Below are 57,671 nucleotides of genomic sequence, written 5' to 3'. Positions count from 1 at the left end.
GCAAAACTTGATCTTCTTGCCGCTACCACAAGGGCATATCGAGTAGGTGTCGATGGACATAAACAGTCGCAATAAATGGGGGCGTGCGGGCAGCTTGGCTGCCGTGTGAGCGAGTGAAGCTGGCAACTTACCACGCGGAACGATGTGTCCCAAGATGCGATCCGCCGTCGGAGAACTCGGCATCGCGATTTCGTGAAATTCCTCCGCCGCTGAATCCAATCCGGCGGAGTCACGCACTTTGCCGCCGGGATCGCAATCGGAACTAGTCCGATTGCGGCTCGCCGTCTCGTTCGGCCGAGGAATGATCGAGCCACTGTCGAAGGGGGCTGTCTGTCGGAACCGCGAACGAACCATGGGCGGTTTGTCGGTCCAGCTCACGGTAGCGAATTTCGATCAACTGGAAGGTTTGGTCGAAGTGCTCGCGAACTCGCTCGTTGATCAGCTTCCGAACTTGTTCTGGGGTCAGACGCGGTGAGCGACGGTTCGACGTTCTCGAGTTGGCTTGCTCGCCGAGGATCGACTCGACTTCTGAAAAGCTGAAACGCAAACTCTCTTCACTGCGAACGGCCGTCTCAAATCGCTTGAGCACGCGCGGGTCGGTGGAGAGTCGGATGTGGTCGAGTTCATGCTGGACCAAGCTCAAGGACCAAAACTGGCGGAGGTCATTGGGGCGTTGGCGGAACCAAACCTCGTGAAAGACCTTGAGATTCAGTTCCGGGTATCGAACTCGGATCACGATTCCATCTTCGTCCCACCACCAGCGGCAGCGACTGGAGAAGTGGTAGGACAAGCTGAACCGGGTCTCGGCGTCAAAGTCTCGGTTGATAAACCCAGGGGATCGTAGGCCACGGGTTTCGGAGGGGCGCGGCCCGCCGGAGATGAATTCAACCTGTCCGACCTTCAGCAGTTCCGTCACTTCATCACTCGGGGCGGGCAGCGACGACATTTCGATCGGCTCGGCGACCAACTTGTCTTCGTCGATCAGGCCTTCCGCCACGAGCGGGGCCCGCGGCGCGTCTTGCCCGAAAACTGGATCCTGCCAGCAACCGACATGCAGAATCAGACCGACAAGCGAAGTCATGAAGACTCGCCATCGAGAATCGGTCCGTTTCGTTGCAATCAATCTCGTGACCCGGGGGTGATGGAGAGCGTCACGTCCTGGCCTTCGCGATGGACAACCATCTCGACCGTCTCGCCGATCTTCAACGCTTCAATGGCATAAGTGTAGTCGTAGATGTCCTCGATGGTTTGCTTGGCCAACTTCACGATCACGTCGCCGCCGCGAACCCCCGCGGTTTCAGCGGGCCCCCCGGATGCGACTCCACTCAGCTTCAGGCCTTTGATTTCGCCGGCACCGTAGTCTGGGATCGTTCCCAGGTAGGCGGTCAAGCGAGCCCGTGGGACTTCTTCGGTCGATTGACCTTCGTCCAGTTTGAACTCGGGCACCTCGCCGGACATCAGAAAACCGCGGGTCAGCAATCCAAACAAATTCGCGATGTCGGCGTTGCCTTCGTAGTTCAGTTTGTCGGGGGTGTCTCGAGGTGTGTGGTAATCCTCGTGAGCTCCCGTGAATCCAGACAAAATCGGCACCTTGCGAGCCACAAAGGCAGACGCATCGGTTGGCAAACGTGTGCTGGTTCGATCGAGTTTCAAGGCAACACCCACCGGCACGTTGCGGCGTTGGACTTCCCCTTCAAAACCAGGCGATGACCCGATGCCCTGCACGATCAGTTTGTCTCGCAAGCGACCGACCATGTCGAGGTTCAGGTAAACCGCGACCGCATCGCCAAGCGAAGCTGCGTCGGGGGTCATCCCATGAGCGTGTGCAATCGCAATGTCATCTTCGCTGGGTTCTTGGATCGGAGCAGCTGGGTAGAGTTTTCCAATGTCATCGACGTAGGCTTGCGATCCAAACAGCCCCAACTCTTCACCGCTCCAGGCGGCGATCATCAAGTCTCGTTTCATTTGCAAACGGCCGGAGTTTCTTTGGTCGACGAGGTACTGAGCGATTTCCAGCATCGCCGCGACCCCGCTGGCATTGTCATCGGCTCCGACGTGGACTTGGTTTTCTTCGTCCGATCGGGCCAGTGAGTTGCTGCCTCCGCCGCGTCCCAGGTGATCGATGTGGGCACCCACCATCACGACCGGGAACTGAACGGGGGTGGATGCGTTGGCTTTGGAGTCAGCCGGCAAGCGGGCGATCACGTTTCGACCTGTGCCGGTTTGGCGGTTGATTTCGATCGATGCTTTGACCGTGATACCCGACATTGGAATCCCCATCGCCATCTTTCCGTCATCGAGATGCGTTTGCAGCTCTTTCAAGTCGCGACCGCCTGCGCGAACCAACTTGGATGCGACTTCGTTGCTGATGGAGACAGCAGCCAAGCTGACCTGTGCTTGGGACGCGTTGCTATCAAAGCGGATCACGTCTCGCTTCACTTGGCTGTTGGGACCAGCAGCGAAGATGATTCCGCGAGCTCCCATGTCGCGAGCGATGGTGGCTTTGCGACGTGGATCGCCGTAGCGTGCCATCCGTTGGCGTTGTTCGGCAGAGATGTTTTGCGGCAGGTCTCGCAGAACCAAGACCCAACGGTCGGCAACATTCAAGTGAACGTAACTGTCGTACTCATCGTTCTCTTCATCGCCGGGAACTTGCAGGCCGTAACCTGCGAAAACGACTTCAGCTGATTCGATGTCGCCTGTTTGTGAGAACGAAAGCGGGGCCCACGATTCCGTCAATTCGGCGTCGATTGTCGCGGAATTGCCACCAGGCGATGAGGTGGTGATTGTCAGTTGGTTGGCCGGCCCCAGGGACGAACCCGCTGGGAATTCAAAGTCATGAAAGAACGTTCCGTCCTGCCCGGCGGGAACCAACCCCAAGCTTTCCAAGTAAGCCGCCACGTAGGCGGTCGCTCGCTTTTCGCCCGGCGTTCCCGTCAATCGACCGCCGAGTTCAGGACGAGTCAGGTAGTCGACGTGACGCATCACATCGCTCGGGCGAAACTCCGGTGCCGTGGCGGTCAAGTTCGTTCGGGCCAGCGACGCATCTTCGTCTGTTTGGCTGTTGCTGTTTGGGTCAGCCAACCCCAGGCGTTGACGAGCGGTCTCGACATCAAAGTCCGCCACGTAGATCTGCGAGGTGCTTTGCTTGGGCTGGCCATCTTCCATCACGACGTTGCCGTTGCTGTCCACAACACGTGTGGTCGTCCAAGACAACTGGTCGCCAGTGGGAAGAAAGACCGGCAGACCATCGAAACCCTCCGTGGTGGTCAATCGAACGGGCTCGCCTTCGCCGTCGGCTCGAACCAAGTACAGTTCAAAGTTTGCGAACCCGTGTTTGTTGGTGGTGAAAACCAGGAACTCACCGCTGGGGTGATAGAACGGTGCCCAACTCATCGCGTTGATTTCAGTCAATCGTTTGACGTCGGAGCCATCGGTCTTCATCGTGAAGATTTCCGCGGTGGCTCCGTTGGGAGCGAAGCGTCGCCAGCAGATTCGTTGTCCATCGGGCGAAAAGAATGGTCCGCCGTCGTAACCGGGTTCACTGGTCAGTCGTTTCACGTTCGAACCGTCCGCGTCCATGATGTAGAGGTCGTTCATGAAGGCCGGGTCACGCTCGAATTGTTCTTGTTCGCGTTCGGACAACTCTTGCGAGTAAGCGGCGCGGTTGGACGCGAAAACGATTTGCGTTCCATCCGGGCTGTAGCTGGCTTCCGCGTCGTAACCCTTGGCGTCCGTCAGGGCGGTCAAACCTTTCGTGGTGCCTGGTTCGATTTGGTCCAGGTCAGCGGCGTAAAGTTCGTAGCTTGGGTCGTAATCCCATGAGTAGCGACGGGATTCGCCGGATGCCCGGAAGTCGAGTTCTTCCTGTTGCAAACGCTTTGACTCTGGATCGGCGTGCGTGCTGGCAAACAAAACCTGTTTGCCGTTCGGGTGGATCCAACCGCAAGTCGTTTTGCCAAAGCCAGGCGAAACGCGTTGGATATCACCGGTTTCCAAGTCGGAAACATAGATTTGATAGAACGGGTTGGATGGATCGCGTTCGCTTTGGAAGACCATCCGGGTGCCATCGGCACTGAAGTAGCCTTCGCCGGCGCGCCGTCCTTCGAACGTCAGCTTGCGAACGTTGGTGAGGAAATCCGATTCATCCTGGGCAATCGCCGTGGCGTTCCCCCCGAACAAAGTGCTGATTCCCAACAGAAGCCAACAGGGCAAGAACGGGGTCGAAAGCGAGTTGAGAACCAAAGAATCGCGGCGATCAAACATGGCGGCTATCGAGTCTGCGATGGAAAGGTGTGAGTGCAGCAAAGGAAGCAGGGCGAACCGAGTTCTCCCTCGAATCAACTTAGCAGTCCTTTCGCACCCCGCAAACAGATCAACCCTTCACTCCAGTCGCGGAACAGCTCGACGCGTTGTTCCGGCGTGTCAAACACACGCACCTGGCTGCGGTTGTGGCGAATGTCTTCGTGAACCAAACCGTACAGTTCGTGATAGACCGGATCGGGATCTGGTTCATCGTCGGGCGTTTGGAAATCCACGCGTGCGCGAACATCAAACCGAAACAGTTGTTGCCAACCGGGGCGTTGGACCGCGACCAGTCGCACGCCGCTCAATTTGGCGGTCGCGCCGAAGTACCCATTTTGACGCAGGTGCCGACGAATGGATTGCTCCATTTCGTGATCACCACACCACTCATCCCACTTGGATTGAAGTCGTTGCCACCAAGAGGTCATAGCAGTCTCATCGGGGAGGGATCAGTTTCCGTCGAACAATTTGAGTTGGGGTGGATCAGCGTCGGTGCCATTGTTCTGACCGGGCAAGTTCTGGCCGTGCAGGTCGGAGTTTGGCAGACCGGAGTCGGGCAGGCTTGGGCTGATGGCTGGTTGCGAATTTGCTTGCAGAGCTTGTTCGCGTTCTTCCGCACAGGCGGTGATGACTTGAGTGACCGCATCCAAGGATCGGCGTTCCGAGTCGGGATTGCGACGGTCGATCCCGCCGATGACCAAGATCATGTCGTTGTGACTTGCTTCGCCATGCGCCCACTGGATTGCGCGGTTGGGATCGGCGACCAATCGCATGGCGGCGACATCTTGGATCCCGTCCAAAACACCGTGGCTCATCGATAGAAAGTGCGCTTTGTCCGATCCGACGCAGGTCAGCACACAGTGATCGGGCATGGTTTCCAGCAAGCGACCGTACTGCATCAGCGTGTCAGCATCATCTTTTTCGCTGACCGCCAAGACGCACCAAAGTTTGGGACGTTTGGCCCTGCTTGCTTTGGAGGAAGCGTGCATGGGCAACGTCATTGGGGCGGAGCTGGCGGGGGTTTGCAGCAGTTCTTTGCGAGCCGCTTGCAAAGCAAACTTGACTCGTTCAGGCGTTCCACCAATGTCCAAACGCACGGCGGGATTGTTTTGATCGGTTTCCCAGTCGTCGGTCGTGATGGCTTCGAACCGGCCTGGCAAATCGCGAAGTTTGCAGAGGGATTCGGCGATTTGTGGCAAGGGGTTTTCGGTCACCACGCCAACGGCGGCAGCGGCGGCCAAGCATTCGGCAAAGTGTCCCCGGCCGAGGAACGATTCCATCACAGCGGCTCGGGATTCATGTCGCAGCATGGCGGTCAAGGTGCCGTCTTCGTGCGAGATCGTGCGGATCGAAACATCGGCGGCGTTGTCGACTCCGTAGGTCACCAGTTCGATGTTCTGTGTCTGTGCCGTCGCGTGTGCTGCGGAAAGGATGTGTTGGTTTGATTCTGGCACAATCAACACCCCGCCCTGCGTCACCAATTCGAAAGCACATTCGATCGGTGAAGGCCCAAAGTCGTTGCTGCCTGCATCACGCCCGGTCACGACGACGATGTCCAATTCAATCTGGTCGTAGGCTCCCAGACGCAGTTGAGTGGAATCCATTTCGGTGATGCTGACGGCTGCGCCCGCATCCACGGCATCGGACAAGGCGTCAATCAGCGACGCGCCGTTGGTGGCCTTGGCGGGCCCTGCTTCGGTGACCACCGAATCGCTGGATCCAAGGTCCGTTTGGTAGGCGACTCGGCAGGGGATGTCGCGCAGAACGGAGGCGGTGAGGAATGCGGTGACCGTTTTTCCGGCCGAGCCAACGATGCCGATCGTGATGAGTTTTTGGTCGGGGCGATCGGTTTGCTTGGATCGAATTTCCGCGAGGGCTCGGTCGGTGTCCGCCACAATGGCTTGAGGAACCGGAGCTGGCAAAATTTGCTCCGTCAGAATGCCGGCGGCACCACGGGCGAGAGCTTGCGAGATCAATTCAACCGGGCAGTCATCGCCCAAGCGATAGACCACCAATTGACCGGGTTCGCAGGTCTCGGCTGATTGGGCGATCGAGGTGAACTCGATGTCGGATCCCGAGAAGAAGCGAACTTTCTTCAGCAAACCTGACAGACGCGTCGTGGAAGCATCACGCCGGGAGGTGGAAGGGCTGGGCGAATTGGATTCCGTGGCGCCAGCAAGCTTGGTCGCTCGCGATTGGATCTGCTCGGAGGCAGTCGATTGGTCAACGCGGCGAACCGTTTGAACGTTGCTGCCTGAGGGATCGTTCCACTTCACCGCTTCGTGAGGCGGCATTGTCGAGGAGCCGAATGAAGACCGGAAGGTTCCACCCGGTTTGGTTTGGCTCAACCATTGATCGATTGCGTGACGCATCTCGTCGCCTCCTTGCTGACGTGAATGGATCGTCGTGGTGCTTCGTTGTTCACGTGAATCCAGTTTCACGCGAACCCAATTCCTGGGAAGCACACTTCTTGAGAACTCCTTTCTCAAGATTTCTGCGGCCGAAACGAATCATCTCGACCACGGAGTCAAATTGTTCCCATCCTAGAAAATCAGTCAAGGTCGAAAATCATTTTGTTGATCCGGGCCATTTCGTCGTTGGAAGCATCCCAGCCCGATTCACTGGAAGGCTACAATGAAGGCAGTCAATTCACTGCAATGGAAGGTAGCAACATGGCCGAGCAAGCGAACAATTCACGCCGTTTGAGTGTCAACGCGGCGTTTATGCAGGACATCAAGAATGACAATCGCGACCTGAAAATATTGACGGACCGCTTGGCTGTTCTGACGCAGCCGCGGGAGGCAGCGGCCAACCATTGGCCTGAATTAATTCAGTTATTTAGTGACTTGAACGACCAGTTGGCTCTGCATTTTGGCTTGGAAGAAGCTTACGGCTACTTCGATCAGGCCTTGGATGCGGACCCGGAAATGTCTTTGGCGGCGGAAAATTTGCGGAACCAACACGCCGTCTTGTTCGAAGATTCGAGACACTTGGCGGAAGCGGCCGCGCAGGCTTGCACCGGCGACACGCCGATTGAGGGCGTGACCCCCGAAGTCACCACCGCCCAAGAAAAGGTTCTGGTCCGTTACGACGCGTTTGTGAAGCAGTTTCACGAGCACGAAGAGGCCGAATTGAAGCTGATTTTGGACGCGTTGGATGACGACTTGGGTGTTGGCGACTGACCGGCGGTCGAAGACTGAAGGAGGTTGCACCGAATTTCTACCCTTCGATGAGGGACAGGCATGTTGATTCGAGGTTGGCTTCTCCCGTGTTGGTACGGACTGGCGGTCGCGGTCTGTTTCCTAGGAGTGACGCAGACATCGGCCCAGCAACCAGGTGAGGATGCGGCCCGAGAGGCGTTGGAAGCCGCAGGGCTCGCTGACCGCTTTGAGAACAACCTTCCGCAACCGAACCAAGACCTTGCGTTTCAAGATGTTGCCCCTCCACTCGCCTATCGAGTGGCGCAACAGGCTTTCTTTCGTGGTGAAATCACTCGGGCGATCGCGATTCTGAACCAGTTGGAACGCGACGCGGCGTCGACCAGCACCATGCGGCATTTGCTCGGTCGAATCTCCATTCGAACCTTGCTGGGCGAATGTCATCTTCAGGCTGGGGATCTGGCCGCGGCCGCGGAACACTACGACACCGCGATCCAGGTCATCGTCGCCAACCCAACGTTTCTATCAGGGATTCAGTGGCGAGTCTTAACGTCTCCGCCAAGCGATATTCCGAGGCGAAGAAGCGTCGGAACGTCCAGGCAAATCGAGGATGATTTCAATCGCTTGATGGAAGCTCCGAACGAACTGGTACGCACGAATCTGGATTTGTGGCCATCGGCAGAGCGTGTGCCGTTGGTGCGTCTTCGACGCTACTTGATGGCGGGAGTCCCAGCTGGCAACTGGTTCATCTCGGAGGATTTGCCAGAGAATATTGATCAATTGCGAGGACTGGATATCGCAGAAGTTCTCCGTCAGCTTTCGCTCGCTGCCTATCGAATGCGATGGTTGCGAGGTCGAGCGTTCGTGCTGCAGAATCCGGTCGGTCAACAATTGCTTGCGGCGACGGTGCCGCCTGGCGTTCTCGGTTCTGACCAACGATTTCATGCTGCCGGAACCTTGGTCGCTGCTTCTCGGGTGGCGGTGCGTTATCACGCTGGCGACGACTCTGACATCCAGTTGGTCGAACCGCTCGATCAAATCTCCGGGGGCTTTCATGTGCTGACGCCGATCGCCCGCTTGACCCGTTTGAGATCCTTGTCGAACCGATGGATGACCCATCGACAGATCGCGAATCAGGAGATGCGATTGAGAGAGGGCCAGCCGGCGGTGGTTTTGCCTTCTCGACAAGACTTGGTTGAATTTGTTGAAACCGCCGTCTCGACATCCGAGGTGTCTTTCGCGTTGGGGCAGTTCCAGTTGGCCGTCGAATGTTTCGAACTCGCATTGGATGAACTGGATCGTTGGGAAGACATCGAGAGCCTGGCACTTGCTTTGGAACGGGACTTGGTCACTCGATCGGAGATTTTGCGTCGTCAAACCCCTGCGATCGCGTATCAATTGAGAGTGTTTGCGGCGAGAGCGGCGCTCCTGGCAAACCGACCTGCGGCCGCAGGCAATCATCTGTCGATGTCAGAACGGTTTCGCAGGGCTCGTCGATTGGATTTGCCTCACTCGGCGGCCGTTGCGAATTGGTTGCAGCTTCAAGTCGATGTTCAACGAACGGTCGGTTTGGCCCGGTTGGATCCGGAAGGAGACGACGCGAAGAATCTTCAGACGCTGAAGGAACTCCAACGCCGTCGAATTGTCCGAGAAGAGTTGCTCGAGCAGACGCGTCGGTTTGCAAGCGGGATGCAAACGAGCGATCCATCGGCTGAGGTTCGTTCGATCACCCATCCCTTGGCGTTTCGGTTTTGGGAACTTCAACTGCCCAATCAGAACCGCGTGCCAGCCGCCACTCGAAGTCAGCGTTATCAATCGCATTGGCGCGAATCGCTGGCGGGGCAGGACCTCACCGCATTTGATCAGTTTTGTTTTGAGCTGGACCGGCAATCGTGGACCGGGTTGGGCGTTCGACTTGCAGTGGCGGCCGGCGAAGCGGAACGCGTTGCCGTTCGAATGGATGAACAGCAATCCGCCAGTGCGAGAAACACGCTGGGCGAACTGCCCGGAACAACGGATCTGCGTTGTGCACTGCGTCAGGTCTTGAGAAACAAAGAGCTTTCGCTGGAGGACTTCTTTCCAAATCAAGCGGATCTGAACAAGGAATTGCAAGCTCTTGCCCCGGCCATGCAGCTCAACCCCAGGGTGCTCGGTTTGGACGCGGCGATTTTGCATGAGCGGTTGCAGGGGCAGTTGTCGTCGCTGGCTTCCAACCAAGCCTTGCTGCCTCGTGTTGAGCCGCCGCCAATCCCGGAACGAAACGAGCGACCGGATTGGAGCGTCTTGCCAGCCAACATGGCGATCGTTTCGTTTCAAGTGGATGATGACAATGTGGTTGGAACCTTGGTGCATCGAAATCAAGCCAGTCATTGGCAGGTGCAAACACCACTCGAACTGCGTCAGCAGTGCGAACGTTGGCTGGCAACGATCTTGAGTTTGCCGACCACGGTGGACGAGATCGAGAACCAGGCACAACGTCTGCGAACTCAGCAGATGGAGTTGGAGTTGACCCAGCGTTTGTTCCCTCCGTTGTGCGGCATCGATCACCCGGGGATCCAGCACGTGATCGTTGTACCGAGTGGCTTTTTATGGCAACTGCCATTCGAAGAGTTGGTGATTCGGCACGATGCGAACGACCAAACTCAGCGTTGGAAAGACCGGGGAACGGTTGCCTACGCACACACGCTCGGCACCGCGATGAGTGTCGCGACCTCTCACAGCCAGGACTTTGTTCCAGAGGATTCGGACCCGGTGGCGCGGTGGGATGCCTCTCAATCCGGAGTTTCCCCGTCACTCAACGACCCACCTTCGGAGACGGTTTCGGCTGGTCCGATTGCAACCTGGGGTGACTCTGTTTGGTGGGGCAGCATCAGCCAAAATTCATTGGTGCCACCGGAAGCATCCGTCCCGCTTGCATCGCAGGGCGAAAGAACGACGTCTCGCGGAGTCCACGCCTGGGACCAACGCCTTGGGCAGGTTGGGCAAGTTGGCCTCCATGGTTGGGTTGATCTCAGCTCGAAATACCCTCCCTTTGAAAAAGTGTCCCAGATCCTTCGACCCGAAATTCAGAATCATTTGTTTGTCCAGGCGAGCCGCCTGCACGCGGCAGGTCTGGAGGACCTTGTGATGCCGCGTCTGCCTGCAATGCAGGAAGCCAGTGATTTGTTGGTCGAGGAGCTTTCGATGGAACTGGGGCAGGTTCGCTTCCGGGAGGCCTGGGAACGTTCGCTGGAAATCCTGCGGGTGTCGGAATTTACTTTCCCCGAGGGGGTGAATCTTGTACCCTTAACGAATGCTGCGGGGGGAATGGCTGGCAATCATCCACGTGTGCAGCTTCCCTACATCCACCTCCCCTTTTCTGGCCTCTGACGTCAATGGAGATGAATATGAAGGCGACGCGATTGAAACCCAGGTTTGGTGTTCGCTACTCGATGGGGATTTTCCTCGCGGGGGCGACTTGTGTGGCGGCGACCGGAATTGAATCTCAGGCGGTTGCAGCAGACGCGACCTGGTCGGAGCAACTGGTTGATGCTTCGTCAGTTGGAAACGTCCAACTTCGTGAACAACTGCTGGAGAATCCTCCCGCGGATGTGGAGGCCCAGTCGTTGGCGAATGCTTTGAAAGGGCGGTTGAAAGACACCAACGGCCAATGGGTTTCGATCGAAGAATCCGTTCAGGACGACGCTCGTTCGAATCGGATCGCCGAATACGAAAGCCGACGCGATGCGATGGAAGACACGGCGGCCGACCACTGGCAACTCTCTCGTTGGTGTCGAACAGCGCACATGCCGGGGCGGTCTCGAGCTCACGCGGTTCGTGTGATTGAACTGGACCGAAATCATGCCGCGGCGCATCGGTATCTGGGAAACGTTCAGGTGGGCGACGTTTGGGTTGCCGCAGAAGAAGCGATTGAGCAACAGAAAGAACTGCGTGCAACCCAGCAGAACTTGCGCGTTCACACGCCGAAGATTCGGGCCATCGCAGAAGCGTTCCGGTCAACCGATTCTGCGACCCTGAACAAAGCACGCAAACAGCTCGAACGCATCGACACGCCCGCTGCCATTGATGCGGTGTTGCAACAGGCCTCGGTTGGATCCGATGAGTTTGCAATCGCTGCTGTCCATTGGCTGGGCGAACGCGAGGAGGCAAACGCTGCAGTGGCGTTGGCCCGATTGGCGGTCTTTGATCAACGGCGAGGGTTGCGTGATCTGGCAACGCAGCAATTGAAAACGATCGATCCGGCGCTGTTTGTGCCAACGCTGTTGGATTGGTGTCAGGGAACCGTCGAATCAACGCACAGTTTGGTCTTCAACGAGGGGGATCGATCCTACCAAGTCGTCCGGCAATATCGTCGAGAGGATGCGGAAGGCGTGAAGGTTTTGGATTCCGTGACCCAGGTCTTTGCTGTGCAGGGAGGCGTGTCCTCTGGCGGAGTCATTGCTAGCCGCGACGCGGTGGAGAGTCTTCAGGCCGAAAGTGCTCGCGATGCCAGTGTTGTCCGGTCCGAAGCAGAGCAATTCAACGAACGCAGTCGTTTTTTGCAAAGTCGTACCGCCGCCGTGATCCAACAACTCGATTCGAGCTTCAGCGGCGAACAGTCCGCTGAAAGCATGCGAGATTGGTGGCATGAATATCGTGGATATGGTGACACGGGAATTCCGCCCGTTGAGCGTCGGTTGGTCCGGAATGTCGCGTACCGCGCCGTGGGCAATACAGCTCCGATCGGAGCGTCACCGACTCGAGTTCGAACGCTTTCCTTTTTCTCAGAAAGCCCCAAGAGTGCTCCATCGGAACCACAGGAACCGATGACTTGGGCGCAGAAGCGAGCCGCTGCTGTTCCGGATGCCAAGATCGGTGTCTACGTGCGACCCGCTGCGGATTGCTTGGTCGCCGGAACTCTCGTCTGGACCGATGGCGGAATGCGTCCCGTGGAAAGTCTGCGTTTGGGAGACCAGGTGCTGAGCTGTGATGTGACCACCGGCGAGCTGAGCTATCAGAGCGTTTTGCGACAAACGGTCCGCGATCCCGAGCCACTGACCAAAATCCAGCTGGGAAGTGACGAGATCGTTGCCTCAAAAGGTCACCCCTTCTGGGTGATTGGACGTGGCTGGACAACGACGGAACAGCTGGTTCCCGGAGATGCGTTGCACGGAGCGGATGGGGTGGCAGTGATTGATGCCCTTGGTTCCGTTGCCGCCGACAAGACTTACAACTTGGTTGTGGACAAGAACCACAGCTACTTTGTCGGCAAGTCGCGAATTCTGTCGCACGACGCGGAAGTGGAACGCCCCGATGGGATCGCCATGCCGGGTGTGGCGTTGTAAGCCAGTCTGGATCCCCGTTGACCGGAGGTATCCGGTCGATGACTGAAAATTGATCGCCGCGATTCAAGTGATTCGAATCGCGGCGATTTTTTGTTTGGCAGGAACGAAAGTTCCTCTTTCGTTCCCTCTGGGCGGTTCTGGGTCGCGATCCGAGGTCAATCGACGAACTCTTTCGCTGCCGTCAGTCGGAGTTTCCGTTGACACCCGGGGTCGGCATTTGATAACTGAAACTTGAGTCAAAAAATCATCCTTCTCCGGTTTCAGGAATTTCCCGTTGTTTCAACGGTCAGCCGTCTCTGTGAACGCTTCGCCCAGCCGCTGTGGTTCGGGACGCTGGAGTGTGCGCCATTCCGCTCAATGCAGCGGGAATTGCGGCCTGGAACAAGCTGAAGTCGAGCGAACTGAAAAACAAGACTGTGCTGCGTTGACCGCCCAAGCGTTCCTGATCGCAATGGTTGGTTGCGTGGTGTTCTCGCTGACCGGATGCCGGGGACGAGCCAAGCAGGAGGTCTACAGCCAAAAAATGGCGAGAGAAATTCGGCTGTTGGAAGATCAGCTCTATGAAGCCGACTACGAAAATCGCGTGCTCATCGAAAAGTTGCGGCGAGCGAAGGCTGCTACGGCGGCGGCAGTGAACCCTTCCCCCGCCGCTCGTCGAACTCCAAATTTGATCCCAGGACTGTCGAAACCTGGCCTCCTGGACTCCAAGCGGCCGCCGGATCCTGTCGTGGATCCAAACCCCGACTCCTTAGAGGATCTATCTGCCGATTTGGATGACATCGACATGGGAAACGTTTTGGAGGATCCCGAGTTCGTCGATCCCGGCGTTCCCGACAAGTTCACTCCGCGGGATCAACCTTTGGTCGACCCAAGCGACACATCACCAGCCGACCTGGATTCGAATGCAGATTCGGAAGACATTCCGCCAGGAACCAAGACCCCTGCTGAAACGCCCTTTGATTTCGGCAATGGGATGGACCTGGATTCCATGATCGATCCAGGGGAACCATTCATTCCCGATAGCGATCCTGGATCGTTGCTGCCTGCTCCGGCGCAGCCCGTTCCTCCAGGACCGGATGATCTGAAATTTGATCCGGTTGTCCCGGGAGACCCCGTGCCACCGAACTCGCCTTCTGGGCTGCCAGACAATCCGCCAGGTCAAATTCAATTGCCGGATGGCTTGGGAATGCTTGGTGGCTTGGGCAAGGTCAACGGTGCCCCCGAAAAGATTGAGCTCTTCACTGCCAAGCTTTCGGTCAACGACAAGAACTCGTTGCCGCGTTTTGTCAGCGACATCACGCAAGCGGCGCAGTCACCATCGAATCCCGACTATCCGCCAACCGAAGGCATTGATGTCGTCGTCGATTCAATGGATCAATATGGACATGCGATTGCGTTGATTGGCGACTCGCTGGATCCGTTGACGAAACTTGCATCGTCGGACAAACCGCAACCCAAAGCCATGCCAGCGTTGCTGGAGCAAACGAACTTGAGTGTCGTGGTTCTGGATGCATCCAAGTCGGGTGATGAAGCCAAACTGGGACGCTGGGACTTTGGGCCCGATCAGTTGGTTCGATTGCAGCAAATGTCGGCAGTGGATCTGCCTCGAGACTCATTGCGAATTCCGATTCGTTGGAAGGACAGGCGTCCTGAGGGCGAAAAGGTAGTTGTGTTCGTGCGTCTGAAGCAAGGCGAACGCGATATCCGTTGTGATGTCGAGATGGATCTGCGATCCAAAGCATCCGTCGCGGGTTGGTTGCCACGACGCTGAAGTCCCGAGGGACGCTCTCTGGACTTCGCACCGTGAGCTACGCAATTCGTGTTTGCAAAAACGTGGCGATTGTGCCGGTTGGATCGGTTGTTGAATTCAGCGGTTCGCAACCAGTGTGGAATTTGATGCCTCGGCGACGGGCTGGACCGGTCGAGTAGCGAGGGATGACCTAGGGTTGAGAGTCACTTGGCTCTCGGTCTTCCCACCTCACTTGGTCGTTCTCTATGGGCATGAACTCCATCGATCCTGCCATGGATCTAAGCTCCCTGCCAGTCATTCCGCTGTTGACGATCATGGTTGTGTTTTGCCTGGCGACCATTGCGGTCTATGGCTTTGCGATGAAGTGGAGTTTGTCTTTGGCTGGCTGCGGTCAGCATGGATTTGGGTGGTCCTTTTGCGTGTCATTTGCGGCGGGGCTGTCGAGCGGATTGGTCACGGTTGTATTTGCCTTCTTTGCCGATGTGGTGCCTCCCATTGTGCCCTTAGTCCTGGCGATCGCTGCTGCGGTGATGACGGTTGCCGTCATGACTCGAAGTGGGCCCATCTCCGCGGGGGTTGCTTACATCGCATTTGTCTTCATTGGTGGGTTGGGAATGATGGTCACAGCGGTCGTGATGGGGGTGGCTTCGTTTGCCTTCATGGACATGAAAGAATTCGCGAAAGCGGCTGAGGCGATGGATTCTGGAATGCTGCAGAACGCAGAGGCGACCAGCGACGACGCAAACATGTGGGCGACCATGCCCGCGCAGTTCGACAACGCGTTCTTCGAAAGTGAGGAAGCGGTCAGCGAGGTCAGTGCGCCGAGTGATGAATCACTTGATCGTGACGAAGGTGTGTCACCGCTGCCCTACCATGGGGAGCGAATGGATGATGCCTCACACAACCCACACGCTCAACGGAAATCAAACCCGAACTCCGTTCAGGTCAATCCGTTCGTTCAGTAACGAACGATCGTCGTAAGCACCTCGTTCAGCCATCGGCTTTGGCGGCGATGAACGTTGAAGGCCGGTGTTTGGTCAGGCAAGGCCAACCAATGCGTGGGAAAGAGGCTGTGGTCTGTCACGACTTGTTTTTAGGGTAGTGGACGAGGCCAAGAGTCCTGAACTGGCGTCAAATCCAAGGACTCGTGGCCTCGTCCACTACGAACAACGCTAACTTTTAACTTTGACAAACCACTAGCTGAACAAAGCGTCGATCGGACGACCATCGCGAACTAACGTGATGGGGCGACCGGTTTCGCTGTCGAATTCCATCGTTGGGTCGATACCCAGGTTCTGATAGAAACTGGCAGCGACGTCGTCTGGCGTGATGGCTTCATGCCGAGGTCCGGCGGCAGTGTCGTCGCTTTCTCCGATCACCTGTCCACCGCGGACGTTGCCGCCTGCCATCAGCATGAACATGCAACGCGGGTAGTGATCGCGACCACCTTCGGCACTGCGATCATTGATCTTGGGTGTGCGTCCAAATTCGCCTGTGACAAACACGGCGGTGGATTCCAGCAGACCACGTTGCTCCAGACCGACCAGCAACCCGCTGAGACCGGCGTCCAATTTGGGAAGTTGTTGTTCTTTCAGCTTCGTGAAGTTGTCTTGGTGAGTGTCCCAGCCACCGAGTTGCAGCGAAACAAAACGCACGTCTGATTCGATCAAACGCAGGGCGAGCAAGCAGCTTTGACTGAACGGGTCTTCGCCGAACTGTTTTTGCATGCTCTCCGGTTCGCGTGAAATGTCAAAGGCTTCGCGAGCACGCGAGGATGTGATCATCGCGTAGGCTTGCTCACCAAAGCGGTCCAAGCCTTGGAGCAGCGAGTCGTCTTTCTCGAGTGCTGCGAATCGACGGTCGAGCTTTTTCAGCAGGCTTTGTCGTCGAGTGACTTCATCGATGGAAACGTTTCCCGGCAACGAGATCCCTCGAACTGCAAATGGTCGATTCGGTACCGGGGTCGCCTTGGTTTCCAGTGCCGCATGTTGGATGCCCAAGAAACCTGCGCCGTGGGATGCTTTGGGAATCGCAACGTGGTTGGGAATGTCGTGATCACCGGGGCGTTCTCGAGTGATCACCGCGCCGTAGCTGGGGTATTCCAGCGAAGGGATGGGGCGGGTGCCGCAATTGATGTATTCACGTCCCAGTTGATGGGCGGCGAGCGTGTGGCTGACGCCTCGAAGAATCGCGAATTTGTCGGCGACCTGTGCCAGCTTTGGCAAGTGTTCACTGATCTGGATGCCAGGAACGTTGGTTGCGATCGGTTGGAACGGGCCACGGATTTCATCGCTGGCGTTGGGTTTTGGGTCAAACGTGTCGATGTGTGACGGTCCACCGTTGAGTTCGACGAAAATGGCTCGCTTGGCACCGCCCGGCAGGACTCGCCCGGCTTCTTCCGCACGCAGCATGGTAGGCAGTGAGATCCCAGGCAATGCAACCGCACCCAATCCCAATGTGCCCGCACGAAGAAAATCGCGGCGTACGATGCCATCGCATGTTCGGTGAAGATTCATTTGGAGTTGCCAAGTGGAATGTTGGGAAGGATGTGTGTTTGACTCAGCGTTTCTTCGCACACACGAACGTGTTGTGATCAGTGCGTGATGATGAATTCTTTCGTGTTCACCAGCGCCCACATCAGCGATTCGAGTCCGGATTGGGGCGAATTGGATTCGGAGATGAACTGAAGCGAAGTCGCACGTTCGTCTTCGCTGGGGTAACGCGAAAGCGTTCGCAGGTACGCGTCGTCAACGACTTCGTCCATGGAGGTCGCCGGTTGAACGTCGCGTTCGGGTTCGATCCGCGTGAGTTCCCAAGCGTCAGGATCACCCAGCAGCGTTGCCAAATCGGGCGAGGCGTACCCGTAAAGTTCGAGTTTGTTTTGGACTCGCGCGTACTCTTCGCGGATTCGAACTCGGTTGGTGCGTCGTTGCTTGGGAGCCATGCGTTGGTAGCGTTTGATCTTCGCGATGGTTTGTCGGTGGAATTGCTCCGCTCGACGTTGGACTTGAGGATCGACGCTGGTGTTCCCAGATTCGAGCCCGAGCGACTTCATCGTCTGTGTGACCCAGCCATCCTTGGATCCCAGTTGCTGATACATTTCGAAGTCGTTTCGCAGGTAGATCGACTGCAGCAGGCTGGGCGAATCGCTGCGGTCGCAGTCGCAGTTGCTCTCGCGTTCGGATTGGCCGAACACTTGGAGCGCGAAGTTGCGATTGTTGCGGTTTTGAGTGACTCCGTTGGCGATCGCCATTTGTTGCAATCCGCTTCGCATGCGATCCGATTTGCTACTGGACTGGGTTGCCAACTGCACCGCATCGTGAATCACCTCGGCAGGGAGTCGTCGAGGAACGTGACGTGAAAAGTTGCGATCGTCGTGAAGGTTGCTGGCGTTGGCGTCTATGCTTCGCTGGTAAGCATCGCTGGTGGTGATCTCGCGAGTCAGCCATTTCAGGTCGTAGCCACTGTCAATGAATTCACTCGCGAGTTCATCGAGCAAGGCAGCGTTGCTCGGCGCGTTGGCCAGGTTCATGTCATCGGTCGGATTGATGATGCCGATGCCGAAGTAATTCGCCCACACTCGATTGACGATGGCTTTCGCGAAGTAGGGATTGTCGTCTTGACGCAGCCACTGCATCAGATCGCCTCGCGGATCGCGGTCCAGTGGAACCGAATCGGATTGGCCTAAGATGAAACCTGCTGGAATCCTGACTGGGGCAGCCTTGGGGAACTTCTTCGCCCTCGCTTTGGCGCGTCGTTGTTGGGATTGAATGGCGGCCGTGTTGTAAATCAGTTCCGGAAAGGGAACCGTTTGGCCTTGTTGGGCAGCCTGATAAATTTTGCGACGTAGGTCACCGTTGCGTAGTTTTTCCTCGCCAGTGATTTTTGAAATCAGTTCATCGCGTTGTTCACGCGATTCGCGAGCGACGGTGTTGGGTTTGGCATCAATGCTCTTGAAGAGTGTTGCGAATTGGTCAAAGTCGTCCTTGGACCACTGGTCGAAGGGATGCTTGTGGCACTGGGCGCATTCAATCCGAATTCCAAGAAAAGAATAGGCAAAACCGATCGCTCGTTCTTCTGGCTTTTGGAAGTTGCGACGAGCCCAAAAGAGAGGCATGCCCGAACGTTCAGCGAATTGGGATTCATTGCCAGGTTGGCATGCTTCCGTCATCGTTTTGCAGTATTGAAGGTAGGATTCGTCCTCTTCGCGATTGTCGGCCATGACGATGCCTTCGACGATTTGGTCGTAGGGCACGTTGTCCTCCAAACGGACACGCAACCATTCATACCAAAGCCGCGACGCGGACCCTCGAACAGGCAACGCGTTGTTCAGTTGCACATCACTGTTGCCGGTCCAATCCGCGAGCCGGGTGGCCCACCAAGCGGCGTAGCCAGGTGATTCGAGAAGCTCGTCAATCAAACGCTGGCGTTTGTCCGGCCGCGTGTCGGTTAAGAAGGCACGCACATCCGCCGCAGCTGGAAGCGTTCCCGTGACGTCGAAGCTGGCCCGGCGGATGAAGTCGGAATCGCTGCAGATGGTCGAGGGGGTGATGCCGAGTTTGTCGAGCTTGAGTTGGATCCTTTGATCGATCCGATGTTCCGAAGGTCTGGGCGACGCAATGACTTCATTCATCTCGACCCGTCGAATGACTGGGACGGGAACCACCGCGCGGTCGTAAGCGATCACAACGTGAGTGTCACCCGTTTCGCCTGCGGAGACCCGTCCGTCTTCGTCGATGGCGGCGATTGCGTCATCGTTGGTTGTGAAACGACACAGTTCGGTCACCTCTTCGCTCGTTCCGTCTGCCCAGTGTGCGATTGCTGTGAGCGAAACGGTTTGCGAGTCGGCTTGGAATTGAATCTCGGCAGGTTGAATCTCCAGGCGGTCCAATGCGTGAATTGTTTGACTGTCAAACTTCGCGCCAGTCGCGATCCAGTTGCGAAGCGTGTTGTATTGCCAACTGCCTTCGTCGAGACGCTTGCCTCCTTCGTGCATGTCCGCATCGGTTGGCTTGACCAGGATCAAGCTCTCGGCAACATCATCGATGTCGACCCGTCCGGTGTCGGGATCGAGCAGTTCCGCATGGTCCGCTCGAAAGTCATAGCCAAACAATGAGAGTTGAAAATCGCCGCGACCTTGGAACGAGCCATGGCAGGCGCGGCCGTTGCATCCCAAGCGGCCAAGCAGCGGGGTGATGTGGCGTTGGAAGTCGGGCACTTCCTGGGAGGAACCATCCGCCATGCGGATCGAGAGCGAGGCGGTCACTTGGTCGCTGGAGCCAGAGGTTCGCTCGGTCGCCGGCGTGGGTGATTCAGCAAACGAGGGCACCGCGCCGAGTACGAGCCCCACAACGACCGCGAAAACGGTCGCCATGCAGGTTGCCAACTTCCCACCTCGTGTCAGTCGAACCACATTGTCTCCCTCAGATTTCGTCGCCGTCACGCATTGCCAATCAAGCACGTCCCTCAAGAATGGAACGTGTGTCGAGCACCAAAGTACCGTGCCGGGCATTGGATTTGGGCAAAGAAAACGGAGGTTTCTCCGTCATAGCGGGCTCGTTCTGAGCGTTTGAGTGACCTGAGGGGGCTTCCTTTGACATTCGGGAGGTTCAATCGCGAAGTCAGCTGCCTCCAGCGGCTACTTGGATTCCTCATCATCGTCCAGGAATTCCAGGTCGAACTCTTCCAGCTCTTGGACCGTCTCCGCGGTGGGATCGGATTTCTCAGCGGGTGAGTCGTCGTCGCTTGGCGAGATTTCAAGGGTGTCGTCGCTGTCGCTTTCGTTGACCGGAAACGTAAATTCACCGGTGTTGGGATCTGGTTGCAATTGCAGGGAATCATCGTCCGGGCTGAACGAGGACTCACCACGCAATTGAGTGATCTGGGCGGATGGTTCGTCATCCAGCAAGTTGCCAACATCCAGCGTTTCGTCTTCGACCAATGTTTCCAACTCGTCCGCGGAGGTATCGCTTGGGGATGGGGTATCTCGCAGTTCCACATCATCCACGCCGAGCTCATGGACTTCTTCTTCGGCTGGCAAGGCATCGATTTCGAGCACTTCGGTGACACCCGCCACGGCCGTTGCGACACCGACAACGCCCAGGGACTCAATGCCGGAACGCGGTGATTCCACGGCGTCCTCGCCGCTCGATTCTTCGCCCGCCGCCCCGTTGGGACGTGGGAAGATTTCGTCGACGTTGTCACGCAAGACTTTGCGGCCGAGTTCGACGGCACGTTCGATCGACCAGCCTCGATCGCCGACGAATTGGTCGGTCAGCACGCCACTGAGGACCTTGCGGTACATGTCAAACTTGGGCCAGATGAACTCCAGTTTGTAGGCGTCGCTGTAGTATCCGATTTGCTTGGTTTGCGGAACGGCTTCCAGTCGTGCTGCCGAATCGCGAGCGATGAATGAAGGCGTGTTGCTGTACCACCAGTGACCGTTGGTGATCACGTTGGGGAAGATCCACGCGTAGCTGACCAATTCTTGGTTGGTGACGCTCGCCAGCACGGAAACAGGGAATTTCACGTTGGGGAACGAGTTGAACAATTCGCGATACTGAATCAGAGAAACGCGTGAATCGTAGAGGTCCTGTCCTTGGAAGACGCCTTCGGGATAGACCTGGCGATTGACGCCGATCATCAAGTCAAACGGCAAGCCGAATTCATCGCACAGTTCGGCCAGTGTCCAGAACACCCGACGCGACAACGCTTCGTGATGAGACGCATCGGCCGAAATGCCTTTTTGCAGCACCGCGTTGAGGGCGGTCGAGGCTCGGCCGTCGCCAACAGGAGTTGGTGTGAACGTGGGAGGGATCGAGATCGCACAGGCGCGAGCACCGCGACTGACGAAGTGTTCAAAGCGTTGTTTCAAACTCGAACGAAGACTCTCCAGAGTGCCGTCCAGTTCGATCCCGGTGCAGGCCGCCAATCGACCGCGAACTTCGGGCTTGGCCAAATGAAAAACCAAGTCATCGGTGCGGAGGCAGGGGATGTAGGTGTCCGTGTCGAAGCCTTCCAGTGCATCGTCGAAGTCGTTGGTCAGGAAGACCGCTTGGACGTTGCTTTGATCGAGCACCGTTTCGGACCACTGCGCCGAAGCCATGATCGATTCACTTCGATCGTAAAGGGCTTCCCAGTTGTTCAGGTGCAGGCGGTCCTCTTCAAAACCAAAGAACGTGCGACAGATTTCGATCAGCCAACTGTACTGGGCTGTGTTTTCGAGTGGCTGCAATCCACCCACCAAGCGTTCGACCAATTCTTTGGGGCCGATCGCTTTGTCTTCGATCCGGGACTTGGGCATTCCCGCCGAGTGCGCGAGTTCAGTGTAGTAGTGGTAACCGAGCAAATCGGCCAACGTGGTGGATGCCGGCGCATGCGGGTTGATGTGCGAATGCGGGTCAATCAACCGAATGGACGTCAACGCTTCGTAAATCTCGGATTTGGGTCCGTTGGCAACGCTGGACGAGTCTGACATGGCGGAGGCATTCATGAGTGGCGAAATTCAATCGCAACAGGATACTCACTGATGCTCCCAGGATCGACCGTGGAATGTACCAACCGAGGGCTGGATCGAGCAAAATCATGGCACTCGGTTGTCACCGTTCAAAGCGGCAGCCACCAATCAGCGAGCGGGCCCGCGACCCGCCCCGAGAAGGCGGACATTGCCTCCTGAGATCCTTTGTCGAGGTCGATCCAAGTTGGCATCATGGCAGGGATTGGAGGGACGCGTTCATTGGGATCGTACCAGCGGTGACGCGACCAAACCCACCATCCGAACAAGGTGCTCCCCGTCATCGATCCGATGTACACCAGGCTGATCACCCAGGACGTCCAGCGTCCCGGGGCGGGCGTGATCAGAGATTCGTAGATCTGCAGGACCAGCGACGCTTTCTGGGGAGGCGGCAACGCTTGCAGAGCGGTTTCATCAATCGCCGAGGCAATCGTCGTGATCGCCGACTCGGGGATCTGTCGCCGTTCCGGTGCGGCGATCTCGCGGTCGCTCAACTGACGACTCAGCCAACCGGTGCGATAGGTCAGCGGCATGGTGAACAGAAGTGGGACGATCAGCAGCAGCAACACAGGTTCACCGATCAACATCCCAAGTGCCGCGATTGCCAGGATCGTCAACCCGCGTCCTAGCATCTCTCGCCAAGGAGATGGTCGAGCAAACGTTGACTGGACGATTTTTCCACCATCGAGGGGCAACAACGGAAGCAGGTTCATCCAGTTCAGCAGCAGACCGAGCCCACCCAATTCAAACAGCCATGGATGACTGCTGTTCACCGAGAGCAGCGGGACGGGCAATACCGACGCGTCGGGGGACATGGTTGCCAGCGACGCGATGGTCAGCAGGCCCATCGAAAGGGCGATTCCCGGCAAAGGGCCCGCAAAGTAGACGACGGCATTTTTCCAGCGAGCGAGTTGGAGCGGGTGGCCACTGACGGCCGCACCAAGCATTGGGACGAACACCATGCGAATGTTGCGATACCCGAACACTCGCATGGCAACATAGTGCCCACCTTCGTGCAGCAGCAGAATGCCCACCAACATCAACACCAACCGAACGTCCCACCAAATCAGACCGACGGCGATGAACAGGACCAAGCTGGCCAACAAGATCGCGAGTTGACGCGACCAATCGTTGGGCTGGTTTTCCTTCGCCCGAATCGCAGCGACGAGCGAAGCGTCGGGGCCAGGCATTCCCTAGCAGCCTTCGGCGAGCGGTTGTCCGTCAGGCGTCTTCGGAGAGGAGCTTGCCAATGGCGGGCCGTTGTGATCGGGCTGCGATGCTTCGGCGTTCGAACGCAAACCCGGACCCGCAATCTCGGGCCCCGTGTGAGACAACTGATTGTTGTCGTCGACGAAGATCAAACGCGGTTGATGGGTTGCCGCGTCGGCTTCGGGGACCATCGCGTAAGCGGCCAAGATCACGTGGTCGCCGGGGCGAATCAGGTGAGCGGCCGCGCCATTGGCGCACACATCGTTGGAGTTCGGCAATCCTTCGATCGCATAAGTTTCCAAGCGGGTGCCGCGAGTCACGTTCCAGACATGGAGTGATTCGTACGGGTGAATTTTTGCAGCGGCCAACAGTTCCGGCGGAACGGTCAGGCTGCCTTCGTAATTCACGTCGGCGCCGGTCACCGTGGCACGGTGAATCTTGGCCGCCAGCATTTTTCGATAAGGTGTGTCCACCAACTCAGTCCACCAGGTAAGGCTTCAGTTGTTCGATAGTTTTGTCCGAACCGATTTCGAGCTTTCCAAACCCGCGTTCGGCCCCTTCCTTCATGGCCGCTTCTTGATGCTCGTCATAATTGGTGACCAGCATGACGGGGATCTTGGCCAGGTCCGGATCGGATTTGATTTGCTTGATCACGTCCAACCCATCCGAGTAGTCGCGATCCAGTTTTCGGTTGACAGTCACGAGGTCCACCTCGCGTTTCTTCAGCAATTCGATGGTGTCTTCCACGCCGTGTGTCTGCATCACCGAGGCGTCAAAGTTAGAGGTCACCATTTGACGAATGGCATTGAAATCGGGGCCGCAGTTGCCGCAGTCGACTAGGGTTTTCGCCATCGGATGTCACTTCTCCGTCGAGGGGGTTCCAGGAAGTTGCCTGGGAACGATCGAACCGAAACATTCTGGTGTAACCGCGCCGGCATGAATCAACAAGGTGCAAGAGTCGTCACCGTGGTAGCAACGGCCGGGCCAGTTTGGCTGGAATCCGGTCTCGCGGGCGTGGGACCCCCTGAATTCTGCTCCCGAAAACGGGGGTCACCCCGTTCGTTCACGATCTTGAATCCAACGCTGCATATCGGCGTGGATTTGCGAGGGAGTGCGGTCATCGCTCAGGGAGGGGGAGGCGGCGATGGACAATTCTTTGGCCAGCATTCGCAGGGCCATGGCGTGCAATTGGCCCAGCAAATGGTCGCGTTCTGCGACAGCTTGTCGCAAATCCGCTTTGGTTGCACGGGATTCAGGCGGGGCCGGTGCACCTTCGACCAGGAACCGTTCGATCCAGTCGCGATTGGGATCGAGCGGGCGTTTGCAGCTTCGACAGGATTTGACCATGGGCGTTGTCTCAGCCGGAGAATTCAAGTGACCAGCTGAATGTTTGGGCGAGAAAGGGGCGACACAATTGGAAAACCGCGATCCGCCGTGGGCTTCTACCCTCGCCGCGGTGGCTCAAAACACGATCCGTGTGCGTGAGAAAATCACTGGTGGTGTGTCCAAGCCTGATTGATAGGGTAGCGAAACTCGTCAAGAGTTTCGACTTGCTTGATGAAATCCCGAATGCCTTGACCGCTTCCGCGATCGTGATGCCCCTCCTCTTTGACGCTGACGCACCACCAGCACGCTTTCCCTGCGACGCAGACGCGGTCCCGATGAATCAGGCATCGAGCTGGCTTCAGGCGTCGAGCGGGGGCGAATCGTTCGCGTGATTTCTTTGGTAGCCGATCAGGTTGCCTCGACGGTCGTGTTCGAAGCTGCAGCAGTCAAAGAGGACTTGCTTGAGTTTCGTTCGCCCTCGCTGAACACGCGATTTAGCACCGGACAGCGAAAGCCCCAGCCTGTCTGCAATTTCTTGTTGCGACAGTCCCTGAATTTCGTACAGCTCGACTGCCTCACGGTGCTCGGCAGGAAGTTGTTCCAGCATCTTGGGGAGCCAGCTGATCACGACTTCCTCGAGGCTTTCTTCGCTTTCGTCATTGGCTGCGATTTCGTCGGCCAGCGCCGATGCTTCGCGTGATTTTGCACGGTAGTGATCGACGACCAAGTTGCGAGCGATTTGGAAAACCCACGCTCGGATGCGTTGTTGGTCGTCGACTTCGTTCAGCTTGGTATGGATTCGGACAAAGGTCTCCTGGAGAAGATCTTCTGCGACTTGTGCGTTGGGAGCTCGTTGCAACAAGAAGGCTCGAAGTTGTTCCCCGAACAAGCTCCAAATCTCAGCGGTCGAGGTGCTTTCAGAGGACGGTGTGTTTTCCGTGTTCATCGTTTCTCGTGTGGGGCTCGGACGCCGTTCCTTACGCGAAAAACAGGGAAGTCGTTCGGTGTGGAAATCGGGGTGGCCAACTGGATTGCATGCCACCCAAACAGCTAAGCCATACACGATGAATAAGTAGCGGGTTTCGTAGTGGACGAGGCGACGAGTCCCGTGCTGGAGGATTCGTCGCCTCATCCACTACGTCAGTAACTTGCTAGGTGGAGTCCCTCAGTTGGAGTCTCGCCACATCGGGTCAGCAGCATTGGGAGCTGGACTCACACTGCCCACTCGGTTTGCCGGAGGCACTCGATTGGCATGATCCGCTTGGCTCTTGGGATGCCAGATCGGTGGAGCAAACGCCAGTGGACGGCAGGGTGAGTTCAACCTTTCGAGCGGCTTCGTGATCACCGGCGAGGTCGGCTGCGATGGATCGAACTTGTTCGTACCCCGTCCGCATCAAAAACGTCGGTGCTCGACCATAGCTTTTCATGCCAGCCAAGTAGAACCCACGTTCGGGGTGTTTCAGTTCCGCTGCTCCATGAGGTGGAACCGATCCGCAGCTGTGTTGATTTGGGTCGATCAACGGTCCGAGTGCTTTGGTGGCTTCGGTGGAAGCATCCAGTTCCAGGCGAAGTTCGCGAAGCATGCTCAGGTTGGGGCGTGATCCAGCCGCGACAATGATTTCGTCGACGATCACTTGGGACACGCCTTTCACATCGAAAACCTCCAGGCCGTCTTGGTGCTCACGGATGGCTCCGATCGAAAGTCCAGTCAGCAAAGTCGCTTGGCCGCTGTCGACCGCTGCTTTGACGCGAGTGCCCAGTGCGCCTCGGGCTTCAATTTCATCCGCCTCGCCACCGCCCCACAGTTTGGCTGGGTTGGTGCGGCGAACCGCCCAGGCGATCATGGTTTCCGGGGATTCTTTGGCCAATTCAACCAAGTTCAGCACCGCACCGGTGGCGGAGTGCCCCGAGCCAACGACCAGCACACGTTTGCCTGCGTAGCGTTCTCGTTCGCGGTCCAGCACATCGGGCATGCCGTAGCGGATGTGATCTTGGAACTGGCGTTCGCCATCTGCCTCGACCCCGCCGGCTCCCATCGGATTGGGGGTGTTCCAGGTGCCGGACGCATCGATGACGGCGCGAGCGTGAAAGCGGCGTGGGCCAGCAGGCGTGTCTGCCACAATCAAAAAGGGAGCGTCGTTGCGATTGCCGTCCTTCATCCGGTCGTGCCCATCGCGAGAGATCGACGTGACCTTGTGTTCCAGTTTCAGCCGGGAGGCAATGCGATGGTTTGCGGCGAGAGGATCCAAGTAGCGTTCCACCAATTCCTTCGCGAAGGGAACCTCCGTGGCATTGGGCTCTTCCCATGACTCATTGGACTGAAGCATCCGCTTGGAGGCTGGGTCGATCAGGTAGGACCACGGTGTGAACAAGCGGACGTGTCGCCATTCCCAGATGCTCGCGGCGGTTCGCGGTCCTGCTTCGAGCAGGATAAACTCTTGTTCTCGTTCCAGCAGGTTCGCAGCGGCGGCGAGGCCGATCGGGCCCGCGCCAATGATCGCGATCGGCAGCGTTTGGCGGTCGTCGTCGGCAGGAGATGCCTGCGCATCTGTCTTCGCCGAGATCGTTGTCGGTTGAGGCTCCACTTGAGCCTCGCCGCAGCAAGGAGTCGCGGTGGCTGGTTGAGGAGCCGGCGGGAGCGGTTGGCTCGTCGGTTGAAAGACGTTGGCCTGAGGTTGGATGAAGTGGCGGGGATTGGGGAGCGATTGGTTCATGGCTTTCCTTTCAAAAAATGACTTCTCTCCAATCAAGACGAGCTGGCCAACGAAAAGACGCACCCTTGGTTCGCTTGGTGGGAGCAAACTTCAGGAGTGATCGCGTCTATCACGGGCGCAAGAAAGAACTTGAGTCGCAAATTTGGTTTCCGCGTGCCGTCAGGATGAAGTTCATCGGACGGGAGTTGCCAAGAGCGGCAGCCTGCAAAAATAGGCTGCCCGCGGCAAAAGAAAATCGGGGCGACACGATTCGAACGTGCGACCTTCTGGTCCCAAACCAGACGCTCTGCCAGGCTGAGCTACGCCCCGATAAGCAGATTCTGGACGCGTTGAAACGTCTGTGAAAGACACTTCGCGTCCAAGAAGGCGAGAGGTTAGCGAACGATTCAATTTCTTGAAAGTCCACTTGTGTTCCGAGCCGCAGAATTTTTCAGCGGCTCAAAATCAGCTCTCGATTCATTGATTCACTGTTGTTGTTGCTGTGCGATCGGTTCGCCGGTTCCCAATTGCGCGAGCACCTGCAAAATGCCGTTCAAATGAGCCATTCGAGGACCAAAGCGATCGATGAATTCGTTCAGCATGTATTCGCCTTCGACCAAGTGGTCGCCCGAATCGTCAATTTCTTCGGTCAGCGTTTGCAGGAATTCGGTTTGCACTTCGCTGAGTGTTTCAGCGGCTCGGCGACAGGCTCGCGACAATTGCGGGTTGGCGTCTTTCCACTGCTGCAATTCGCCAGCACGTTGCTTGTGCATGGCCGCGTTTTGCTGCACCAATTCGGTCAGCAATTTGGTTTGTTGCTGCTGGCTGACGACCAATTGACGCAGCAACCCAACCGTCAGTTCCTCATTGGAAACCGGCACTCCAGCGTCTGTTTCCGCAGACACATCAATGCGAAAAACGGGCGATGTGGGGTTGTCGTCGTAGGACATAAGCGATGCTTCCGATTCGGGTCCGATGGGGTCGTGTCCGATGATGTCCCGAGTATAACCACGCCGAAAAATGTTTGTCGAGCAATTCATTATTTTCGGGTTGGTGCCGCTGCAGCAGGCAACGGTGGAACACGATCGTGCGTGTTCCGGTGAGTCTGACGATTCGCGAGACAAACCGGGCACAGGGGCGATCGGGCACAGGGGCGATCGGTCCGCGAGGCGACCGGGCAAGCACGTTGCGGTGGCCAAGTGGTTGCCCGTTCACCAGGTCGCCTATTTTGCCGCGTGCAAGAACGTCTTCCACGACGCGTAGCGTGGGTCATCCATCGAATGCGTCATCAGCAGGTTGAACCGTGGTTTGACCGGTCGCGAAAGCAACTTCATGCGGGCTTGCTGTGGCGTGCGACCGCCCTTGCGACCGTTGCAGCGCAGGCAGCAGCAGACGATGTTTTCCCACGTGGTTCCACCGCCATGGGAGCGTGGCACGACGTGATCCAGGCTGAGTTTGTGGGTCGGTTCCGCCTTGCCGCAGTACTGACACGTGTGATCGTCGCGAGCGAACAGGTTCTTGCGATTGAACCGGACCGTTTGAGCCGGCATCCGATCAAACCGCGTCAATCGCGTGATTCGGGGGACCTTCATTTCAAACCCGACGGCTTGAATGTATTCGTCTTCCGGTTGCTTTTGATCCGAAGCCAATTGGCTCAGTTCGCACCAACTGTCGAAGTCGTATCCGGTGAATTGCCCATCCTCGTTGTCGATGACCTCGGCGCAATCGCGATACAAAAGCGTCAACGCTCGACGAACATTGACCACGCGGATCGCCATGTAAAAGCGATTCAGCACCAACACGTTGGTATCTAAAACCCGTCCGCTCATTGTTGCGTCAGTCCTTTCCTCGAGTCAGAAAGTTGGCTGCGAAGTTGCTACATCTTAGCGTTTGGGAAAACAAGAAACCACAGTTTTGCGGTCGCTTCTTGGCTCGCTCGATCGTTTTTGGAGCTTGACAGGGCGGGTTCCCAATTCGCCAGTGAGACCGGAAATTACCGGGTTTGGTTCACGCTTTTGTGTCCAAGCAGCCTTTCCACATCAATTCTTCCGACAGTTTTCACCGCATGATCGATCTGCAGATTGGATGGATGCTCGCCGCGACACTGTTGTCTTGGGGGTACACGGGTTGGACGGACCGCATGGTTTTCGCGGATGTGGAGGTCGTTTCGCCGCGGCAGACTTTGGTTGCCGCGGTGGCGGATTCAAGCCCGTCGTCAACCGCGCCAGCCTCGGCGGACGCCTCGCAGGTCCCGTCGGAAGTGCTGGTCGCGGAAGAAAACAGCGATGGTTTTTGGGCGCGCCTCAGCAACGCCTTGGTCTGGGCCCGCGACACGATTCGCGACGTGATGATGCCGATTGGTGTCGTCGCCTTGGGCCTGGGGTTGATCCTGGTTTGCACGCTGGCGTGGTTGCTCAACCTGGTCGCTTTGCCTGGGAATTGGCTGGCGATTGCGTTGATGGCGTTCTACGTGTGGTTGGGGCCTGAAACCGGGCGTTGGCAGCTCGGGATGGCTTCGTTGGCGATCGCCTTTGTGCTGGGATTGGTGGGGGAATTGGTTGAGTTTTTGGCGGGGGCGATGGGGGCCAGTCGGGCGGGGGCGAGTCGCCGAGCCACCCTGATGGCAATTGTGGGGTCAATCTTGGGGGCGATTGTGGGTGGCATCGTGGGCTTGCCCATTCCTGTGATTGGACCGGTTTTGGCTGCCATTTTGTTTGGCGGATTGGGGGCCACTGCCGGGGCCATGTTCGCCGAGTGGAATGATGGCAAGTCCTGGCGGGACAGCTGGCGGATCGGGCAGGCCGCGTTTTGGGGCCGAACGACCGGGACGGTGGGCAAAATGGTCGCCGGGCTGTTGATTCTGGTTGTTTGCGCGTTTGGGGTGCTTTTTTGATGCCCAGGATTGTGGCCCGTTTCACGTGATCGAACTAGGATTTTGCCAGCTTTTTGGCTAGTCTTGAGGCGTCGAAACAACGTTTCACCCATCCGTCGTCTTCCTTTTCATTCGCTCCCGGCAACACAATCATTCATGCTCAAAGCACTCGAGCTGGCCGGTTTCAAGAGCTTCGCGGATCGCACGCGGTTTGATTTCCCCGATGGCATCACGGTCGTCGTGGGCCCCAATGGTTCTGGGAAATCGAACATCGTCGATGCGATGAAATGGGTGCTGGGCAGCCAAAGCGCCAAAAGTCTTCGCGGCAAGGACATGTCCGATGTGATCTTCAAGGGATCGCAAACTCGCGGGCCTGCAGGCGCAGCGGAAGCAACAATCATCTTCGACAACACCGGCGGTCAAATGCCGATCGATGCACCCGAGGTCCACCTGACCAGGCGCGTGTATCGCAGTGGCGAAGGCGAGTACCTGATCAACCATCAAGCCGTTCGGTTGAAAGATGTCCGAGCGCTGATTCGCGGGACCGGCATCGGAATCGACGCTTACAGTTTGATCGAGCAGGGCAAGGTCGATCGGATGTTGCAGGCCAACGCCAAAGATCGGCGGGCCATCTTCGAAGAAGCCGCCGGGATCAGTCGATTCAAGGCCAAGAAGGTGGAGGCCGAGCGTCGGCTGGAGCGTGTGCAGACGAACTTGACCCGCTTGGGCGACATCGTTGACGAAGTCGCGACGCGTTTGAAAACGCTGAAGAGTCAAGCCGGAAAGGCGGAACGCTACCGTCAAGCCAGCGACCGATTGAAAGAGCTTCGAACGGTGGTGGCTTGGACCGATTGGATGACGTTGTCAGCCGAGCTGAATGACGCCACCGCGAACTTGGAAACGGCCCAGCGTCAGCATCGCGAAGCGGACGCCCTGCGAGAATCGCTGGAGGAACAGCGGCAAGCCGCTGAAATGCAATTGCAAACGATCGCCGAGGCGGCTCGGGAAGCGGAGCAAAGCCGCAGCGAACTTTCAGGCGAGATCGCCCGAATCGACGGTCGCCGCGAATCCGATCAAACGACCTTGGTCGAACAACGTCGCACGTTGGTCGGTCACTATCGCCGCCTGCGAGCGATGCGGACCGAGGCGGGATCCGCGATTGCCGATTTGCGAAAAACGATCGCGGCATTGGAAGTCGCTGAATCCGAGATGGCTGGCGTCCAGGAAAAGAAGGAAGCCATCGCGGCGAAGCGCGACGCGGAGCAGGCCACGGTTCATCGCATCGAAACCACGCGAGATGATCTGCAACGCGATCATTTGGCGGCCGTTCGCCGAGTCGCCGAGCACGAAGCCAACCGCGGTCGGGTGGCGCAGCAGATGCGGGAGGCAACCCGTGCTCTCGAAGAGATCGCTCGCAATTCAGTGACGGCGGATGAAGGGCTGAAGACGGCCCAGCGGGACCATGACGAAGTCGCTCGCAATGTATCGGGATTGGAAAAACGAATCACCGAGGCTCAGCGCGAAGTGGAAATCGCGGACGCGAAGGTTCGTGAGACGCGGCGAGTTTTGGAACGACGCCGAGAAGAAATTGGGTCGCTGAAAATTCGTCTGCAGGGGATCACCGAGCGGGCTCGCGTGCTGGAAGAGCTGCAGCAGAAACAAGAAGGCGTCAGTGGCGGCGTTCGCGAAGTTCTGCGGATGAGCAATGCTCAGCTGAAAAAAGATTTGGTCGGCATCGTCGCGGATTGTTTCTCCGTTGATCGGCAAGTCGCTCCGCTGATTGATGCGGCACTGGGGCCTCGCAGCCAGTACGTCATCGTTCGCGGTGGTTCGGTCAGCGATGCGATCAGTCGCGGCGAAATCAAAATTGGCACGCGAGTCGGAATCATCCGATTGGATGAACTGCCCAATCGACGTCCCGGCGACAAGATTCGCTTGGACGGGTTGGCCGGCGTGATCGGTCGGGCTGACAAGATGATCGATTGCGAAGTGGAACTCGAGCCATTGGTTCGTCACTTGCTCGGCAACACTTGGTTGGTCGACACCTTGGCCACCGCCATCGGATTGCGAAAGCTGTCCTCGGCCGGTCTGCGTTTCGTGACTGCCTCCGGCGACTTGCTGGACAACGATGGATCCAGCGTGGTCGGGCCTCCCGGTGGCGAAACCGGTTTGGTCAGCCGACGCAGCGAGTTGGCTGCGGCGAAGTCTGAGATGCAGCACTACAGCTATCAAATCGCCGAGGCTGAAAAAGAAGCTGGCCGTTTGACCGGTGTCGTTGATAGTGAAGCAGCGGAGCTGGGGCGTCACGAACAAGCGATGCGGAACTGGATCACCGAACACGCCGCCGCAGAAGCCAAGTTGCACCATGTTGCGGAGCGATTGGCGGCTCGCCAAGCATCGGTGGACGAACTGAAGCGAGCTTCGGTGTCGCATACAGAATTGCTGCAAACCGCTCAGCACCAAGACGGCGAGTTGGCGCTGTCGATCCGAAAAGGAAAGCAGGAAATCGAGACGCTCGAAGCTCAACGCGCCGAAATCGATGTGCAGCTGACGGCGGCGTCGGAGCAACTTCGCGCGGTGCAATCCGAGGCGATGAGCATTTCCGTCGAGGCAGCTCGCAGCGAACAGCGTGTCGAATCATTGACGATCGCTGCGGATGTGGCGAGACGCGATCAAAGCCAACGTGAGGCCGCCAATCAAGAAGTTCGCGATGCAATGACTCGAACGCGAGAGCGGATCTCCGAGATCGAAACGCGAATCTTGGAAGCCGACAATCGGTTGGCGGAATTGATGATTGCGATGGAAGAGGCCGATTCCAAGCTACAGGTCTTGGCGGCCGAAGCCAATCGGGAACGCGAGGCCACTCGCCGCGTTCAAACCGAATCGCAGGCGGCGATCAAAGCGGTTGCCAAAGCGACCGAATCCGTTGCCACGATCAGTTCCGCTCGGGATGCCGCGGCGCTCAAGCAAACCACGCTGGCCGACCGCATTGCGGAGGACTACCAGATCGACTTGCGAAGCGATGAGCCTCCCGAGGAGTTGGCTGAAATCGAAGACCGGTCCTCGGTCGATGACGAAATCAGTCGTCTGCGAGGTCAGGTTCAGAACGTTGGCTCAGTCAACATGGAAGCGTTGGAAGAACTCAATGAGTTGCAAGTTCGCTACGACGAACTGCATGGTCAGTATCAAGACCTGACCGCCGCGAAAGACTCGTTGCAGCGCGTGATCGCTCGCATCAACGCGGATTCACGGCGGTTGTTCTTGGACACGCTGGAAGCCATTCGAATCAACTTTCAAAAGCTGTATCGGAAATCGTTTGGTGGTGGTCACGCCGACCTCATCTTGGAAGAGTCCGACGACCCGTTGGAAGCTGGTGTGGAGATTGTTGCCACGCCTCCTGGGAAGCCGAGTTTCAGCAACTCGTTGCTGTCCGGTGGTGAAAAAGCGTTGACCGCCGTCGCGTTGTTGATGTCGATTTTCCAGTATCGTCCCAGCCCGTTCTGTGTGCTGGACGAAGTGGACGCGCCGTTTGACGAAGCCAACATTGGCCGTTTCGTGACCGTGTTGACGGAGTTCTTGGATCAGTCCAAGTTCATCGTCGTCACACACAGCAAGAAAACCATGACCGCGGCGACAACGTTGTACGGTGTCACGATGCAAGAGTCCGGGGTCAGCAAACAAGTCTCGATTCGGTTCGAAGATGTCAGCGAAGACGGACAAATCAACGCCGCGTAAACGTGATTTTTTGCTTGCGATGGGGGCGTTGCCTGGCAAGTTGCCAATGCGTCTTCGGGTGCATCGGCCGCGTTGGGCTCGGTCACGTTCCAAGGTCGGAAACGTCCCCGGCGATTTGTCGAGCGATGTGTCGTCGAAAAAGAAGGACACCGTTCCCAGTCACATTCGAGTGATTCAGTACGACGGTCGGACGCATTTGAATGAGGTTGTTGATTCGATCGAGAGTGACGATCCGGCCAATCCGGACGTTGTGACTTGGATTGATTTGCACGGCATCCGCGACATGGAGGTGCTCCGCGCGCTCGGTCGGAGGTTTGGGCTGCACCCGCTGGCGTTGGAAGACGTCGTTCAGATGGACCAGCACGCCAAGATGGAGCGATATGGCGAAACGTTGTTTTTCATCGCTCGCATGCCCGTTGGCGAGGACGGGTTCCAAACCGAACAAGTCAGCGTGTTCTTGGTGGGCAGAACCGTGATCACGATTCAGGAACACGTGGGCGATTGCTTGGATCCCGTCCGGGAGCGAATCTCGCGTGCGATGGGGCGCATTCGCGAGCGCGGGGCGGACTACTTGGTTTACGCGATCATTGACGCAATCATCGACGGTTATTTCCCGATCATCGATCGTTACGAGCGTCATCTGTCTGACATGGCGGAGTTGTTGCAGGACAATGACAATGACAACTTGCCGATGCATTTGCACCACATTCGCGCCGACCTATTGGCGATCCGAAAGACGGTCCAGCAACACCGGGACGCGCTGCGATTGTTGTTGCGAGAAGGCGAAGGCATCTTGGCCAACGACACACGGTTGTATCTTCGCGATTGCCAGGACCACATCGGGCAATTGATGGAAGCGGCGGACACGGACCGCGAAACGTGTGGCGAACTTCGCGAATTGTATTTCGCGTTGCTGGGGCAAAAGAACAATGACGTGATCAAAGTGCTCACGATCATCGCGACGTTGTTCATCCCGATGAGTTTTGTGGCGGGGATCTACGGGATGAACTTCGATCAGAAGGCGTCGCCGCTGAACATGCCCGAACTGGAATGGAGCTTTGGCTACCCGTTCGCTCTTTCAGTGATGATGGTTCTGGCATTGAGCCTGCTGTACTACTTGTACCGCAAGGGCTGGTTGAGCTAGTGCCGCGCGGGCCTTGCTGATTTGCCTCGCGGACGTGTTCTTAAGTTGCGTTTTTTCGTCGGCTGGATCAAGCAAACACATCGAATTGCCGGATCTGCGGACGAAAGCAGGAGCAGTTGATTCCATGCGAACACCAGAATGCATGTCTGAGATTGCGTCGCTCCGGCAGCCTTTTCGTCCTTGATGCCGGCCTACTTTTCGCCGCGGTTCGCATGTCGACGGGGCTGGAAGGCCATCGTGCGGGGACGCGAACCGGGGGAGCGTTCGGGGAGGGCAACAAACAACTGCCGTCGCTCCGCGACTGGTTTTGCGAGTCGGGGGATCCAATAACCGCGGAGCGGTGACGGTTGTCAGCCTCGGGTTTTTAACCCGAGGTCTCGATCGCGACACCCTTGCTCGGCAAGCCGCGGAGCGGCGACAGGCGGCGGGCGACTAGATGGGGATGAATTGTAGATGGGGATGAATTGAAAAAGTGAAATTGTAAATTTTAAATTGCAAAATCCGGGCGGTGCTGGCGATGACGGGGCCGGCTTTCGTAGCTCGGGGCGGAAGCCCCGAGACGGATGTCACGCGTTGGGTTACCTCGCCAGGTCCACTCGTTCTTGCGGCACTCACGAGATGCGGCGTTGGGAGGCCGAGGTGAACTCGGTTGGGGGCCAAAAACGACCTGGCGACGGTTGGCTGGATTGATCGGACGTTAGGTGGTGAGACCGTCCTTCGGGGCGTAGAATCTGGGCCCATTGATCCGACCTGTCTCCCCGCTATCCCCGGTGCGATTTCATCATGACATCTGGTTCTGACCCTGCCTCGTCCCCTTCCCTGACCGTCGATGAAGCCTTGGCTGCGATTGATCAAGCTTGCCAAGAAAAGAAATTGACCGCGGGGGCGGTGGAAAACATTCGAGCTTGGTTGACTGAAGATCGGTACCGCGACTATCGCGATCAAACGTTGCAGCACATTGCCGACGGGAAATGGCAAAAACTGGACGATGTGTTTTGGACGGTCATCCCGTTCGGGACCGGCGGTCGCCGCGGACGGATGTACGAGATCGGTTCCAACGCGATCAATGACCGCACGATCGGCGAGAGTGCACAGGGGTTGGCGGATTACGTCGTCGAGTATCACGGCGGTGCCAAGGAATTGTCTTGTGCGATCGCTTATGACACGCGGCATAAATCTCGTCACTTCACGGAACTGTGTGCCGGCATCATGGTCGCGGCCGGGATCAAGGTTTATTTGCTGGATGATTACCGCGCGACGCCGCAGTTGTCCTTCGCCGTGCGACACTTGCACTGCGATTGCGGGATCATGGTGACGGCCAGCCACAACCCGCCGAGCGACAATGCGGTGAAGGTTTACTGGTCCACCGGCGGCCAGGTTCTGCCACCACACGACAAAGCGATCATCGATCGCGTGATGAGTTGCCAGGAAATTCGTGCGACTCCGTTTGCGGAAGCGATGGCCGATGGTCGCATCGAAGTCGTGACGGAACAAATCGACGCTGCTTTCTTGGACGCTGCTTCGCAGTGTGGCTTTGAGGGGCCACGGGACGTCAAAGTGCTTTACTCGCCACTGCACGGTGTCGGCGAAGAGGCCGTGATCCCGCTGATGAAGCGAGACGGTTTCACGCAAGTCGATGTGTACGAAGGCCACCGCGAAAAGAGTGGTGACTTCCCGAATGTTCCCGGGCACGTTTCGAACCCTGAAAACCCGGCTGTCTTCGAGGCTCCGATCAAGACGGCGCGGCCTGGCGGATACGACCTGGTTCTGGCAACGGACCCCGACTGCGACCGCTTGGGTGTGGCGGCCCCGCTGACGACCGATTCCAGTGGTGAATGGGGAACCTTCACCGGAAACCAAATCGCGGCTTTGTTGGCCGACTATGTGCTGGAGCAGACCGCCAAAGCAGGCAAGCTGACGGATCGCTCTTACGTCATCAAAACGTTGGTGACGACCGAATTGGTTCGACGGATCGCCGAGTCGCACGGTGCACGCTGCGTTGGCGATTTGTTGGTCGGATACAAATACATTGCTGAGGCGATGGATCGCGAAGGCCCCGAAGATTTTGTCTACGGATGCGAGGAATCGCACGGCTACCTTGTCGGTACCTACGCTCGTGACAAAGACGGCGCGGTCGCTTGCATGTTGATGGGCGAGTTGGCGGCGAAGTTGAAAGCCGAGGGCAAGTCGATGCACGAGTACATGGCTGACTTGTACCGCAAGCACGGCATGCACCGCGAAAATCTGATCAACGTCTTCATGGAAGGCAGCGAAGGGATGGCGGCGATGCAAAGTCTGATGAAAGCGTTCCGTGCCGAACCACCAAAGTCGCTGGGCGGAATCGCAGTGGCTCAAGTACGAGACTACGGCAGTGCAACCACTTTGAACGTTGCTGATGGTTCCACTTCGCCGCTGGAAGGCCCCAGTGGAAACCTGGTCATCATGGATTTGGAGATGGACGGCAACTACGTCGCGGTTCGCCCCAGCGGCACCGAGCCCAAAGTGAAGTTTTATGTTTTCACTCGCTTGGAAGCCGCCGAGTCGCAGGACTTAGATGCGGCAGATGTGAAGTTGTCTGATCGAATGCGTGCCATCGAAGAAGACGTCCGCGACTTTGCCCGATTGCACTCTTGATTCACAGCGTCGGTTTGCATCCTGCGTATGCTTTCAGCCCGCTCAGCGATTGAGCGAGTGGAGGATCAAGCCCGCCAGGATGCGGGCGGCGTCCGCGGTGTTGTAACCGGGACACTGGACCGAGTTTTGTGACTCCAGTGCGCAGCTGAGATCGAGCGGGGAGTAGTACACCGCCGCTTGGTCGTCGACTTGCAGTAGGTCAACGATCGGTGTCGATCGCACGCGGCTGATTTTGAGGGTTTGGTTTTTCTGACGTTCGCCCGTTTGATTCGGGCGACGAATCGTGACGTCGCTGAGGTCATAGCCGCCAAAGCGAGTCGTCCACGCGGGATGCTCTTTCTCCATCGGCTCGAACGATTCGCTGGGGAACAGTTCGGCGAGTTGAGTGCGGATGGAGTTCCCAAAGGCTTCGCTGCCGCAGATGGGACTGGCGATGATGATGCCGCCTCGCGAGGCAAACGCTCGCAGGGCATCGCGTTCAGAAGGTTTCAGTTGGACCGCCGTTTGTCCGTGCAGATACAGCACCCCGACGCGGGCCAGTGACTCTTCGGTTAGCTCGATTGGATCGTTGACGGCGATGACTTCGATCGCCAACTTTTCGCGAATCAGGGTCGCGGCGTTGGGGAGTGCTCGCAGGACTTGTTTCTCGCCAGCACCCAAGCCACCCACCGCGATTGGAATGGCGCCTCGGGTGGGCGGCGGTGCCGTCGAGCCATCCACGATCGATGCCGCGTCCAGTTTGTTTTTGAGTTCCCGGCCGGTGGCGTAAGCGATGATGTTTTCGCCGATCGAGATTCCGGCTTCGATCTGCGGGCGAATCGCCGCGGGCATGTCGGCGTTGCGAAGCAAGGGACCGCTGTGTTGCCATCGGCATGACAGGCTGCGAGGTGAATAGAACACCGGTGTTCGGCAACACGCTCCGACTCCGTAGACCCAGTAGTCTTGGCCGATCGCAGCGGGATCGACTGGGCGTTCGGCGAACCAAACCGGATGGGACGGAGGCAATCGCTCCAGCTGGCTGCCGGGGAACCAACGTTGGCTGAGGTCGACCACGCTGTCTTGAAACCCTTTTGCGTCGCCGCAGCCATCGCCCCCGATCGCGTCAAACAGAATTGTGCCACCTTGGTCGATGTACTGTTTCAGATTTGCGATCAGTTCGTTGCTGAACTGAAGTCTTTGCGATCCACGAATGACGATCACGGGAACTTGCAGAAGATCGGCAACCGTTGCGCCTTCGGCTTGGATGGTTTGCCAGGTCAGTTCTTGCGACCAATCGCGTTCGACGTGACGGACCAATTGCTTGAGCGAAGTTGAAAACGGAAGGGACGCGTTGTTGTTCGCGTCCAAGGTTCGAAGCGAGGGATGATCCAGTTGCCCAACGACGACCTGTCGTTTGCCTTTTGAGAGAAACAGCAAGGCAAACGAAGTGGCGACGTCGCGTTTGCTTTCGGCGGGGCCCGATCCGTTCCAGAATCCGCGGAAGGCATCTTGCAGGCCGATCAGGTGTTCGGCTCCCTCGCGATACCAATCGTGCCCGCCGATCAGACGGCGACCGGACAAGCGTCCGACTCGTTCGATGGCGTACAGGTAGTAGAAATCGCTCGACAGCGTGCTGCCAGGGTTGGTTTCGACGGTGAAGATTTGTGAGAGGAACTGGAAGCCTTTTTCGATCCCGGGGTCGCCTGCTTCCTCGTCGCAGCACCGCAGGCTTTTTTGATCGTGGTCAAGCGTGCTCAACGCGTCTTGAGCGATCAGCAGCGATCCGATGCCGGCGCAGGTCATGCTGCCGGTCGGGTCATCGGATCGATACGGCCAACCACCGCGGCGAAATTGGAGGTTCCGCCAGTAGGCTTGGGCTCGCTGGAACACGGCCGGGTCGACTTCGACACCTCGGTTGACCGCTTCCCCGAGAGCCAGCAATGCGAACTGGCTGTTGGAGGGATCACCCTGACCTGCTTGGTCCCCGTAGTTCCAGGCTCCCGGATTCCTCGAGTTGGCTGCTTTTTGTTGGGCAGTCAACCAAGCAACATTGCGTCGGATTCGGGGGAGGTCTTCCAGGGCGCCAACGTGACAGAAAACCAGGGTCTGCAGGCTGACGGCGTAGGTTTGGGTGGGCTCGAATCGGCGGAGGTAGTGCAGGGCTCGGAGCATGTCCGGATCGTTGCGTGACACGCCGGCGTTGAGCCAAGCCAACGTGCAGAGTGACGACAGCCCGCAGGATTGGCCTGTGTATTCATCCCATCCTCCCCGGTCAGTTTGAGACTTGCGAAGGTATTCGACCCCACGATCGATGGCTCGTTGAACCGTGGGGGCATCGATGCGTCCTCGGTTGTCTTGTGCTGCACCGCGTTGGGGTGCAGTGGCAAGCAGAGTCAACGTGCAAAGCACAGCGATGATGGCACACCGATATCGCTTGCTTGCTGCAAGGCGTAAACTGCGTTGACTCCCGCACGCGATCGTTCGGTCGGATTGGTTTGGATCCAAGACACCGCGAATGTGACTCATGCGGAAGCAACCCGTGCGACTCGAAACAATGTGATTTGGACTGTGATTCATGGCTGATCCTTCGGTTCCGACCCCTCCACCGATGAACCCCACGGCAGGCAATGCCGCGTCCAGTGCGAGTTCGGGTGATGCGTCCAAGCCCCGCAATTTGGCAGACGTGTTGCGAGAGTTCTCGGAACACCAAAAGAAGATGCGGGATGAGCTGGCAAAGGTCATTGTGGGCCAAACCGACACGATCGAACAGTTGCTAGCAGCCATCTTTACCCGAGGTCACTGTTTACTCGAGGGTGTACCGGGGCTGGCGAAGACTTTGATGGTCAGCACGCTAGCGAATATTTTGGATGTTTCGTTTAAACGGGTTCAGTTCACGCCGGACTTGATGCCGTCGGACATCACCGGGACACAAGTGATGGAAGAGGACGAATCGGGGCGGCGAAGTTTCCGGTTTGTCGAAGGCCCAATCTTCGCGAATATTTTGCTGGCCGACGAGATCAACCGGACGCCGCCGAAGACGCAAGCCGCGTTGCTCGAGGCGATGCAAGAACGGCAGGTTTCGGTGGGGCGAGAGACCCACACGCTGCCGGACCCGTTTTTCACGATCGCGACGCAAAACCCGGTGGAGCAGGAAGGGACTTACCCGTTGCCGGAGGCACAGCTCGACCGATTCATGTTCAATATCAAAATCGATTACCCCTCGGCGGAAGAGGAAGAGAAGATTCTGACGGCGACGACGCGGGGCGAATCGGTGTCGGTCAACAAAATCCTTTCGGCGCGTGCGATCTTGAATTGCCAGAGATTGGTCAGCAGCATCGCCGCGGGGCCGCTGGTGATTCGTTACGCCGCTCAGTTGGTTCGAGCGACTCGGCCGACCGATGAATCGGCCCCCAAGTATGTACGGGAACTGGTCGATTGGGGGGCGGGCCCGCGAGCGGGACAGAACCTGATTGCGGGTGGCAAGGCCATCGCGGCGATGAACGGACGCTTCAGCGTGGAGCCCGGTGACATTCAAAAGATTGCTCTGCCCGTGTTGCGGCACCGCATCGCCACCAACTTCCAAGCTCAAGCCGAGGGGATGGACACGGATTCGGTGATTCAGCGTCTATTGACTGACATCCCTGTACCGGAACCAGCTAAAATGGAACGTTCCAAGTGACAGATGTCGAGCCACCAAAGCGTCGGCAAAACAACTGCATCACTCCTGCCAGATGCCCACCCGACCCACGCAGCCCATGTCGTCTCGATTTCCAAACCGGTCCACCCGCCCCCGCATAAAAGGTGTCAGGTACCTTTTTGGTAGTTTAGGGTGTTTTAGTTCAGGGCTGACAAGTCAACAGAAAGGTGTCAGGTACCTTTTTTGCGGCAGACCGAAGTTCCCCAGGTTGCCAAAAAGGTACCTGACACCTTTTTTGTGGGGAGTGTTGGTGGCGGGGAGTTGTTGGGCGGACGACGAGTCGGGGAAACGGGAGTTCTTTGAGAATCGCATTCGGCCTTTGCTGAGCGAGCATTGCTATGAGTGTCACGGCGCGGATTTCGATGAGCGACAAGGGAGTTTGCGTGTCGATCATGGATCGTTTTTGCTGAGCGGTGGCGATTCGGGCCCGGCCATCGTTGCAGGTGAAGCGGATGCGAGTTTGCTGATCGAAGCGGTTCGTTTTGAATCGTATGAGATGCCACCGTCGGGCAAGCTGTCTGACGAGGACATTGGCGCGTTGGAACGATGGGTTTCGGAGGGGGCCTACTGGCCGGAAGAAGCTCTGCCCGAAGGGGCCGAGGGCGAAGCCAAGTCATTTGATTTGGACGACCGACGGGAAACGCATTGGGCTTGGCAGCCCGTCCAAGATCACACGGCACCCGAGGTCAGCGATCCGGCTTGGTCACGGGACACGATCGATCGTTTCATCTTGGCTGGTTTAGAAGACGCGGGGCTGTCCCCTGCTCAACCCGCGGATCGTGGCACGTTGGTGCGGCGTTTGACGTTCGCACTGACAGGATTGCCAGCCACGCCGGAAGAAGTCGTCAACTTCGAAGGTGATGGGCGTCCCGACGCGATGCAGCGTTTGTTGGATCGGCTGATCGCTTCACCCGAGTTTGGAAACCGTTGGGGACGTCATTGGTTGGACTTGGTTCGGTACGCTGAATCTCGTGGTCACGAGTTTGACGCGGACATCCCCAACGCGGACCGGTACCGCGACTACGTTGTTCGAGGGCTCAATGCGGATGTGCCGTATGACCAATGGGTCAGGGAGCACATCGCCGGGGATTTGATGACTCAGCCGCGGATGAGTTTTCATGACGGCGAAGGCGGCAGGCCGTTCAATGAATCGATCTTGGGGACTGGGTTTTGGCATTTGGGTGAGTGGGTTCATTCGCCGGTTGATATTCGCAAAGACGAATCGGACCGCATCGACAACATGATCGATGTGATGTCGAAAACCTTCCAAGGAGTCACGGTTGCCTGCGCTCGGTGTCACGATCACAAGTTCGATGCGATTTCGACCGCCGATTACTACTCGCTGACGGGGTTTCTGCAGAGCAGCGATTACGCGGAGATTCGATTCGATTCGATCGAGCACAATCGTCAGGTTGCGAAGCAAATTCGGGAGCTGGATGAGAGCTATCGCGAAAAATTTGAGGCGATTTTTGAGGAGCTTTACGACGCGGTGGAGCGGTCGGGCCAAAGCATCGCTTGGCCTGATTCGGTCGTGCACGCCTTCGATCAGCTTGATGCAGGCGACTATCGCCAAAACGGATTCATCTTTGGTGCGAAGCCGATGCGATCCGGGGAGCCGGAGTTGATGGAGCCCGCTGCTTCGGAACCAGCGGCCGACAAGTTGGTCTCGTTGGCTCGGAACGCCGCGGCCAAGAACGATGTTTCATGGAACGGATTGGAATCCATTCGTTCCAACGCCACCAACGCACGAGGCAAATTGAGAGCTTATCCTCGGGCCGGTCGAACGCTTCGTCTGCCAACGTTTGCTTTGACAGAGCCGATGGTTTCCATCCGAGTCCGTGGATCAGGAAACATCTTTGCTTGTGTGGATTCTCATCGATTGGTCGAGGGGCCGTTGCATGGCGAAACGATCATTCAGTTCAAGGAAGTGGATGGCTGGGTTCAGTTGAATCTGGGCAGGTACGTTGGACATCGACTGCATTTAGAGCTGACTCCTGCGGAAGATCAAAGCCTTGAAATTCTGTGTGTGGCTCAGTCGTCCAAGGCCGATGTGGCGGAGACTCGAAAGCAGATTCAGGGCCAGTTGGACGAGCAGGCGAAACGCATCGAGAAGTTGGAAACGCAACTCCGAGCACGCGTGGCGGCGGATGAAGGGCTTCGTTCGGAGGTCGCCGCTTGGCAAACGGAATGGTTCGAAACGCGTCAGCAGTTGGTGGCTCAGATACAGAAGCGATCGCGTGTGGCGATCGGAATGATTGACGGGAGCGGGGAAGACGCAGCGATCTTGATTCGCGGCAATTCGTCCAGCGAAGGCGACATCGAGCCGCGACATTTCCTGACCGCGATCACGGGCGGCGAACGCCTTGGCGATGAACAAGGAAGCGGGCGTTTGGAATTGGCCGACGAGATCAATGACCCGCACAACCCACTGACCTCTCGGGTGATCACGAACCGGTTGTGGCATCATTTGATGGGACGCGGCATCGTGCCGACGACGGATGACTTTGGCGTTTTGGGGATGCGGCCCACCCACCCGGAATTGCTCGATCACTTGGCCACGGACTTTGATCGTCACGGTCGGCATTTGAAATGGATGATCCGGCGAATCGCTTTGACAAGCACTTATCAGATGTCAATGCAGGGAGCATCGGATGAGATCTCCGCGTTGGCATCCACGGTCGATCCGAAGAACGAACGGCTGCATCAACGGAACCTGCAACGGCTCGAGGGCGAAGTCCTTCGTGACAGCTTGCTTGCGATTTCGGGACAGCTGGACCGATCTTCGGAAGGCGGTTCCGTGCCGATTCATTTGACCTCGTTCATGAAGGGGCGAGGTCGTCCAGCGAAGAGTGGTCCGATGGATGGTGACCGGCGACGCTCGATTTACGTTGCGGTTCGTCGGAATTTCCTGTCGCCGATGATGAGCGTGTTTGACACGCCGACTCCATTCAGCACGATGGGCCGTCGCAACGCGTCCAATGTTCCAGCTCAAGCCTTGGTGATGCTGAACGATCCCTTTGTGCGAGAGCAGGCTCACTTGTTTGCCGAGCGTGCAATGCGGGAGGTGCCTCGCGAGCCGGGATCCGAGAGGGGCGAGTCACCTCGTTTGTCTGGGGAGACAACGGTGGACCGCCGAATCGATTGGATGATCTGGAATGCGTTGGGACGCCCTGCGAAACCGTCTGAGTTGCAATCCATTCGTCAGTACCTGACGGCCTGGGGGCAGGCCTCGGGGGCAACCATGGAAGATGTTTCGTTGTGGGCCAATGTGGCTCATGCCATCGTCAACACCAAAGAATTTGTGTTTGTGCCATGAGTGGTTTTTCAACTTTGGGTCGTCAGGCCATCAGTCGTCGGCAGATGTTGGCTCAGACCTCGATGGGGTTCGGTGGCGTGGCTTTGGCGGCGCTCATGAACGAAGCCGCTGCGGAGCATGCCGGCCATGGGGTGCATCATCCAGCCAGGGCCAAGCACGTCATCTTCCTTTACATGGATGGGGGGCCGTCGCAGATCGACACGTTCGATCCCAAGCCCTTGCTGACCAAGATGGACGGGCGTGATCCGGGCGATTTGTTTCGCGTCGAGCCGACCCAGTTCAACAACAACGGAAAGGTTCTGGGCAGCCCTTGGAAGTTCAAACAGCACGGTGAGAGCGGGATTCCGGTCAGCAGTTTGTTCCCGCATGTCGCGGAATGCGTCGACGAATTGGCGGTGGTTCGTTCGATGGTCTCGGAGTTTTCCGAGCACACGTTTGCGAACTACTTTTTGCACACGGGAAGTGGTTTGCAGGGACGACCAAGCATGGGGGCCTGGGTCAATTACGGCCTGGGATCGGAATGCGACAACCTGCCTGGTTTCGTGGCACTCAACGGAGGCCTGATTCCTCCTGGCGGTCTGGATTGTTTTGGCAGCGGGTTCTTGCCGGCGACTTATCAGGGATCGGTCTTCCAGCCACATGGCACCGCGGTCGCGAACATCCAGTCCCCGGAGCCGGACATTGGACGCCAACGAGCGCATTTGGATCTGATTGGCGAGTTGGATTCCGAAGCGATGCGTCATGGGCTTCGGCATGACGCGATCGAATCTGCGATTTCAAATTATGAGTTGGCGTTTCAAATGCAGGCCGCGGTCCCGGATTTGATGTCCATCGAGGACGAACCGGAGCACATTCGCAAATTGTACGGGTTGGATGCGGAGTACAAACCCACGCAGACTTATGCCGCGGAATGCTTGATCGCCCGGCGTCTGATCGAACGGGGCGTGCGGTTCATCGAGCTGACTTGCCCGAATGTCGGTGCCGATCGTTGGGACCAACACAGCAACCTGAAAAAAGGGCACGAGAACAACGCCCTGGCGGTGGATCAACCGATTGCGGGATTGCTGAAGGATCTCCGGCAACGAGGTTTGTTGGATGAGACGTTGGTCGTTTGGGCTGGGGAATTTGGGCGAACGCCGTTTGCGCAAGGTGCCAATGGCCGCGATCACAACCCCTTTGGGTTCTCCATTTGGATGGCGGGTGGCGGGATTCAGCCGGGGATGACTTACGGGGCGACCGATGAATTCGGTTACAAAGCAGTGGAAAACCGAACGGAAATTCACGATCTGCACGCCACCATGTTGCATTTGATGGGCGTCGATCACACGCGATCCACGTTCCGGTTTGGCGGTCGCGACATGCGATTGACCGATGTGAAGGGACACGTGATCGAGGCCGTCTTGCAGGGGTAGTGGGGCCGAACTAGCTCCGACGCTCTTGCGGTGACTTCCAGTCGAGCGTTAGTGTTTGGGCGAAGGCCAGATGCTTTACAATTTGCATTGCCTTTCTTTTCTCCTCTTTTCTGCTGTCGCACTCCGCAATCTGTGTCTGATCCTTTGGATGATGCCGAGACACCCTCTGGCCCGAACGCTTCGGTTCAATCAGGTCAGTCGCTTGATACTGCGCCGAAATGGTCCGATCAACTGCAGGAACGATTTGCGGTGACGCTGCAGCCGGACTTGGCGTCCTGGTTTGACGACGAGGTGTGGCGGTCTCCCGGAAATGGCGAATTCGTCGTGGCCGTTTCGCCGGAAACGTTGCTCAAGTCCGTTCCTGATCCGGTCTGGCCGCCCTTGATGCCTCCCAATTTTCTGCCTTTGGTGGGAAGTCATGCGGGGGATTGGCTCTGCTTGCGACTGTCTGACGGGGAAAACGCGGCGGGGGGAGCTGCTTACGATTTGTGTCATTGGTACCACGGTGGCGGCGATTGGCTGCCCTGGGGGAACTCTCTGGCCGAGGCCTTGTTGTTCGATCAGATTTTGCCGTTTTTGCCTGCCAGCGATCATCGGCACGCGATTCCTTCGCCGATGGACAACGCTCGTTCGGTTCAGCCGGGAACGAATGCTTGGCAGGATTGGATGACACGGTGGTTGCCGGAGGGGGTGCGTCCGATCGCCCAGGAGCAACGCTGGCAGTCCGAAGGCACGGGCTGGATCGACGATTTGTTGAACGCGGGTGTGTGCGGTGTTGCGATCGGTTGCCAGTTGGTGATCGACGAGTTGAGCAACGAATTGACGCGGCACTTGATGCCGGCTGATGCCAACCGAATGGGTCTCGCCTGGAATGACATCATGCGGTGGGGGTTTGATTTACGGACGTTGCCCGTGGAGATCGCCAATCGGTTGCAAGACGAAGGGGCCGTTCAGCCGGGCGCGATGGACCCAGCCCAACAGAATTGGTCGCGGATCGAGAGCCTTTGTGAACGCACTCACGCGTTGGCACCGGAGTTGGCTTGGGCGGCCGAGTTGCTGGGGTATTGCCGCATGCAACGCGAGGATTTCAGTGGCGCGGCGGTGGCGTTTTGGGCGTCGATGCGGTGCAGTGTGTTCACTGACCAGAGCGTCCGGTTGCGGACTCACTGGGCAACGTCGGGAGCCGAAGGGATGGCCAAGTTTGGTGCCTATTGGATGTCTCACGAGAGCAAGCTGCGGCCCGAGTCAGGGGACACATCGATCGATCAGTCCAAGGCCAAACCACCTGCCAATGCTGTGCCCGCGTCGGTTTCTATGTCCGAGTACCTCGACTGCTTGCAGAACCGGGAGGGTGGTTCGGTGCGGAGTCGTTTGACCACCTTCTTTCTGGAGCGTGCGGACCAGAACACTGCCAGCGGTCAGCATGCCGAAGCGGTTCGATGTCTATACGCGGCGGGTTGGGATTTGGGGACGGAACCGATGACGTTGTACGCCGATTTGCTGGGGCGATTGGTCAATCTCACTCAGGTTGCCGGGTGGACATCCCATGAAATTCTGGCTCGGATGCATCGTGATTGCTTCCGAAAGCGTTACGGCACTTGATTCATCCAGCGGCTCACGTCTCGCCGCTCACGAAAGTATCGCTGTCCAGTTAAGATGGGGGCGGCGTCCAACGCATGCGAAGGCGATGTTGACGTGCCGGCTCGCAATAGCCCCCAGCGAATTGGAGCTGCTTGACTCGCCTTTCTTTCCAAATCGATCCAACTTTCCGAACCGATTCATGAGCCAGCCCAACACGGACCAACCTTCCGCCACCAGCGACGCCAAGGATGATGTTCAGAAGAATATCGTTTGGCACACGCAGACCGTTTCTCGCGAAGACCGGGAATCGAAGTTGGGGCAACGAGGGGTGGTGGTTTGGTTCACTGGGCTGAGCGGATGTGGGAAGAGCACGATCGCGAATGAGTTGGATCGATTGTTGATTCAGCGTGGCGCGACCTGCACGCTGTTGGATGGCGACAATGTGCGTCATGGTTTGTGTGCGCCTCCGGCGGTTTTGAAAAGCGAGCACGGCGAGGAATTCGCGGATCGATTTGGGTTGGGATTCGGTCCGACGGATCGGGAAGAAAACATTCGCCGAATCGGAGCGGTGACGGAACTGTTCGCGTCCGCGGGCGTGATCACGTTGGCTGCCTTTGTCAGTCCCTACCAACGGGATCGAGATCGGGTGCGGAAGACGATTGAGAGCAGCGGTCGGGCTGGTGATTTCTTGGAAGTCTTCGTCGACACGCCGCTAGACGTTTGTAAACAGCGAGATCCCAAGGGGCTGTATCAAAAAGCCATGGCTGGCGAGATCAAGAATTTCACGGGGATCAGCGATCCTTACGATGTGCCTCCCTCGCCCGAGATCCACCTGAAATGGCAGGCAGGCCAGACGCCGCATGATCAGGCGTCTCAGATCATCGCTGAAATGGAGCGGCGCGGCGTCCTGCAGTCCACGGAGGGGTGAATTTCGATGCCGAATCGAACCATTCTCGGGGTGAATGCATACCGACTTGATTCTCGATTGGGTGGTGATGCATTAGACTGCGTCCGCACGTGAATCCACTCGGCACCCTCTTTCGGCAATCGCCTCACGGTTTGATCCCAGTCATGCTCGGCCCCGTTTTTCAACGAGAAGCCTCCGTCGTTCCCAAGCGACCGGCAACCTATGTCACTCGCAGTGTCTATTTGATGGCACTGTTTTTGTTGCTGTGCACGGGTTATTTGGTGCTGGACGGTTCGCGTTCTCTGGCAGCCAACGCGGACGCGGCCAAATTTGGCGGCTGGATGTTTCGTTTGCTCGCTCCGCTTCAGTTGGTGATCTTGTCGGCTTTGGCGGCGGTGGGAGCAGCCAGCAGCGTGGCTCAGGAAAAGGATCGCCGAACGCTGATCTTGATGCTGATGACTCGATTGTCTGGCTTCGAAATCGTGGGGGGAAAAGCGGCTGCCACATTGCTGTCACCTTTCGCCTTGTGCGTCATTTCGCTGCCTTTGTTTCTGACGTTGCCGTTGTTGGGCGGGGTCGCACCAGGGCAAGTCTTTGCCGTTTTTGCGGTCACGATTGTCAGTGTGGTCGTGTCCGCCGCGGTTGGAGTGGTGGTCGCGTTGTGGCGCGAGAAAACGTTTCAGTCGATCGCGTTGACGGTCTTGGTGTTGTTGCTGTTGGTTGCGGCGGGGGAAATCGCGGCGTCGATAAGCGGGGACGACTCGAGATGGGCCATCGCCATCAGTGCCCCACGAGCCTTATTGGCAGCAACGAACGCGGACGCTGGATGGGGAGCTTTTCTGAGCGACGGCGGTGGGCTGTTTGTGTTTGTCGGAAGTGTGTTGTCGGCAGTGATCTTGGCGATCGGAATCGCGAAGGTTCGCGTTTGGAACCCTTCGCGGGAAGTTCGTTTGAAGGCACCGGATCCAGAGACCAGCGAAGAGTTTGCCAGCGAAGCCTTTCAGCGTGATCGCGAGAAAGACCCCACGTCCTGGAAAGTCCGTCAGCCACGCCCGGTTTGGGACAATCCGATCCTTTGGCGAGAGATCCGAACCTGGGCCTATGGTCGCAAGATCATCCTCATTCGGGCGGTCTTTGTCTTGATCTTTGCAATCATTGCGACAGCGATCTATTTGCAGGTGGAAAGCGGCGTCGCGATGGAGCCCGCCGGTCGCATCGGACGTGCTTTGCCAGCGGTCACCATTCCAATGGCAGCTTTGGGCGTGATCAGCTTGGTGCTGGTCAACGCGTTGGCCGTCAACGCGGTGACTGGCGAGCGTGATGGGCTGGCACTGGATCTGTTGCTGGTCACGGACCTTCGTCCCAGCGAGTTTGTGTTTGGCAAATTGTGGGGAGTCATGTACGCGGCCAAGGAGATGATCATCTTGCCGATGTTGTTGACGATCTACTTGGGGCTGTCCGGTGTGATGACGCTCGAGAACATGGTCTACGCGTTGGTGGGCGGTTTCGCTTTGGTGGTGTTTGTGGCCATGCTGGGAATTCACTCGGGGCTGAACTATGTTTCGGGCCGAACGGCGACGCTGGCCAGTCTCGGAACGGTGTTCTTTCTGTGTGTCGGCATCGCGATTTGCATGACGATCATGGTGAGTTTTCGCGGGGCGTTTCAGCTTCAGTTGGCACCGTTTTTGGTGATGATCCTGGGGGGTGGGCTGGCCCTGTTCGCGGCTCTGGGGTGGCGGAATCCATCGTCCGCGATCTTTGCCGCATCGTTCGCGTTGCCGTTGATCACCTTTTATGCGATCACGCAGTTTCTTCTGCAGACCGATCACCTGTGGGTCGTGTTCAGCTTGTTGGCTGGTTATGGGTTCACGACCGCGGCGATGATGATTCCAGCGCTGAGCGAATTTGATGTCTCCTTGGAACCGGACCGCGGGAACGAGACCACGCGGACGACGGGTGATCCCCCCGAGGCGTTGCCGGGGTCCACGAATTGAACGAGCTGGTGTCGAAGTGGCCCTTTTTGGCTGCGATGCTCATTCTCATTGTGGCCAGCGGACTGTTCAGTGGCAGTGAAGCGGCGCTCTTCTCGCTGAAGGAACGCGACCGCAAGCGGATTGGGCGGAATGGGGCTTCGGGTCGAGTGGTGACTCATTTGTTGTCCCAGCCGGATCGATTGCTGGCAGCGATTCTGTTTTGGAATCTGCTGATCAACATGACGTACTTCACCTTGGTTGCGATCGTCTCCGCGGACCTGTCGCGGCCGGGGGTTTTCACGTTGGTCTGTTTGCTCACGATCATCTTTTTCAGTGAGATGTTGCCCAAGAGTTTTGCGGTGATGACGCCAGCTCGCATTGCCCTGTCAGTGGGCGTGCCGATGACGATTGCGGTGGGCATTGTGTCGCCGATTTTGCCGTTTGTGAAATGGGCCAACGAGGCGGCGGGCCGTTTGCTGTGGCCATCCTTTGAACCAGAGCCCGAGATTGAGCTGACGGACATCGAACGCGCGATTGAGTTGGGGACCGATGACGCAACGCTGCTTCGGCGAGAACGTTTGGCGCTGCGTTCCTTGGTGATGATGGCGGAAATTCAAGCCGATGAGATGATGCGTCCACGCAGCAAACTGATGATTGTTTCGCCACCTTTGGAGACCTCGTTGTTGGGTGAAGGTTCGCCCCCGGGAGGCTATCTGATGGTGGCGGATCCAGAGGACACTTCGGGGCAAACGATTCTTGGTTCGATCGCAGTGCGGTTGCTGCGGCCACAGCAGATCGATGATTTGCCTTCTGCAGTGGAGCAGGTGTTGCACGTCCCGTGGTCCGCCAAAATAGCGCAGGTTTACGACCAGTTGGACGAGCAGGGAATCAGTGTGGCGGTCGTTGTCAATGAATTCGGCGAGGTTGTCGGAGCGCTCACCGTCGATGACATCTTGCGAGGTGTGCTGGCCAGCACGGATCAGTTGGACGCAGCGGAAGACCAAATCAAACGCTTGGGTGGCAATCACTTTCGGATGCCAGGTTCGACGAGCCTGCGAGCGCTCGCGAAAACGTTGGGGATTGATCTGCCGGAGGAACGCACCGCGACGGTTGGCGGGCACATCCAACGTCACAACGAACGTGTGCCACGGGCTGGCGATGTGGCTCCGTTGGCGGAGTTTGAATTGGTGGTCACGGAGGAGGACGAAGACGGGATTTGGATCGAAGCTTGGTTGGGTCCCGAATCGGAGCGACCTTCCTCATGATGATGGCAGTGGGAATCTTTTTGATCGGGTTGGCACTGTCGGCCTTCTTCAGTGGAAGCGAGACCGGGCTGTATCGTGTTTCGCGAACACGGTTGGTGCTGGATGGACTGAGTGGTTCCTTCGCAGGTCGCGGTTTGGTGTGGATGATCAATCATCCTGCGATCTTCGTGGCCACGACGCTGGTGGGGAACAACTTGGCCAATTACCTGACCAGTTTGGCGATCGTGATGTTCGTCGGGACGTTGGTTGGTGGCGGGGAAGCGATTGAATTGGCGGCCACGGTGATGATGACGCCCGTTGTGTTTGTGTTTGGGGAGTTGCTTCCCAAGCATCTGTTTTATCAAGCGCCGTATCGATTGCTTCGAGGCACGCGGTGGCTGTTGTTGTTGGCAACGATCGTGTTCGCGCCGATCTCGCTGCTGTTGAGTTTGCTGGGGACTGCGCTTCAGAAATTGACGGGCGAAACACCGTTTCGATTGCGGCTCTCGATGGCTCGCGGTGACTTGGACCAGGTGTTGCAAGCGGGCCAGGACGCCGGGATTCTCGCTGCTGGTCAACGGAATTTGGCTCAGAACGTGTTTGATGTTGGCAACGGTTCCGCGGTTCAGTTCGGTGTGCGGCCGGAGCGTTTGGCGGTGGTGGATTCCCCGGTGGATTTGGAACTTGCTCGTCGTCAGGCTCGCCGGCAGAATCACCCGATCATCTTGGTGCGTCGGAAAGGGCGGATCATCGGCTTCTATCGCTACGCGGACTTGGTGCACCAGGATCAGGTTCCCACGCCGCTGCCAATCGTTCGCGGTTCCTTGACAGACCGGCACTTGGGGTTGCTGCTGCGTTTGTACGACGCTCACAGCGACGTCGCGGTGCTGTACGAACCAAGTGGCAAGATTGGCAGCGTGGTGACCCGGCGGCAATTGTTGCAGCCGCTGCTGGTCTGATTCGCAACCGAAGCGGTTCGCGTGACCCGCCGAGAACTGTCTCGGCCGTTTGTCCGCAGCGAGCGGTGAGAGAAGAAGCGGATGGGGTGGGATTCGAACCCACGGTAAGGTCTCCCCTACGCTAGTTTTCAAGACTAGAGCCTTCGACCACTCGGCCACCCATCCGGCGAGGCGGATTTTAGCAGGCCGCCGCGACTTCGCCCAGACGAGGTTGAGCGTCTTCGCTGGTTCCCTGCGCACCCGGTGAATGGCAGGCTCCTGCCTGGCGAGTGGTGGGGTGGCGAGGCGGGAACCTCGGGGGCAGTGCGTTCCCAGGCAGGGCCTGGGGACGAGGGATGAGGGCTTTTCGGCTGGTTCCCAGGCTCTGCCTGGGCATCCGATGAATGGCAGGCTCTGCCTGGCGAGAGGTGGGGTGGCGAGGCGGGAGCCTCGGGGGCAGTGCGTTCCCAGGCGGGAGCCTGGGGGCGAGGGATGAGGGCTTTTCGGCTGGTTCCCGGGCTCTGCCTGGGCACCCGATGAATGGCAGGCTCCTGCCTGGCGAGTGGTGGGGTGGCGAGGCGGGAGCCTCGGGGGCAGTGCGTTCCCAGGCGGGAGCCTGGGGACGAGGGATGAGGGCTTTTCGGCTGGTTCCCAGGCTCTGCCTGGGCACCCGGTGAATGGCAGGCTCCTGCCTGGCGAGTGGTGGGGTGGCGAGGCGGGAACCTCGGGGGCAGTGCGTTCCCAGGCTCTGCCTGGGCACCCGATGAATGGCAGGCTCTGCCTGGCGAGTGGTGGGGTGGCGAGGCGGGAGCCTCGGGGCAGTGCGTTCCCAGGCAGAGCCTGGGGACGAGGGGCGAATGAACTCATCGGAAAGCAGCGACGACGCCTCGGTTGAGTCTCGGCTCCGATCCGCGAAATCGACCGGTGAGGGGAAATGCGTGGGATTTTCGGATTGGGGTGAAGAGAGGGCGGGCAGTGGGCCGATGAGAGTGGTGGGGGTGGAGACATTGCGCGATGACCGAGGGGTCGATCGTGAAACACATGGCTCGCCAAATGACATTCTTATTCGCGTCCGCTTGGACTCGCATCACCACGGTGTGCGTGTGCCTGAGCGTTTCGCTGCTGAGTGGCTGCACGCTGGTTCCGGAAACGCGCCAGCGAGACACACTGCACAATCCGTTTCCGCAAATGAAGCGGGTGGCGGTGCTGCCGTTCTACAACCAAAGCCACCAACCCAACGTGGATGGTGACGAGGTTGCTCGTTCGTACTACGCGGCTTTGCAAGCGATTCCCGGTTTTGAAGTGTTGCCGGTGGGCGTCACCTCGACGCAGTACCGTGCCTATTCGATGCAGTACGGCGAACCTCGTGTGGGAGCGGATTTCCAACGATTGGCCCAGATGATGGACGTCGAAGCGATTGTGGTTGGATCGATCACGGACTTCGACGCGTATTACCCACCGCGAATGGGAATGACCGTCCATTGGTACGCTGCCAACGAAGGGTTTCACGCGATCCCGCCCGGCTACGGTTTGCCTTGGGGAACGGAAGGCGAAGAAAAGATTCCAGCTCGGATTGTGCGGGAAGCGGAATTCGAACTGGCTCGCAGCCAACTGAAAACGCAAACGCCCCAGCGGATCTCGGAAGCTTCACCGGTTGAGCAGACGACGGAGTCAGACGCTTCGGCTGAGCCAGAATTTGCGAATTCCAACCCACTGAGAAAGGGCGTGGATCCGTTCGGCGAGGACAATTTGTCAAAAGACCCCGAATCAGCCGGAGTGATTCGCTTGGTCGATCATCACTCGTACCAGGCCGAAGTGGCTGAGCATCAGGTGGTCAGTCCCAACCTGGCACCATCGATCAACGACGGAAACGTTGTTTGGGAAGAGGACTTGGACTGGGAAGGCGATGGAATCGTGGATGGCAGTGCCATGAATCTCAGCGTCATGGATCCCAATGGAATGATGTTCGAAGAGTCGTGCGGTTCCGAAGGCTTTGCGAGCGTTGCTCCACTGCCACCGGCTTGGCCTGATCCGACCGATTTGATTCCGGATCCGCCCGCCATGACGCCACCTCCGATGATCGCCCAGCATGACCCGGTGCTCTCACACACTCGGTTGTATCGCGGGGATGATCCGTACTTCACGCAGCGTTTGGAAGACTACGTTGAGACGGGGGATGACGCACGCGGGATGGCTTGGCAGGGTTATGTCAAACGTAGCGATGATTTCATTCGTTTCTGTTGTCACTTGCATATCGTCGAAATGTTGGAGTCCCGGGGCGGTCGGGACCAAAGCGACCTCATTCTGCGCTGGCCCGTGAGCCGATACTGAGCAGCATCGCGGGAAACTCCGCCAACGGAAGTTTCTCCGGACCCGCGACATTCGCACTCAGGACGATCAAACGATGGAAAAGGAAGTCAACGTGTTGGCCTTGGTCAAAGGCGAAGAACGTTTCATCTTCTTGTTCGACGACGAGAACCGTGACGAGACCCTGCGCCAGTTGGCGCGGTTTGCTGCCAACCCCGAGCTGGACTTTTCGTGGTACGACGCGGCAATGTTGTCTCGCAAAATTCGCGAAACCGTTGTGGTGGACGACGAAGTGTCGGCCAGTGCCGAGTTCGATTCGCTTTCCATCGATGACTTTGTTTGATTCTTTCCGTCAGCAGTGAGCCTCGGTTTTGCGCACGGCAATCACTCGATTTCTGCAGCACATGGCGACCGAACGCAATGCGTCAGATTTGACGATCAAAGCGTACCGGGAAGACTTGTTCGCCTTCGCGGAATGGATCGGTCAGTCAGACATCGGTCGGGTCCAGCTGGACTCGCTGACACCACAGCAGTTGCGGAAATTTCAGGCAGCGCTTCAGCAGGCTGGTTACGCTCGCAGCACGATCTCTCGAAAACTGGCTTCGCTGCGAAGTTTCTTCAAGTTCGCGATGCGGGAAGGGCTGGCGAGCAGCAACCCGGCCAAGCCGCTACGGAATCCACGCAGCAATCGGAAGCTTCCGCATGTCTTGACCAGTGACGAGGTGGGGCGATTGTTGGTCGCACCACCGGCAATCAGCGAAGCGGGACTTCGCGACCGAGCGATCCTGGAGACGATGTATTCGTCAGGCCTGCGGGTCAGCGAATTGGTGGGGCTGCGCGATGGTGACTTGGATTTTTCGCAAGGGATCACGCGGGTTCGCGGGAAAGGTCGCAAGGAACGCATCAGCCCGTTGGGATCTTTCGCGATCAAGGCGATCCAGGCTTATGCCGGTCGTCGCAGTCGATCGCCGGAGTCGGAGAAGCTGGGCCGATCAGCGCCGGTGTTCGTCAATCGGTTTGGCAACATCCTGACCACTCGCAGCGTGGGGCGGATGCTGGAGAAATACATTGCCAAGGCGGAGTTGGATGCCCGAACCAGTCCCCACACGTTGCGGCATTCGTTCGCGACTCACTTGCTTGATCGCGGCGCGGACATTCGCAGTGTCCAAGAACTACTTGGCCACAAGTCGCTGACGACCACGCAGATCTACACGCATGTCAGCGCGACGAATCTGCGGCAGGTCTATGAGAAGGCTCACCCTCGCTCGGCATAACGGTTCGTTCGCGAACGCTCGCATTGGAGTTGTTCGCGACGTCTCGCTCCAGTCCGGATCAGTCGCACTCGAGTGCCAGGATTTTGTTGAGGCGACGTTGGTGACGTTCTTCGGGCGTGTAGTTGGCCTTCAGGAACGATGAGATGATCTCGTAGGCCAGTTCGCTGCCGATGATCCGGCCGCCGATGCACAGCACGTTCATGTCGTCGTGCTCCACGCCCTGGTGAGCGGAATAGGTGTCGTGGCAGATGGCGGCCCGGATACCAGTGATCTTGTTGGCGGCGACGCTGACGCCGACACCACTGCCACAAATCAGGAGGCCGCGGTCGGCTTCTCCGCTGTTGATTCGCTCCGCGACTTCGACGGCGAAATCGGGGTAGTCACAGGAGGTCTCGTCATCGGTCCCGCAGTCGATCAGGCTGGCGACCTGCGATCCAAAACGCTCGACAACGAGTTGTTTCAGAGCGAAACCGGCATGGTCGCCACCAACAGCCAGGCGAATGGGCGAGACGGATTCCGCATTTTGCGACATAGGACCAGACACCGACGAAAGAACGAGCCAAAAAAGAGAAGTCTTGAAGACGCCACAAGATAGTCATTCGGCGGCGATTCGTAACCGGGGCTTGGGGGCGAGGTGGTTGAGGCAGGATTGCAAATTGGCAATCGGTGAAATCAGGTGACTCGGTAGACCGAAGTCACTTTGCAATTTGCATTGAGAGATTTGGACTGTGCAATTTCCCGGCACATCCCCACGACGGCCCCTCCGGGGCGACCATTTGTTTTTTTGACATCCATCTCGGGGCTTCCGCCCCGAGCTAAGGACGACGGCCCCGTCCGGGGCGAATTGGTGTGATTGCCGGGTGGAAAATGGCGGGCGAGGTGGTTGAGGCAGGATTGCAAATTGGCAATCGGTGAAATCATGTGACTCGGTAGACCGAAGTCATTTTGCAAATTGCATTGACAAATTTGCACTTTGCAATTCATCCACGGTGCCCCGTCCGGGGCAACGTGGAGCAAGCCCTCTAAATCAGGTCGTCGTCGTCCTCGTCTTCGCGATCGGGGTGCAGTGGGTCGTCGGCGTCGAAGAAGAGGTCTGCTAGACCCAAGGGGACGGCGTCGCCGCCGAGGGTGCGTTTGCGGCGTTCTGCGAGGGATTCCAAGTCAACGGCTTCGTCGCCCAGGCATTTTTCCAGGGCTTCTTGCCAGGCGGCATCGTGGGCGACCGGGTGCGATGGGTTTTGTTTCATCCGCTTGATCGCGAATCGCAGCAGGTTGATGCCGTCTCGCGGTGAGAAATCCAGTTTCAGCTCGTGGGACCGCTGCAAGAAATCGACGGTCAATGCGAGCATTTCTGGCTCGGCGAACGGCAGGTGGTACTGC

General features: G+C 57.8%; 39 protein-coding genes and 2 tRNA genes (2 of these 41 only partly in view). 20 read left to right on the top strand and 21 right to left on the bottom strand.

Translation table 11 applies throughout. The features are described 5' to 3' along the window. The 5 genes from UH5x_RS09180 to UH5x_RS09160 form a co-directional block, all read right to left on the bottom strand. On the bottom strand, positions 1–183 hold the start of the coding sequence (locus tag UH5x_RS09180; protein ID WP_482635481.1) for a tetratricopeptide repeat protein. Its footprint begins 2,109 nt before the window's first position; the window shows 183 of its 2,292 coding nt (coding positions 1–183); it begins with the start codon at positions 181–183; the stop codon falls past the left edge of the window. Positions 184–262: 79 nt separating this feature from the next. After that, positions 263–1,081 (bottom strand): hypothetical protein, encoded by an 819-nt coding sequence (locus UH5x_RS09175; RefSeq protein WP_482635480.1) that lies wholly within the window; start codon positions 1,079–1,081, stop codon positions 263–265. Between the two features lie 38 nt (positions 1,082–1,119). Further along, positions 1,120–4,266: a M28 family peptidase gene (locus tag UH5x_RS09170; protein WP_482635479.1), complete on the bottom strand. Its 3,147-nt coding sequence runs from the start codon at positions 4,264–4,266 to the stop codon at positions 1,120–1,122. Between the two features lie 74 nt (positions 4,267–4,340). Then, complete coding sequence (locus UH5x_RS09165) at positions 4,341–4,733, bottom strand: hypothetical protein (protein ID WP_482635478.1); 393 nt, start codon at positions 4,731–4,733, stop codon at positions 4,341–4,343. A gap of 21 nt (positions 4,734–4,754) precedes the next feature. Beyond that, on the bottom strand, positions 4,755–6,746 hold the full coding sequence (locus tag UH5x_RS09160) for a Mur ligase family protein (RefSeq protein ID WP_047813354.1): 1,992 nt from the start codon (positions 6,744–6,746) through the stop codon (positions 4,755–4,757). A gap of 216 nt (positions 6,747–6,962) precedes the next feature. On the opposite strand from UH5x_RS09160, the gene UH5x_RS09155 reads away from it, so the two are divergent. The 5 genes from UH5x_RS09155 to UH5x_RS09135 all read left to right on the top strand — a co-directional run bounded on the left by UH5x_RS09155 (position 6,963) and on the right by UH5x_RS09135 (position 15,502). Beyond that, positions 6,963–7,487, top strand: a complete 525-nt coding sequence (locus UH5x_RS09155; protein WP_047813554.1) for a hypothetical protein — start codon at positions 6,963–6,965, stop codon at positions 7,485–7,487. Between the two features lie 60 nt (positions 7,488–7,547). Next, on the top strand, positions 7,548–10,832 hold the full coding sequence (locus UH5x_RS09150; protein ID WP_482635477.1) for a hypothetical protein: 3,285 nt from the start codon (positions 7,548–7,550) through the stop codon (positions 10,830–10,832). An 11-nt stretch (positions 10,833–10,843) separates the two neighbouring features. Then, positions 10,844–12,787 (top strand): polymorphic toxin-type HINT domain-containing protein, encoded by a 1,944-nt coding sequence (locus tag UH5x_RS09145; RefSeq protein ID WP_482635476.1) that lies wholly within the window; start codon positions 10,844–10,846, stop codon positions 12,785–12,787. Between the two features lie 274 nt (positions 12,788–13,061). Then, on the top strand, positions 13,062–14,558 hold the full coding sequence (locus UH5x_RS09140; protein WP_482635475.1) for a hypothetical protein: 1,497 nt from the start codon (positions 13,062–13,064) through the stop codon (positions 14,556–14,558). Positions 14,559–14,809: 251 nt separating this feature from the next. Further along, positions 14,810–15,502, top strand: coding sequence for a hypothetical protein (locus tag UH5x_RS09135; protein ID WP_482635474.1), 693 nt, complete (start codon positions 14,810–14,812; stop codon positions 15,500–15,502). Positions 15,503–15,733: 231 nt separating this feature from the next. Here the strand turns inward: UH5x_RS09135 and UH5x_RS09130 are convergent, their stop codons facing one another. The 12 genes from UH5x_RS09130 to UH5x_RS09075 all read right to left on the bottom strand — a co-directional run bounded on the left by UH5x_RS09130 (position 15,734) and on the right by UH5x_RS09075 (position 29,107). Beyond that, entirely contained in the window at positions 15,734–17,053 is a 1,320-nt protein-coding gene (locus UH5x_RS09130; RefSeq protein WP_482635473.1) for a DUF1501 domain-containing protein, read from the bottom strand. Positions 17,054–17,130: 77 nt separating this feature from the next. After that, positions 17,131–19,911, bottom strand: coding sequence for a DUF1549 and DUF1553 domain-containing protein (locus tag UH5x_RS09125; protein ID WP_482635472.1), 2,781 nt, complete (start codon positions 19,909–19,911; stop codon positions 17,131–17,133). A gap of 264 nt (positions 19,912–20,175) precedes the next feature. Beyond that, entirely contained in the window at positions 20,176–22,029 is a 1,854-nt protein-coding gene (locus UH5x_RS09120) for a glucuronate isomerase (RefSeq protein ID WP_482635471.1), read from the bottom strand. Positions 22,030–22,142: 113 nt separating this feature from the next. Next, the gene (locus UH5x_RS09115; protein WP_482635470.1) at positions 22,143–23,240 is read right to left on the bottom strand and encodes a zinc metalloprotease; all 1,098 of its coding nucleotides are present in this window, start codon (positions 23,238–23,240) and stop codon (positions 22,143–22,145) included. A gap of 3 nt (positions 23,241–23,243) precedes the next feature. After that, complete coding sequence (panD, locus tag UH5x_RS09110; RefSeq protein ID WP_047813551.1) at positions 23,244–23,732, bottom strand: aspartate 1-decarboxylase; 489 nt, start codon at positions 23,730–23,732, stop codon at positions 23,244–23,246. Between the two features lie 4 nt (positions 23,733–23,736). Then, complete coding sequence (locus UH5x_RS09105; RefSeq protein ID WP_047813347.1) at positions 23,737–24,111, bottom strand: response regulator; 375 nt, start codon at positions 24,109–24,111, stop codon at positions 23,737–23,739. A 198-nt stretch (positions 24,112–24,309) separates the two neighbouring features. Further along, positions 24,310–24,606: a hypothetical protein gene (locus UH5x_RS09100; protein WP_047813346.1), complete on the bottom strand. Its 297-nt coding sequence runs from the start codon at positions 24,604–24,606 to the stop codon at positions 24,310–24,312. A gap of 337 nt (positions 24,607–24,943) precedes the next feature. After that, on the bottom strand, positions 24,944–25,531 hold the full coding sequence (gene sigZ / locus UH5x_RS09095) for an RNA polymerase sigma factor SigZ (RefSeq protein ID WP_482635469.1): 588 nt from the start codon (positions 25,529–25,531) through the stop codon (positions 24,944–24,946). A gap of 244 nt (positions 25,532–25,775) precedes the next feature. Beyond that, the gene (locus tag UH5x_RS09090) at positions 25,776–27,299 is read right to left on the bottom strand and encodes an NAD(P)-binding domain-containing protein (protein WP_482635468.1); all 1,524 of its coding nucleotides are present in this window, start codon (positions 27,297–27,299) and stop codon (positions 25,776–25,778) included. A 235-nt stretch (positions 27,300–27,534) separates the two neighbouring features. Next, positions 27,535–27,608: transfer RNA gene (locus UH5x_RS09085), tRNA-Pro, on the bottom strand. Between the two features lie 155 nt (positions 27,609–27,763). After that, positions 27,764–28,228 (bottom strand): hypothetical protein, encoded by a 465-nt coding sequence (locus UH5x_RS09080; protein WP_047813343.1) that lies wholly within the window; start codon positions 28,226–28,228, stop codon positions 27,764–27,766. Positions 28,229–28,501: 273 nt separating this feature from the next. Continuing rightward, a complete protein-coding gene (locus UH5x_RS09075; protein ID WP_047813342.1) occupies positions 28,502–29,107 on the bottom strand; it encodes an HNH endonuclease in 606 nt (201 codons plus the stop codon). A gap of 188 nt (positions 29,108–29,295) precedes the next feature. Here UH5x_RS09075 and UH5x_RS09070 point away from each other — a divergent pair, with 188 nt between their 5' ends. The 4 genes from UH5x_RS09070 (at position 29,296) to UH5x_RS09055 (ending at position 37,663) form a co-directional block, all read left to right on the top strand. Then, entirely contained in the window at positions 29,296–30,171 is an 876-nt protein-coding gene (locus tag UH5x_RS09070; protein WP_482635467.1) for a DUF456 domain-containing protein, read from the top strand. Between the two features lie 135 nt (positions 30,172–30,306). Continuing rightward, positions 30,307–33,885: a chromosome segregation protein SMC gene (gene smc, locus UH5x_RS09065; protein ID WP_047813340.1), complete on the top strand. Its 3,579-nt coding sequence runs from the start codon at positions 30,307–30,309 to the stop codon at positions 33,883–33,885. 19 nt (positions 33,886–33,904) lie between these two features. Continuing rightward, complete coding sequence (corA, locus tag UH5x_RS09060; RefSeq protein WP_047813550.1) at positions 33,905–35,029, top strand: magnesium/cobalt transporter CorA; 1,125 nt, start codon at positions 33,905–33,907, stop codon at positions 35,027–35,029. A gap of 783 nt (positions 35,030–35,812) precedes the next feature. Continuing rightward, a complete protein-coding gene (locus UH5x_RS09055) occupies positions 35,813–37,663 on the top strand; it encodes a phospho-sugar mutase (RefSeq protein WP_482635466.1) in 1,851 nt (616 codons plus the stop codon). A 42-nt stretch (positions 37,664–37,705) separates the two neighbouring features. On the opposite strand, the gene UH5x_RS09050 is transcribed toward UH5x_RS09055, so the two are convergent. Next, a complete protein-coding gene (locus UH5x_RS09050) occupies positions 37,706–40,306 on the bottom strand; it encodes a DUF4159 domain-containing protein (protein ID WP_482635465.1) in 2,601 nt (866 codons plus the stop codon). Between UH5x_RS09050 and UH5x_RS09045 the strand changes: the two genes are divergently transcribed. The 8 genes from UH5x_RS09045 (at position 40,218) to UH5x_RS09010 (ending at position 52,731) form a co-directional block, all read left to right on the top strand. Beyond that, on the top strand, positions 40,218–41,321 hold the full coding sequence (locus tag UH5x_RS09045) for an AAA family ATPase (RefSeq protein ID WP_390173945.1): 1,104 nt from the start codon (positions 40,218–40,220) through the stop codon (positions 41,319–41,321). The genes UH5x_RS09050 and UH5x_RS09045 overlap by 89 nt on opposite strands. 226 nt (positions 41,322–41,547) lie before the next feature. Further along, positions 41,548–44,655, top strand: coding sequence for a PSD1 and planctomycete cytochrome C domain-containing protein (locus UH5x_RS09040; RefSeq protein WP_482635464.1), 3,108 nt, complete (start codon positions 41,548–41,550; stop codon positions 44,653–44,655). 44 nt (positions 44,656–44,699) lie between these two features. Beyond that, on the top strand, positions 44,700–46,067 hold the full coding sequence (locus UH5x_RS09035) for a DUF1501 domain-containing protein (RefSeq protein ID WP_047815629.1): 1,368 nt from the start codon (positions 44,700–44,702) through the stop codon (positions 46,065–46,067). 132 nt (positions 46,068–46,199) lie between these two features. Further along, positions 46,200–47,669, top strand: coding sequence for an SMI1/KNR4 family protein (locus UH5x_RS09030; protein ID WP_482635463.1), 1,470 nt, complete (start codon positions 46,200–46,202; stop codon positions 47,667–47,669). Positions 47,670–47,847: 178 nt separating this feature from the next. After that, positions 47,848–48,576 (top strand): adenylyl-sulfate kinase, encoded by a 729-nt coding sequence (gene cysC, locus UH5x_RS09025; protein WP_482635462.1) that lies wholly within the window; start codon positions 47,848–47,850, stop codon positions 48,574–48,576. Positions 48,577–48,665: 89 nt separating this feature from the next. Continuing rightward, a complete protein-coding gene (locus UH5x_RS09020) occupies positions 48,666–50,549 on the top strand; it encodes an ABC-2 transporter permease (protein WP_047815572.1) in 1,884 nt (627 codons plus the stop codon). A 35-nt stretch (positions 50,550–50,584) separates the two neighbouring features. After that, positions 50,585–51,793 (top strand): CNNM domain-containing protein, encoded by a 1,209-nt coding sequence (locus UH5x_RS09015; protein ID WP_047815627.1) that lies wholly within the window; start codon positions 50,585–50,587, stop codon positions 51,791–51,793. Then, the gene (locus UH5x_RS09010) at positions 51,790–52,731 is read left to right on the top strand and encodes a CNNM domain-containing protein (protein WP_482635461.1); all 942 of its coding nucleotides are present in this window, start codon (positions 51,790–51,792) and stop codon (positions 52,729–52,731) included. The genes UH5x_RS09015 and UH5x_RS09010 overlap by 4 nt, the downstream gene beginning before the upstream one ends. Before the next feature lie 78 nt (positions 52,732–52,809). Here the strand turns inward: UH5x_RS09010 and UH5x_RS09005 are convergent. After that, a tRNA-Ser gene (locus UH5x_RS09005) sits at positions 52,810–52,896 on the bottom strand. A gap of 828 nt (positions 52,897–53,724) precedes the next feature. On the opposite strand from UH5x_RS09005, the gene UH5x_RS09000 reads away from it, so the two are divergent. The 3 genes from UH5x_RS09000 (at position 53,725) to xerC (ending at position 56,291) form a co-directional block, all read left to right on the top strand. Next, positions 53,725–55,041 carry a hypothetical protein gene (locus UH5x_RS09000; protein WP_047815570.1) on the top strand — a complete coding sequence of 439 codons (1,317 nt, stop codon included), beginning with the start codon at positions 53,725–53,727 and terminating at the stop codon, positions 55,039–55,041. Positions 55,042–55,114: 73 nt separating this feature from the next. Continuing rightward, complete coding sequence (locus UH5x_RS08995) at positions 55,115–55,360, top strand: hypothetical protein (protein ID WP_482635460.1); 246 nt, start codon at positions 55,115–55,117, stop codon at positions 55,358–55,360. A gap of 28 nt (positions 55,361–55,388) precedes the next feature. Continuing rightward, on the top strand, positions 55,389–56,291 hold the full coding sequence (gene xerC / locus UH5x_RS08990; RefSeq protein WP_047815568.1) for a tyrosine recombinase XerC: 903 nt from the start codon (positions 55,389–55,391) through the stop codon (positions 56,289–56,291). 58 nt (positions 56,292–56,349) lie between these two features. On the opposite strand, the gene rpiB is transcribed toward xerC, so the two are convergent. Together rpiB and UH5x_RS08980 are read right to left on the bottom strand one after the other, a co-directional pair. Then, a complete protein-coding gene (gene rpiB, locus UH5x_RS08985) occupies positions 56,350–56,835 on the bottom strand; it encodes a ribose 5-phosphate isomerase B (protein WP_482635459.1) in 486 nt (161 codons plus the stop codon). 478 nt (positions 56,836–57,313) lie between these two features. Continuing rightward, positions 57,314–57,671 carry the final stretch of an AAA family ATPase gene (locus UH5x_RS08980; RefSeq protein WP_047815566.1) on the bottom strand. The gene runs 671 nt beyond the window's last position, so only the last 358 of its 1,029 coding nucleotides appear in the window; its start codon lies beyond the right edge, outside the window; it ends in the stop codon at positions 57,314–57,316.

Source organism: Rhodopirellula sp. UH5, from assembly GCF_056839225.1.
Note: the sequence above shows the minus strand (reverse complement) of the source record. Positions and strands in the feature narration are given on the sequence as shown.

Excerpts from the sequence above, each read along its gene's own strand:
- UH5x_RS08995 (WP_482635460.1), top strand. The coding sequence starts at position 55,115 with ATGGAAAAGGAAGTCAACGTGTTGGCCTTGGTCAAAGGCGAAGAACGT.
- corA (WP_047813550.1), top strand. The coding sequence starts at position 33,905 with ATGGGGGCGTTGCCTGGCAAGTTGCCAATGCGTCTTCGGGTGCATCGG.
- UH5x_RS09150 (WP_482635477.1), top strand. The coding sequence starts at position 7,548 with ATGTTGATTCGAGGTTGGCTTCTCCCGTGTTGGTACGGACTGGCGGTC.
- UH5x_RS09145 (WP_482635476.1), top strand. The coding sequence starts at position 10,844 with ATGAATATGAAGGCGACGCGATTGAAACCCAGGTTTGGTGTTCGCTAC.
- UH5x_RS09155 (WP_047813554.1), top strand. The coding sequence starts at position 6,963 with ATGGAAGGTAGCAACATGGCCGAGCAAGCGAACAATTCACGCCGTTTG.
- UH5x_RS09135 (WP_482635474.1), top strand. The coding sequence starts at position 14,810 with ATGGATCTAAGCTCCCTGCCAGTCATTCCGCTGTTGACGATCATGGTT.
- smc (WP_047813340.1), top strand. The coding sequence starts at position 30,307 with ATGCTCAAAGCACTCGAGCTGGCCGGTTTCAAGAGCTTCGCGGATCGC.
- UH5x_RS09010 (WP_482635461.1), top strand. The coding sequence starts at position 51,790 with ATGATGATGGCAGTGGGAATCTTTTTGATCGGGTTGGCACTGTCGGCC.
- UH5x_RS09175 (WP_482635480.1), bottom strand. The coding sequence starts at position 1,081 with ATGACTTCGCTTGTCGGTCTGATTCTGCATGTCGGTTGCTGGCAGGAT.
- UH5x_RS09055 (WP_482635466.1), top strand. The coding sequence starts at position 35,813 with ATGACATCTGGTTCTGACCCTGCCTCGTCCCCTTCCCTGACCGTCGAT.
- UH5x_RS09130 (WP_482635473.1), bottom strand. The coding sequence starts at position 17,053 with ATGAATCTTCACCGAACATGCGATGGCATCGTACGCCGCGATTTTCTT.
- UH5x_RS09125 (WP_482635472.1), bottom strand. The coding sequence starts at position 19,911 with ATGGCGACCGTTTTCGCGGTCGTTGTGGGGCTCGTACTCGGCGCGGTG.
- UH5x_RS09115 (WP_482635470.1), bottom strand. The coding sequence starts at position 23,240 with ATGCCTGGCCCCGACGCTTCGCTCGTCGCTGCGATTCGGGCGAAGGAA.
- UH5x_RS09105 (WP_047813347.1), bottom strand. The coding sequence starts at position 24,111 with ATGGCGAAAACCCTAGTCGACTGCGGCAACTGCGGCCCCGATTTCAAT.
- UH5x_RS09000 (WP_047815570.1), top strand. The coding sequence starts at position 53,725 with ATGACCGAGGGGTCGATCGTGAAACACATGGCTCGCCAAATGACATTC.
- sigZ (WP_482635469.1), bottom strand. The coding sequence starts at position 25,531 with ATGAACACGGAAAACACACCGTCCTCTGAAAGCACCTCGACCGCTGAG.
- UH5x_RS09170 (WP_482635479.1), bottom strand. The coding sequence starts at position 4,266 with ATGTTTGATCGCCGCGATTCTTTGGTTCTCAACTCGCTTTCGACCCCG.
- UH5x_RS09015 (WP_047815627.1), top strand. The coding sequence starts at position 50,585 with ATGCTCATTCTCATTGTGGCCAGCGGACTGTTCAGTGGCAGTGAAGCG.
- UH5x_RS09080 (WP_047813343.1), bottom strand. The coding sequence starts at position 28,228 with ATGTCCTACGACGACAACCCCACATCGCCCGTTTTTCGCATTGATGTG.
- UH5x_RS09120 (WP_482635471.1), bottom strand. The coding sequence starts at position 22,029 with ATGAATGCCTCCGCCATGTCAGACTCGTCCAGCGTTGCCAACGGACCC.
- UH5x_RS09090 (WP_482635468.1), bottom strand. The coding sequence starts at position 27,299 with ATGAACCAATCGCTCCCCAATCCCCGCCACTTCATCCAACCTCAGGCC.
- UH5x_RS09035 (WP_047815629.1), top strand. The coding sequence starts at position 44,700 with ATGTTGGCTCAGACCTCGATGGGGTTCGGTGGCGTGGCTTTGGCGGCG.
- UH5x_RS09100 (WP_047813346.1), bottom strand. The coding sequence starts at position 24,606 with ATGGTCAAATCCTGTCGAAGCTGCAAACGCCCGCTCGATCCCAATCGC.
- UH5x_RS09165 (WP_482635478.1), bottom strand. The coding sequence starts at position 4,733 with ATGACCTCTTGGTGGCAACGACTTCAATCCAAGTGGGATGAGTGGTGT.
- UH5x_RS09075 (WP_047813342.1), bottom strand. The coding sequence starts at position 29,107 with ATGAGCGGACGGGTTTTAGATACCAACGTGTTGGTGCTGAATCGCTTT.
- UH5x_RS09045 (WP_390173945.1), top strand. The coding sequence starts at position 40,218 with ATGGCTGATCCTTCGGTTCCGACCCCTCCACCGATGAACCCCACGGCA.
- cysC (WP_482635462.1), top strand. The coding sequence starts at position 47,848 with ATGAGCCAGCCCAACACGGACCAACCTTCCGCCACCAGCGACGCCAAG.